The organism is Desulforamulus aeronauticus DSM 10349 (genome assembly GCF_900142375.1).
Lineage (GTDB): Bacteria > Bacillota > Desulfotomaculia > Desulfotomaculales > Desulfotomaculaceae > Desulfotomaculum > Desulfotomaculum aeronauticum.
Genome location: NZ_FRAR01000023.1, coordinates 57,672 through 106,504 on the forward strand (window position 1 = coordinate 57,672; position 48,833 = coordinate 106,504).

A 48,833-nucleotide genomic window follows, 5' to 3' on the forward strand; every position below is an offset into this window, starting at 1 on the left:
GTTTCTAAAGCACTTTTATATTCTTCAATTTGCTTTTTTTCTACCGTAATACGATCTACCACGGACTTGTCACTCTGGACCATCCGCAACAAAAACTCCAGGCGGTTGGTAAAGTCTCCAAAGCTGCCGGCATTTAATAAAACCTCCAGATAACTAACCGGGCCACCTTGGTACATCCCTTTGACCCGCTTTTTGAGTTGCTCGTTACTGTCATCCAGACGTTTCTCAGCCTCGGCCAGATCCTTTTTGGTCTCTTGCAGTCGGCTAACAGCGCTGCTCAAAGTTCCCTGCAGGTCTTTAATCTGCTGGTTCTTCTGATTAATAGAATTGTTAATACTAACGATTTGTTGGGTGTAATCTTTAACAACTTTTTGTTGCTTCTGTTCCTGATTTTTCTTCTGATTAATTTGACTACGCACATTGTTTAATTGCTGATCCAGGGCCGTGTTTGCTAATACCGGTGTTGCTGTCAATAACAACCCCAGGGTCAGGACAGTTATTTTCCGAGTCCAGTTACCTCGCACCGATGATCAACTCCAAATTCATTCATATCGTTAAACCTTTAAAAACCTGCGTAAAGAAAACCAGCTGCCCAGGGCACCGATGAAAATACCCAGGCCAATCATGCTACCTAAAATGGAGAGAATTACTTGAGACTCATTTACCAGTTGGATAAAGGGCAGTGAAACTTTTACTTTTTGCATTAGGGACAGGTAACCTAAATCTACCACGAGTATGGCCAGCAACCCTCCGGTAAGGCCTAAGACAATACCCTCCAGCATAAAGGGGAACCGCACAAACCAGTTGGTGGCTCCTAATACCTTCATAATACCAATCTCCCGCCGCCGGGCAAAGACCGACATGCGAATGGTGGTGGCAATTAGAAAAACCGCCGCCAGAGTTAACAATCCCAGGGTAACGATACTGGCCAAGCGAACCCATTTTGTGACATTGAGCAGTTTTTCCACCACACCCTGACCGTAACGAACCTGCTCAATGCCATTGATTTTTTCCAGGGCACGAGCCGCTGCAGGCACCGCTTCCGCAGTCTTGGTTTTAATGCGGAAGGCATCGGGCAGAGGGTTGCTGTCTTCCAAGGATTCCAAAATATCTGACCGCTCACCAAAACTTTGCTTCATATCCTTAAGAGCCTGTTCTTTGGAAATAAATTCGATGGTGCTCACCGCAGAATTCTCTTTAATCTTATCTTTAATGCGGTCCCGCTCAACCTTGCCCACATCTTCCTTTAGAAAGGCGGTAATTTCCACACTGCTTTCCACCGATTGGGCCAGTTTTTCTGCATTGACCACCAGCAATAACGAAGCCCCCAGAATAATGAGTGATACGGTGACAATGCCGATGGAAGAAACAGATAACCAGCTATTTCTAACCAACGAGGTAAAGGCTTCCTTAAAGAAGTATTTAATGGAATTAAGGTTCACGGCGGTACACCCCGCTCTCTTCATCCCGCACAATACCGCCGTTTTGTAAAGCAATAACGCGCTTTTTCATCGTGTTAACAATATCTGAGGCGTGGGTTACCATCAGAATGGTGGTCCCCCGGCGATTAATGTCTTGAAAGAGATTCATAATTTCCCAAGAGGTGTCCGGATCCAGATTGCCTGTGGGTTCGTCGGCAATAATGATCAGCGGGTTATTGACGATCGCCCTGGCGATGCCTACCCTTTGCTGCTCTCCACCGGACATTTGGGCTGGCAGCAAATCACCTTTGTCCTTTAGGCCCACCTGCTCCAACACTGCCGGTACCAGGCGCTTGATCTCCCGACTGGAGGTACCGGTAATCTCCAAGGCAAAGGCAACATTTTCTGCTGCCGTTTTTTGCGGTAACAGGCGAAAATCTTGAAATACCATGCCGATCTTACGGCGTAGGTGAGGGACTTCTCTGGGCTTCATCCGTAAAATATTCTTGCCATTAAACATAACTTGGCCCCGGGTAGGCAGCTCCTCCCGGAAGATTAGTTTAATCAAGGTAGATTTACCCGCACCGCTGGGCCCCACCAAGAAAGCAAATTCACCCTTTTTAATATGTAAAGATAAATCAGAAACAGCCTTAACACCGTTTTCATAGACTTTAGAAACATTATAGAGCTGTATCATGACGAACTCCCACGTGTAGATTTTAGTACCAATTTTACGTACCAACTACTCAACTTCGACGCTATTTCCCAAATTCCTTTAGAATTCGCTTAGAAAAACTTGGCTTGCTTATGCTGAGGAGTACGCCAAGTCTTTATGCGTACCCTATAGGGCAGCAGCTAGTTTGCCCTTGGGCATATCGGAAAGGGCTCTCTTTTCCTCTGGTTTCTGACCGTTAAAAACGGAAATAAATAAACCCTGTTGCTTGGGTTTTTACCGCTAACAGCAGTACACAAATGAGCAGCGTGTACGACATCCCCCGCAGCGGTGCCGGTACCACCCGGTGCCACAGATCGGCTAATTTACCCTCGTTTTTGCGGCAAAAATGTTCAATTAGATGGAGTAGATACAGTCCCAAGACTAGCCCAAAGTACATCGTGAAACCAGATAATTGACCCAGCGTAGCCGGGTTAAGCATACTTTTAGTCATAGCCACCGCCAGGGTAAGACTACCTGCCCGGAAAAACACCCACGTGATGCAAATAATATGAAAGAATACAGCTACACAGAGTAGACGGTAGCCAAGACTCTCCCCAAGCGACTGGGGTAAAAGTCTCTTCTTAATGTCCAGGTAAAGCTTATGCCCCACCAACAGAGCTCCGTGCAACAACCCCCAGGCTACAAAGGTCCAAGCCGCCCCATGCCAGAGTCCGGAAATCCCCATGGCCAGGAATAAATTTACATACTGCCGCAGTGTTCCCTTGCGGGAGCCACCCAAGGGGATGTAGATATAGTCCTGAATCCATTTGGAAAGAGAAATATGCCACCTTTTCCAAAATTCCGTGATATTGGCACTAACATAGGGGGTAACAAAGTTTTGCACTAACTTCACCCCAAACAAATAGCCAACGCCCACAGCCATATCACTGTAAGCAGAAAAATCAAAATACAATTGAAAGGTATACAAATAAGCCGCAGCCCAGGATTGGGCGCCATTGGTAAGGGCGGCTGGCGTAAATAACGTCTCTACATAGGCGGCAAGGTTATCGGCAATTAATAGTTTCTTACTTAAACCAAGGATAATTAAATATACCCCATATTTAAACTCAGGAAGTGAAAACCTGTGCTGCTGCACCTTTGCCAGTTGTGGTAGCAATTCCTGCCCCCGCATGATCGGCCCTGCCACCAGCTTGGCAAAAAAAGACATATACACCCAGAACAACAGGAAATTTCGGCAGGGAGAGATCCGCTGCTGTCGTACATCCACCAGGTAAGAAATGAGTTGAAAGGTGTAAAAGGAAATGCCCAGCGGTAAAATAAGTTGACTAATTAGCTGATCAATGACTGGCCACTGAATCCCTAACAATCTCTCTACATTTTGTGTCATAAATAAGGAATATTTAAACAAGATTAGGTTGGCAATGTTCAAAACCAAGGCCAAAATAAACAGGGCTTTCCCCCTGGCAGTAGCAAATTCCCTAGCCAACCGATAGCTGATCCAGGATACTACCAGAAACAACACCAAAAATCCTGGTCCGGAAACAGCATAAAAAAGCATACTGGCAACGGCCAGCAGGGGTAACCGAAGGGACGGTAAGGCATAGTATAAAGCCACCGTCAGCAATAATAGAGTCATAAATTCTGGAGAATTAAACAGCATAACCGATCCCCTACTCTTTGATCTCGCGATACAGTATCTGCGCCAGTTGCTGGTACCCCGCCGGGGTCAAGTGCACATGGTCGGTAAAGTAAGCCTGGTCCAGATCATTTTCCAAGTTAAGAAACTTCACAGGCTTGTCCTGAAAATACGCATCAATTTTTTGCAGATTCTCCTGGTAACCCGCCTTGGTTACATTCTTTTGCATCAGCCTTTGATTGATCGGGGCCAGGAAAAAGACCACGTTTTTGCCCGCCACTTGCTCCATCACTTTATTCAGCAGCAAAATCTGCGGATTCGTAGTATCCATGACAAAGGGCTGGTCTGATAAACCCTTTTGATACTCCGGCTTGTCTAGAAGTTCTGCCAACCCTGGTTTTTCATACCAGGGGCGGGTGTCCGGTGCCTCACTGTCCCCTTGCTTCAGGACAGCTTTGGTTTGCTGCAGCACCGATAAGGTAATGTAGTCTTTATACTTCAAAATCGGGATTAACGGATAAAGCTTGGTTTCATAGAACTTCTTCATGGCTTCGTTCAGGGATTGTTGCTTAGCTTCACCCCTTTGGTTAATGGCCAGGTGATTTCTCACCAAAGCAAAGGTGGCCGGGTCTCGCTGCTTAAATTCCTGATCCAGCCAAAACACGATCGGCGGGTCGGGCTGCCGTTCCGTAAAACCCTGGTAAATGAGATTGATCACTAGATGTTCGGTGGAAATACCATGCTGCTTTAGTTTTAACAGCATGGTATAAATATCGCCCATTTGCATGGCTGGCATGGCCAGGTTGAAAACCCGTCGGGGCTGACCTTGGTCCTGTGAGATATCCTCCATATAATGGGATATGGATTGCCGGGGTCCACCGGGGCCGCTATAGGCCACGGAGTCTCCCAGCACAACAATATAATCCCTAAGACCTTCTGTCTGAATTTGCTGGCTTACAACATCTAAAACCAAATCCAGATCGGAAACCTTATTTTTAGTCACTTCATAATTGATCCGCCCGTTGTAGATTAACTCCCTTGGCAGGGCAAAGAGCAGAATCATTTGAACTGCTAGGAAAAAGAGGACTGCGTAGCTAAGACCGCGCACGTTACCACCCTACTCTTTTTGTTTTCCATTGGCTGGTTGAGGTTCATCCTGAGGTTCTTCCTGAGATTTTACCTTAGGATATTGCTGCAGACCTTCCTTCATCACTTTGATGATAGCTGAAGTCTGATCAATGCGGTAGGTTCTAGCTGGCATGGTGCCATCCCAGTCAATGCCATTCCACCAAATCATCACTTTTATGTTTTTGTAGCGATGCATATTAGCAAAGGCTTCATTGATCCAGGCAAACTTATCCCCACCATAGTGATTGGAGCCAAACTCTGTAATCATAAAGGGTTTATTCGGAAACATCTCCAGATACTCTTGATACAAAGGATCGTAAATTTGCGTGAAGCCCCGCCATTTTTCACCGGGATAATAGGTACCGGTGTTATAACCAGTGAGCCCTACAATATCCACATATTCATCCCCGGGATAATAACTCGCGGGATAATTCCATTTGAAGTCGGGAAAGGAAGTGTCATGGGGGTTCCATATCCACAGGGCATTATCTACCCCTTGCTCCCGAAAAATCTTGTAGATATACCGCCATACTTCAACATACAAACTGGCATCCTTGGAACTGTGATAAGCCGAATAGGAACACCAATCTCCGTTCATTTCATTGTTTAGGCGAAACAGCACCGGCTTACCAAAGGCTTTAACCTCCCGTGCATAATTGGTGAGGAATTGATCATATACCCCATTTAAGATATCGTAGGTTTTAGGGTTGTTGAAATCCTCGCCGGAGCCGATCATCTGTAAAGTAAGTTCAACAATTTTCTGATGTTGCCAGGCCTTCTCCAAGGTTTCTTTAACCGGCGCCTTGGTCAGGCTGGTGTAGTTTAGAACAAAGTCAAAGCTGTAGTTTAGTTGCTTTTCTAAATTTAGTAAATAATCGGGCTCCAAGGGGAAAGTATATTCGTAGATACCCCAGGATTGTTGATCACCTTTAAAATATTGGGTCAATACCTCATTTGCTTCCTTAGATAAAGGAAAATTACGCGGGCTGTCTTGTTTCAAGGAATAGCTGGCTATTCCTTGTTTGGGCATCACGGTAAAGGTTTTAACCATTTGAGGCACCAGTTGATTCAAGCTTTCCAGAGAGGTGGACTTAAAAAACAGGGTGTAAATTTCCTGTTGATTAACAATGATATCTACAGTTGCATAGGCATTTTTATCATTGGCCACTCTTGTTAATTGCGGTCGTACCCACCATAATTGCTTGGTTAGTTTGCCATTAACCTTTTCCTGTTTGTTTTTAATAATCTGCACCTGATCTTTACCCGTAGTAATGGGTCTGTTGCCATAATTAACATAGGCATCGGGTGAAATGGTTAATGGTTGGTAATAAATTTCCACCCTTGTATTGGCATCCGCCAAAGTAGTTCTTACCGGAGAAGCAGTGACATCCACCCACATGGCAGAGGGGTATTGAATTTGATAGCCATCGGGGTAATTTTTCAGGGTATTCAGAGAGCCGTGCTCGATAATTTTGGTATCCCGCTGAAAATCCGGGGTGGTAACAACCAGGCCATCCACAATAATGGTTGGTGCTACCGCAGGCGGGGACGCTTGCGCAATCCCGGCGGCATAACCGGGAATGACACTGACCATATACATTAGGCAAGCTAAAAACAAGATACCTAGCCCACGCCGTGATTTCCGTAGTAATTGGTTTCTCAAAGAATAACTCTCCTTCCACATATAAACAACTTATTTAGTATAATTTTCTACACAGTTCTGTAGAATCCTGTTACTCTTTGTCAGCTTGTAGAAATTGTCAAAAAAGAAAGCTTCCCACCTTACGAGAAGCCTTTTAAAAGTAAATTTATGGCTGTTGGTTAGTAAAATACTAAGGCATAGGCCATTCCCGTAAAAGACAATGCCAGGACAACCGATAAAATCAGCCTTACCAACAAAATATCCCACCTCCTAATTCGACGTTTTTCTGTGAAGTAAGTTCAACAAGATAACCTAACATCCTTCATTTTCCATATCCTACAAAGCCAAAAAGACCCTGGCTTAGGTATTGCATTTAGCCAGGGTCTCCAATTACCATCTTTATTTCTTTTTAGCAATAACTTTCTTAGCGGCTTCTACGATACCGGCGGAAGTAAGACCAAAGTGCTCCAACAGTTCGGCAGGTTTGCCGGATTCACCAAAGGTGTCCCGTACGCCTACCCGCTGCAGGGGAACGGCGTGATGTTCCGCTAAAGTCTCAGCCACAGCACTACCTAAACCACCAATGATGGAATGTTCTTCAGCCGTTACTACGGCACCGCACTCCCGGGCGGCTTCTACAATGGCAAAGATATCCAGAGGCTTGATGGTATGTACATCCACCACTTTAGCCTGAATTCCGACCGTAGCCAAAGCTTCGGCAGCCTCTAAAGCAGCAGAGACCATAATGCCGGTAGCCACCAGAGCCACATCACTACCCTGTCGCAGGGTTACTGCCTCCCCGGGGGTAAATTTGAAATCCTCTCCGTGAATGGTCGGCACACCGGAACGACCCAGGCGGATATAAACAGGTCCCTGAATTTCGACAGCGGCCCGTAGGCAAGCCGCAGTTTCCACCGCGTCAGCAGGTACAAACACCGTCATGCCCGGCAGGGCCCGCATAATGGCAATGTCTTCAATGGACTGGTGAGAGCCACCGTCTTCACCAACGGTAACACCCGCGTGGGTGGCAGCAATTTTTACGTTAAGCTTCGGATAGCAGATACTGTTGCGAATTTGTTCAAAAGCCCGTCCAGTGGCAAACATAGCAAAGGTACTGGCAAAGGGGATTTTACCCACAGTGGCAAGCCCTGCGGCGGTGGACATCAGGTTGCCTTCGGCAATACCCATATTAAAGAAACGATCGGGGTACGTTTTCATAAAATCATGGGTTTTGGTGGACTTGGATAGGTCTGCATCCAGTACCACTACATTTTTATTATCAGCTCCCAGGCGAACCAGTTCTTGTCCATAGGCCTCCCGGGTGGCAATCTTCTTGGTCATGGTAAACCTCCTGCTTATCGGTATTTCTTAGGGGTCCTTTTGGCCGTCGGCCTGTTTGTCGAAACGATAAAACCGCTATTCTACACTAATCTCACGCTAATTCAGCCAGCGCCTGCTCCACCTGCTCGGGCTTGGGGGCGTTACCATGCCAGCCAACTTGGTTTTCCATAAAGGAAACACCTTTACCCTTGACGGTTTTGGCAATAATCATGGTTGGCTTGCCTTTCGTAGCCTGGGCTTCCGCCAGGGCTTGCAGGATTTGCTTGATATCGTGGCCGTCTATTTCTATCACATGCCAGTTGAAGGCCCGCCATTTTTCCGGTAGGGGCGCCACATTCATAACCACATCCACCGGACCGTCTATTTGCAGATTATTGTAATCCAGAAAGGCAGTAAGGTTATCTAATTTAAAATGACCGGCGGCCATGGCTGCTTCCCAGATTTGACCCTCCTGAACCTCGCCATCTCCCAGCAGGGCATAGACCCGTTGGTTTCCGCCGTCTAAACGCAAGCCTAGAGCCATCCCAATGGCCGTGGAAAAGCCCTGTCCCAAGGAGCCGGTGGACATCTCCACACCGGGCAGTTTCTTCATATCCGGGTGGCCCTGCAAACGGCTGCCTAGTTTGCGTAGGGTTTTTAGCTCCTCCACAGGAAAATAACCCTTTTCTGCCAAAGCTGCATACAACACCGGAGCGGCATGGCCCTTGGATAACACAAAGCGGTCACGTCCGGCCCAGTCTGGTTTTTCCGGGTCTAATTTCATGGTGTCAAAGTAGAGTACGCTAATCATGTCTGCCGCCGAAAGGGAACCTCCGGGGTGTCCGGAACCGGCTTCACCCAGCATAGTAACAATATGCCGTCGAATGGCTTTGGCCCGTTCCTGTAAACTCTGAATCTTTTCGTTCATCCTTTTCCCTCCAGAATTAAATTATTGCTTATTTTGAGGTTCTAATTCTTTAAAACCTTCCCCAAGTACTTCGTGTACATCGGCCAATATGATAAAGGCGATGGGGTCTTCTTCTCTGACAATTTTCTTTAGCCGAGTAACCTCGGAGCGTCCCACCACCGAAATGAGCACTTCTTGCTCACTGCCGCTGTACATACCCCTGGCCTTCCAAGAGGTTGCACTGCGATCCAGTTCTTTAATAATAGCTTGGCTAATGGCATCGGCCCGTTTAGTAATAATCATAAATGCCTTGGCCGAGCTAAAGCCTTCGATGACCAAATCAATAATCCAGGAAGCCAGAAAAATAGTAATGAGAGCGTACATCGCTAGTTCCGCCGAACGGAACACCAAGCCTGCCCATAGTACCACAATACCATCTATAATAAAAAGTAATTGACCAATATTAATCCCTACATAGGTGCGGAGGATGGCAGCCAACAGTTCCGTTCCCCCGGTGGTACTATTAAAACGAAAGACCATGCCCAACCCAATACCCATAAGGACGCCTCCGTATAAACTGGCCAACAGCAAGTCCTCGGTGACGACCGGGATATAAGGTACCAGCAGATCTACAAAGACGGATAAAGCGACGGTGCCGAAAATCGAATTGACCGTATAACGCCAGCCCAACCGCAAGATGGACCAGATAAATAGCGGGATGTTCAACACCAGCATGACCAGCCCCACCGGCCATTGAAACATATGATATAAAATGGTGGCAACACCACTAAGGCCACCGGCTGCTATCTTAGCAGGAACCAGGAAGGCATCCAGGGCGATGGCTGTTAAAATAACTCCAATGGTTACACCCAGATAATCCTTTAACCAACGTAAGAACATGAATAAACCCTTTCGTTATTTTAGATTGATTAGACACAATTTATCATACCCCGAAAATTTACAGCCTATTTAGTGTTCTCTTTTAAGATGCTATTTCCTTCCAGACCAGAAAAAATCCTGTCGAAATAGGGTGCAAAGAGAGTGCTAACGGTGACAACCCGCAAACACTTCCTCTCGAATACGATCCTTCCGTTTTTTTAAGTAGGCTTTATCATCTTTGCACCAGCTTTAGAAGAAGTTTTGGAAAATCCTCTTCTATCAAAGTATCCGTGTTGTTGATAAACAACACTTCCTGTATTTTGTTATCCCGAATTAATTGCACCACACCTTCCTTGTAATGGCGAGGATCGACAACATAGATCTCCTCATAATGCGGGATTAAAAACGGCACAAAGGCATTGCCATAGGAGTCCTTAATCACTAAAATCTTTTTGCCATTTTTTACCTGAGTCACAATCTTGCCCAAAGGGATATCGCCGCCTAAAAAGATGCCGTATTTATTTTTGTTTTGGGCATGAGCCATTTCTAGAACCTCTCGTTGCACAGGGGTGTTGCTCCAGTATACATAATATTGATGCTCGGTAAAGGGCTGATACAATTGCAGTGTATCCGGTTTTTTTTCAAGATTCTTGTTTAAGGTTAGGGTATGCAGGGAGCCAAGAAAGGGAGCCAGTTCCTGAACGGCATATTTTTCCAAGGGAACAGCCTTGTCTCCGGTGGCCTTCATCAGCGCAGTATAGGCACGATAAGCACCCAGGGCTGTCCAGTGGTGGTCCGTTCTAAAGTACAGGTATTCTCCCCAACTCTCTTTTAGGGTGGCATAGGCATCCACCGGCGTTACCCGGTGCAACCGCTTATTTACGAAATCAATGCTGTTCTTTTCCGGGGCCGATACCTCTTTGCTCTTCTTATTAGCCACAAATTCAATTTGCGTGGGGGCAATTAACGAATATATCTTGACCCCGTCTGATAGTCGTTCTTGCAAATTGTTGATGGCAGTGGCATAAAGCCCTAAGGCCTGTGGATTAAAGTAATGAATATACATGGCCCGATCCTTGAGCAGGAGGATACTCCCTGTCTTGCCTGGTTCCCCGGCAGCAAAATTCGCTCCGGTATGGTCTACAATGGTAGCTTGATCTTCCCTGGAAAAGCCACGTAACTCTTTAATATCCCGGCTAAGGTTGACAAAGTTCTCCCGAAAAATAAAGGTGTCGGCAAAATATTCTTCAAACTCTTTACAATAATCCCCGGCAAATAATTTTTCCGTGGTCAGCTTCGGTCTTTCTTTTAACGCTCTGTTCTCCAGTTGGGAAATGGTTGGCTTGTCACTGATTACGTTCAAAAATCCTAAACAAAACAGAGTAGCTAAAAACAACACAATATTAGCGTACAGCACCTTTTTCATCTCTTATTCACCTATCTTATGTACTTAAAACCTAAAGTAGAGAAACGGGTTATAGCTATTACCCACCAAAAGAACGGAACAAACTATTAATAAGGCGAAGCAAATCACTGGCTTGCCAACTTCCAGATAGCGCCCCCAGGGATTTTTCAAACTCTGCAATTTAGCTAGCACCGGGGTGCAGCCAATGATCGCCAGAGCTAGGAATGTACAATTGTTGTAAATAGCGGTTATGACATCCTGATTTACTAACTGGCGATTGGCCAAACCAAACATAATGCCTAGGAAATCAATCGCCTTGGCAAATTCTGTGTAGTAGAAGAACACCCAGCCCACCAATGCAGCCACCAATAAATAGACATGAGAAAACACCTTAGGAAGTTTGGCAAAAAGGCTAAGTAAGAACTTCTTCTCCAGCATAATCAGCAGACCATAATATAGACCCCAGACAATGAAATTCCAACTGGCACCATGCCAAAAGCCGGTTAAAAACCAAACTACAAACATATTCCTTATATGATGGCTGCGATTACCACCCAGGGGTATATAGACATAGTCCCGAAAAAAACTGCCCAGGGAAATGTGCCAGCGCCGCCAAAATTCGGTGGCTGAGGTTGAAACATAGGGATGGTTAAAGTTCTCTTTAAAAGTAAAGCCGAACATTCTACCCAATCCTATGGCCATATCCGAGTAACCGGAAAAGTCAAAATAGATTTGCAGGGCAAATAAAGTAATGCCGAACCACGCTCCCAGCACAGTAGCCTCTGCTAAATTGCCGTTCAGATAAGCTCCGGCCAGTTCCCCCGCCGTGTTGGCTAAAAGCACCTTTTTAGCCAAACCGATGGTAAAGCGAGTGATTCCTTCACTAAAACCAGCGAGAGTAATCACCCGCTGGTCAATTTGTTGGGCAATATCCTTATAGCGTACGATGGGGCCTGCCACCAATTGGGGAAAGAGGGAAATATAAAGTAACAATTTCGGAAAAGACTTCTGGCATGTCATTTCTCCCCGGTAAACATCAACCACATAGCAAATGGCCTGGAAGGTGTAAAAGGAAATGCCTAAGGGCAAGCCATATTGATAGTAGGGCAACTGAGTATGGAACAAAAGGTTGATATTTTCCGCAAAAAAGGCGGAGTATTTAAAAAAGGCCAATACGGCAAGATTCGCCGTAATAGCCGAGATCAAAGCCGCCTTACTCTGCCAGCGTCCCCGATATTTCTCCACCTTGAGTCCAAAGTAATAGTCTACCAGCACCGTAAACAACAGCAGACTAACCCAAACCGGTTCTCCCCAGGCATAGAAGAGCAAGGAAGCCAGGATTAAAACAAAATTACGATAGGTTTGATTCTTAATGATAAAAAACAGTAGTAACGTTATGGGCAAAAAAGCATACAGAAAAATCAGGCTGGAAAAAACCAATCCTTTCTCCTCCAAAATATCAATTTACGACAATAAGAATGTAGTTCTATAATTGTTGCTTATATTCCTTTTAGTTATTGGGAAGTAGGAGTTTTGGGAAAAATCTAGAGTTTTTATCTAAATCGTTGTAAAAGAAAGTAAAAACCTCTACCAACGGTAGAGGCCGGATGAAGCGTTCATCCTTGACTGTGCAAGGGTAAGTATATCATAGTTTATATTTAAAATACACAGAGTTCCTAAAACATCAAGCAACCAGCTTAGTGTGTAGAACTAGCTTTATTCTTTAAGTAAGATGCGATAAACTCATCGATGGCTCCATCCATTACGGCATGAACATTGCCAATTTCTTCGCCGGTGCGATGGTCCTTTACCAGGCTATAAGGGTGGAAAACATATGAACGAATTTGACTGCCCCAGGCAATCTCCTTTTGATCACCCCGCAAAGAAGCCAACTCCTCTTCTTTTTTACGCAATTCCAGGTCAATGAGTTTGGACTTTAATAGCTTCATGGCGGCCACACGGTTGAAAGTTTGGGATCGTTCATTTTGGCAGGCCACCACAATACCTGTAGGTAGGTGAGTAATCCGCACAGCCGAGTCGGTCTTGTTAACGTGCTGACCTCCCGCTCCTCCAGAACGATAGGTATCGATTTTCAATTCCTCCGGCCGGATAGTAACCGCCACTTCATCCTCAACCACCGGCAGTACATCCACCGAGGCAAAGGAAGTATGCCGACGGCCCGCCGTATCAAAGGGAGAAATGCGTACAAGCCGGTGCACCCCCTTTTCACAGCGCAGGTAGCCATAAGCATTCGGACCGGACACCTGGATGGTAGCACTCTTAATACCCGCCTCATCGCCGGGGAGAAGATCCAAGATCTCTACCTTAAAACCATGGTTCTCGCAATAGCGAGTATACATGCGAAAGAGCATCTGTGCCCAATCTTGAGATTCGGTACCACCAGCACCGGGGTGTAGGGACAAAATAGCATCGCCTCGGTCGTAAGGGCCAGACAGCAATACCTCCAGTTCAGTATCGTCTACCCCTTTAGTCAGAGACGCCAGTTCTGTCAGCAGTTCTTCATCCAACAAGAGGTCCTGCTCTTCCAGACACAACTCCCACATCACTTCCAAATCCTGATGAGCGGATTCCAATGCCTTAAAGGCACCTACCCGATCCTTAAGCTTGGTTAACCTCTGGTTAACTTTCTGACTTTGTTCCACGTTATCCCAAAAACCCTGCTGCATCATTTCTCGTTCCAGTTTTTCTATTTCCTCTTGCTGCCTATCAATGTCAAAGAGAAACCCTCAAATCTTGGATACGCTTCCCCAACTTCTCTAAATCACGCCTTACTTCGGTATCTAGCAAAGGGATTCATCCTTTCTTAAGTAACTACATCACCAGAAATTCATACTAGAAAATGTACTAAATACTAAAAGGGGTCAAACCCCTTTTAGTATTCTCTGTATTATTTACCGCAGCATTTTTTGTATTTTTTACCGCTGCCACAGGGGCATTCGTCATTTCTTCCCACCTGTGATTCTTTACGAATTGGCTTCTGTCCCTCTTCTTCATAGCGGTTTTCTACCACTTGCCGCTGCTGTCTTTCTTGAGGAGTTACCATATTCACCCGAAAGACATAACGAACTACATCATCCTGGATATTGGCAATCATGTTATTAAACATTTCGTAAGCTTCAAATTTATATTCTATGAGAGGATCTTTACTACCATAACCCCGTAAACCAATACCCTCCCGGAGCTGATCCATGGCATCCAGATGATCCATCCACTTTTCATCTACCAAACGCAACAGCACAATGCGTTCGATTTCACGCAGGGTTTCCACACCAAGCTCTTGCTCCCGCTGATGGTAAAACTCCATGGTTTTCTCTAAAAGTTCTTCCTTAAGCCCCTGGCGTCCCATATCCTCAAGGTCAGTTGGCTGCAGAGTATGGTTCGGCAGGTAGAGGTTCTCTGCATGCTCTAATAGGCTGGTTAAATCCCATTCTTCCTGGTGTACACCTTCAGGGCAATACATGTCGACTGAACGCTCCACCACAGTAGCGATGGTTTCTTTAATATTCTCAGCCATGTTCTCACCAGTCAACACTTTACGTCGCTGCTGGTAGATCACTTCACGCTGCTGGTTCATAACATCATCATAGTCTAATACGTGTTTACGAATGGAGAAGTTACGATTTTCCACACGTTTTTGTGCTGTCTCAATAGATTTACTAATGAGACCATGTTCAATAGGCACATCCTCTTCCATGCCCAAACGCTCCATCAGTCCAGCAATATTATCTGAACCAAACAAACGCATCAGATCATCTTCTAGGGAGATGTAAAACTGACTGGAACCGGGGTCACCCTGACGGCCTGAACGGCCCCGCAGCTGATTGTCAATCCGGCGGCTCTCATGGCGTTCGGTACCAATAATATGCAGCCCACCTTGCTCTACCACATGAGCTCGTTCTTCTTCACATTGCTTTTTAAATTGATCTAATAGCCGTTTAAACTCTTCGGGAGCTGTTTCCTCTGTCAGATCCTTTTTACGCAGCTCAATTCTAGCTTGAACTTCTGGATTGCCCCCCAACAAAATATCCGTACCACGACCAGCCATATTGGTAGCAATGGTTACTGCTTTAAAGCGACCCGCTTGGGCAATAATTTCTGCTTCTTTATCATGAACCTTAGCATTTAGTACCTGGTGAGGTACACCTCTCCTTTTTAATAGCGCACTCAGAAGCTCCGACTTAGCAATAGAAATAGTTCCCACCAAGACAGGTTGCCCGGTTTGATGTCTTGTTACAACATCTTCCACTACAGCTTTAAATTTGCTAGACTCTGTTTTATACACCACATCGGAAATATCATTACGAATCATTGGTTTATTGGTAGGAATCACAATAACTTCTAAGCCGTAGATCTTACGGAATTCTTCCTCCTCTGTAAGGGCCGTTCCGGTCATACCCGCTAATTTATGATACATCCGGAAATAGTTCTGGAAAGTAATCGTTGCTAAGGTTTGGGATTCTTTCTCTATTTTTACGCCCTCTTTGGCTTCAATAGACTGGTGCAATCCATCACTGTAACGACGACCAAACATCAGGCGACCGGTAAATTCATCTACAATGACTACCTCGCCATCCCTAACCACATAGTCCCGATCCCTATGCATCAAGCCATGTGCCTTCAGCGACTGATTTAAGTAGTGATTGATTTCCATATTTGATTCGTCATATAGGTTTTCTATACCCAGTAACTTTTCTGCCTTATCTACCCCTTCTTCTGTCAGCAATACATTGTGGGCCTTTTCATCAACGGTATAATCCGTATCGCGAACTAATTTAGGCACAATCTTAGCCATTTTATAATAAAGTTCCGTCGGTTTATCCGCAGCACCAGAAATAATTAGGGGTGTCCGGGCCTCATCAATTAAGATACTATCCACTTCGTCCACAATGACGTAGTGTAAATCCCGCTGCACTAATTGCTCCGGATTGTGAGCCATGTTATCTCTCAGGTAATCAAAGCCAAACTCATTATTCGTTCCGTAGGTAATATCCGCATTATAGGCTTGCCTGCGTTGTTCCGGGCTAAGTCCATGCACAATTAGCCCCACAGATAAACCTAGGAAACGGTATATTCTACCCATCCACTCACTGTCACGGGTAGCGAGGTAGTCGTTCACAGTAATTACATGAACGCCTTTGCCGGTTAAAGCATTTAGATAGACCGGCAAAGTAGCAACCAGGGTTTTACCTTCACCGGTTCTCATTTCTGCAATACGCCCCTGGTGCAGCACCATTCCACCGATTAACTGAACATCATAGTGCCGCATACCGAGTACTCGCTTAGAGGCCTCTCTAACAACAGCATAGGCTTCAGGCATAATATCATCCAGAGTTCGACCATTTTCCAGCAGTTGTTTAAATTCACTCGTTTTATTCCGCAATTGTTCATCTGTTAGACCAGCAATCTGAGATTCTAAGTCATTAACATCTTCTACAATGCGTTGCAGGCGCTTTACTTCCTTCGCATTGTCATCAAAAAGGTTCTTTATAAAATTAAACACGGTTGACCACCTTTCAGGTATATTGACTATTTCACTAAACGCAAGGAACCACAGAGGTTCCTTGCGATAGGTCTAGATATCTAGGCAACATTGTTATTTTATCACCCAATAAAAACAGAATCAAGAAATCTGCTTTCTTCTGTAATTTTCTCCTTTAAGCAAGCTTTTCCTTCTAAGGTGCGGGATTTTTATCATGGTAATAACTATTAAGTTTTCCAGTCAGCGGTATTTAAAAAACAAGGCACGCCACTGGGCGAGCCTTGTTTTTAGATCAACATCGTCTAGAATTCCGGTTCGATTAAGCCGTAGTTGCCGTCTTTTCTCTTATAAACCACATTGGTTTGTTCCGTTTCTGCATTGGAAAAGACAAAGAAATCGTGGCCCAGCAGGTTCATCTGCATAATGGCCTCATCCAAGGCCATGGGCTTAATAGCAAAGCGCTTGGTTTTAATTACTTGCGGCGATTCATCATCAAATCTTTCAATCTCTACCGTGTTGGTCAGGGCGCGACCGTTCCGGCGGTTGATTCTGCCCTTATAGCGTTCGATCTGGCGTTCCATTTTTTCGACCACCAGGTCAACGGATGAATACATCTCGGCGGTAGCTTCTTCGCCCCTAAGCAGCATACCGTTAACAGGGATAGTAACTTCAATCTTATGAGAGTCACCCTCAACCACCAAAGTGGCAATGGCTTCCCCCATGTTTTCTAAAAACCGATCCAGCTTGCCAAGGCGTTTTTCCACATAGTCCCGTAAGGCAGGAGTTACATCAATGTTTTTACCACGAACTTGTACTTTCACAAGCACCACTCCTTCCCAATGATCCCGGCATCCTGTGCCTTGTAATTATTATTCCCGAATTTAGCAGAAAATCCTGCAATATTTTAACAAAATTTTAAAACCCTGGCCAATGGCCAGGGTCGAAGTTTTCAATGTAAATTAACGCTTATAAACGTTAGCAGCTTGAGGACCACGAGCGCCTTCAACGATGTCGAATTCAACTTCTTGACCTTCAGCTAAAGATTTGAAACCTTCTTCTTGGATTGCGGAAAAGTGAACGAATACATCGCCACCTTCTTCTCTTTCAATAAAGCCATAACCTTTTTCCGCATTAAACCATTTTACCTTGCCGAGCATTTACATTCCTCGCTTTCAAAATACTTTCCAGGGAGCCTAGTAGGACTCACATGCGGATATATTACCACTATTATTTATTAACTGTCAAGTATTTCCGTTGTCGACTGTTTCCATCAGCTTGTCGAAAAATTCCTTGTTGAAGGACCTTTTCCTGTGGATAATGTGGATAAGTCTGTTAATAACCTATTAAATAAGGTGTTTTACTGTGGACATCCTATTTTCCTCGTGGTATATTTTGTCAAATTGTAATTTTTATTGGCATAAATTTTGTAAAGAAAAGTAACTTACAGTATTTTCCAGTCAATTGTAATCATTTACCAGTTTATACCATTTAATCAATTTGAGTCGAACCATTGCTACTTTCCTGCATTGGCTAAGGTGATAACGAAAATTTTGCCGGCCCCAGCAGCCTTTAACGTCTCTGCGATGGTTGAGGCGGTGGAGCCAGTGGTGAAAACATCATCTATTAACAAAAGGTTTCTTCCAAAGATATCGGCCGCTGGCCCTTTAAGCAAAAAGGCATCCTTAAGATTTTGTTTTCTTTCTTCCCTGGGGAGCCCTGTTTGAGGTGGGGTTTCTTTGTATTTAATCAGTGTCTCCCTCAGTAGGGGCAGTTTTAAACCCCTGGCCACTTCTTTAGCCAGCAGTTCTGCCTGGTTATAGCCCCGCTCCCATTGACGCTGGCGGGACAGGGGTACCGGCAGAATGGCTTCACATTGAGCCAAAGGAAGCTGCTGCTGGATAAGTTCCACCATTAAGCAAGCCAGCAGCGGTGCCAGCGACTTTCTGCCCTTAAATTTAAACAGGTGGATCGCCTGCCGCAGGACTCCTTCATAGGGCCCCACCGCCCTGGCTAGCTCAAAGGGCGGTGGCTGGCGGTGGCATGCCGGACACAGACTGGATGGCCGCCGGTGCCTGCTGCCCAAGGGCCTGCCACAAACCCGGCAATGGGGCTGTTTGGCCCAGCCTGCCAACCAACCGCGGCAGCTAGGACAGATTCCCTCGCTGTCACCCGTAACACTGCCACAAAGCTGACAGCCAGGATGGGTGGGGAAGAGAAGCTTTACCAGGGCCTCTAGCAGGGGATGCATAAAAATCATCCTTTGCCTAAATGTTTCCCCCTATTTCTCCAGCCGCTCGGAAATATCCTGCCGGGGCTACCACCGAGAGCATCCCTTTAGCCCCTCAAAGCTGATCCGACTGTAAATTAATAATTAGCAGGATTAAAGAAGCCGCTACCCCGCCCATTAAAGTGAGTAGCCACATAAGGATTTGCTCCTGCCGAGCTGCCAAACGTTCCAGGGCTGCTGCCTGGCGTTCCTGCCACTGTTTTAAATGGCCGACGTCTGCCTCCAGAGTCGAGACTTGTCGGGCCAGATTAAGTTCTATGGACATGGGAGAACCTCCTTTGGCTGAAGACCGATGGCCAAGGGGCGGGCTATGCCCGCCCCCATGCCTTAGATCAGTTCCAGTTCTGCTATATCGCGGCTGACTACTCTGGCTCCGGCCACTCCTACCAAACTACCGCCGGTGCTGGTGAAGATATCCTGGGTGACAATCTCGTCCATAACAGTTTTCACCTCGGCTGCCTGCAGATCCTCCCTGGGTTCTGTCACCCGAAGGGTTACTTTACTACCTGCGGTGTTAACAAAGACTAGTTCCAGTGTTTTACTCATGCGTTATTCCTCCTTGTTGGTTATTGGTTGATTAACTGGCTGTCATCTACCCGATAGATGCCCTGTACAGGGGTGGTCTGCAGGCTGTTGATAGCCATCGCCACTTCATGCAATTCCTGGTCCCCGGCGCTGGTCTTCACCTTGGAGTAGGTGCGGTTTACATAAACCGGATCACCGTTGCCGTTGACACCTTTCTGATAGCGCAGCTTCAGGCTGCAGGTATTGGGTTGTTTTACCACTGCCATGTTTGTTTCCTCCTTGTTTTTCAGGACCGGCCCCTTTGGTTTAGCGCTTGACCTTATTGTAGCGGAGCCTTCGGCAAAAGGAAAAAACCGACCCTGGCCTCCTAACAGCAAAAAAACTGCCAGTTTAGCCAAATCGGTTCTCCTGGGATAAAAACAACACCGACTTGGTGAAAATCGGTGTTGTTTTGAATGAAGTATAGAAGTTACAGAGAAATATATTGGCTATTCCAAGGAATCAACCTATATCCTTCCCCAGCCTAGCCCGCAGCTGCTTAATAAGCTGACTGTAAGCGATAGTACGGTCCCGTCCCAGTTCCTTGGCCCGGGCTGCTGCCTTTTCCGCTCCCTGGAAAATCTGATCTGGGTCGCTGTTGTCCTGGGGAAAGGTAGCCACACCTACAGAAACCGTCACCGTTACCTGCTGCCGGGCTTCCTCGGGGACCAGGCGGCGATCCCTCACCTCAATGCGAATATGCTCTGCCAACCGCAGGGCCTCTGTGGTATCCAAGCCTGGTGCCAGCACCGCCAACTCACCACCGCCGTAACGCCCTAAGATATCCGTTGGTTTGGTGATATCCCGCAGCACCCCTGCCACCAATTGAATTACCCCATCCCCTGCACCATGACCATGGCGGGAGTTAAAGCTCCGCAAATTGTCGATATCGATCAACAACAGCGAAACAGGGGTTTCTCCACTGTTGGCCCGTACCATGTGCTTTACAGCCTGACGATAGAACAGACGGTGGGTAAGAAAATCCGTCAAGCGATCCGTCGCTGAGAGATGCTGTATTTTTTCTTCCAATAGATCGTGGGATATCACAATACCTGCCTGCCCACCGATAATACTGAGCAATGGCACGGCTCTATCGTTAAAGGCGTAGGGCTTCATCTCCCCCAATACCAACAAGCCGGTCACTTCCCCCTGAAACAACAGTGGAATTACCAACACTGAACGAAACTGTTGGAAAGGTACTGCTGCCTCAGGAAGCATGTCCCTTACATCTTCGAGGCTCACCGGTTGCTTGGTGCTAATAGCCTGTCCCACTACCCCTTCGGTGGCAGAAATCACCACATTACACAGGTCTTCCTTCAGTGGCCCCTGGGCGGCACCGGGTAAAAAAAGCTGGCGGGAGTCCGACCAGAAAAAAATTACCGCCGTATGGTAGCCCACAATGCGACTGGTCTCCTGCAGAATTTGATTAAAAAATACCGCTGGCTCACCACTAAGGCGTAAGCCTTTCGACACTTGGAACAAGGCGGTTAATTCCTTGTTAGAGGTGGCAATATGTACATAGCGCCGCAGAATTATTTGGGCCACTAGTACCGGTAAAAATAAAATCAAAGCCCAACCGACACCCAGCTTAAGATAAACCATGGCCAGCAGCGCCCCATAGGGTGCGGTGATCAGATAGGTTAAACCATCCCAACGCCATACCTCCCAACCAAACAAATCCGGATAATCTCTGCGGCCGGGCAGCAAATAAAAATAAACCAGCAAGTGATTGATTAAAAAGTAGGCCAAGGTATATACCATGATGGGCAGGACTGTGCCATTCGTTAACTCAAAAAAAGTTGCCGCTCCGGTAGCGGCTAGAACATGCTGAGCACTGTTAAACAGAGTGGCGCGCAAGGGATTCCCTCGATTGGCAATACCCAGACCAATGAGGAAGATAAGTGCCGTTACAAAAGCTGTGGTCACGCCACCGCAGATGAGTTGGCTGGCTAAAACGATCACATAACCACCAGAAAGAAAGCCCTGGGCAAGGGGCACCGCCAACCATTCCGCCAATACCCCCAGTAGAATCAGCATAGCCATGGTGCTACCCTGATCTAAATTCAAAGCAGGGAAAACCTGCCATAGATAGCCAAAGCCTAAAAAAATGATTGTCCAGGTATATAGTAAACCAAGACCGCTACGTCTTGAAATATCCACCACCTCCCCTCTCCTACTATTCGACAATATATGGTAAATCACCTCCAGCCCTGGGAAAAAAATACACGAAAAACCTTTTCCGCCAAGAGACCTTGGGGTAATCTGCGCAAGTCTACCAGCCAAACCAACGCATTATGACAGTGGAGCAAACCAACTTGCCTGGCTTGGTCCCCCTGGGATACATTGTGCTTATCATCAGTTACAGTGATCAGCCGAAAATTACATTTCCCTTGCAAAGCGGTAAGAATTCTACGGGTATCATCCTCCGACCCATCATCTACCACCAACACCTCCAGTTCTACCCATTGGTGTTTACGCCAGGATTCCAGCCGACGCATCAGATACTCAATATCCCGCTCCCGGTTCCGCAGTACCACCAACATACTCACCGGCGGCCCAGGAGCATGTTGCAGAAGTTTCACGATGTCCTGTACCACATAATAAACCCCATAACAAGCCAAAATCAGCATCAGCAAATAACCGACAACTTCCCACATAACAACACCCCCCGTGCTTTAGAGTATGTTTTACAGCACGGGGGGTGTGAGGAAAAATCTATGAAAATCATCATACAACCCTTTTGAATGGCTTCCCTAGGATTCAAAATACCTTTCTAAAATTGAGATTGCTTCAGCACGGGTAAGGAGTTGGTCTGGCTTAATGGTTCCATCAGGGTAACCAACAACGATTTTCCCGGTTATCGCCTTTTGAATGCTTTCCTGGGCCCAGGAGGGTATTGCTTCCTGCACGATATTCTCCTGTACGGTACTATCCCCAGCAAGGGGTGGCAATACTTTGCCAATTAGGGCGATACCCTCGGCTCTTGAGATATATTCGTTTGGCTTAAGCACTCCACCCTCCTGGCCCACGACAATACCAGTGTCAAAGAGCGGTTTAATCATCTCTAGTTCATTTTCTTCTTTGTCTATGTCCTTAAATCTTTGCTTGAGCGGTTCTTGATTGGTTATCACCTTTTCCACATGTTTTGAGGGAAAAGGAAGGTATACATCCGCAAACATGGTGATATACTCCAGTCTGCTCACCTTTTCACTGGGTTTCTGTAGGTATTGTTCTTTATAGGCAAATAATTTGGCTACTCGAACGGCACTGGCGTTTTTCTTGTTATATACAAAGTCGATAAAAATTTGCCCCGGCCCTGCTACATTGCCCACCTCTATCACAATAGACCGCGGTGTGCCCGCAACAAATTTAATTCCTGGCTTCCCTCCGGCATCCTGAATTTGATTTTTTACACCATCCACCATTTCAGGCCACTCAACATAATCTCCATAATTCTCTGCACTAGGTACCTGCGAATAGCAAAAACCCGCTGGTAGAGTAACCATTACTTTGTTGCCTGGATGCAAGGGGATATCGATACCCTCTTTACCAGCAATTCTCAATGTGCCTAACACTCTGTTTTCGCCAATGGTCACTGTAGGAGTATCTAGAACTGTGTTTACGGTGTTCCCTGAATGGCTTTGTCCCTGGGTCTTTTCAGGATCTGAAACCGATATTCTAACATCGGCTGCCCAGGTTGCTGTGGGACTGGAAAAACAAAGCAGCAGTACAAAAACAACACGTATGAGAATATCTTTTTTAGGTAATCGATATACCATTAAAGATCCCTCCCTTAAATTATCCTATTGTATTCATAACTACTTTACCATAATGTAGGGCTTTTGGTAATGCTAAAAGGGCACTCCTGTCATAAACAAGAGTGCCTTAGATTTCTATCATCTATTCGGTTCTACTCAACAGGGCCTACCTCGTACCTAGATGCCTGCTTCCCCCCGCAAAATTTCTACCTTATCAAGACGCTCCCAGGGGAGGTCGAGATCCGGGCGGCCAAAGTGGCCGTAGGCGGCGATTTGTTTGTAAAGGGGGCGCCGTAAATCCAGGGACTTGATGATGCCGGCTGGACGCAGGTCGAAGTGGCGGTTGATGAGATCAATGATTACATCGTCACTAACCACACCAGTGCCAAAGGTCTGTACACGAACAGACACTGGGTGGGCTACACCGATGGCATAGGCCAGTTGAACTTCGCATCTTTTGGCTAAACCAGCCGCCACTACGTTTTTAGCCACGTAACGGGCAGCGTAGGCAGCGGAACGGTCCACCTTGGTGGGGTCTTTACCGGAGAAAGCACCCCCGCCGTGAGGGGCACTGCCGCCGTAGGTATCAACAATGATTTTGCGTCCGGTGAGGCCGGCATCCCCGTGGGGTCCACCAATAACAAACCGGCCAGTGGGGTTGATTAAGAAGCGGGTATTGTTATCAACCAATTCCAGTGGCAGGATGGTGCGAGCTACTTTTTCAATCATATCTTCACGAATGACGGACAGTTCCACTTCCGGGTGATGCTGGGTGGAAATGACGACGGTATCGATACGGGAGGGTCTATCACCATCATACTCAACAGTAACCTGAGTTTTGCCGTCCGGGCGCAGGTAATCGACCAAACCGCTCTTACGAACCTCGGCTAACCGTTGCGCCATTTTGTGAGCCAAAGAAATGGGCAAGGGCATTAATTCCGTGGTTTCATCGGTAGCATACCCGAACATCATCCCCTGGTCACCGGCACCGATGGCTTCAATTTCTGCCTCAGACATTTCACCGGTCTTGGCTTCTAAAGCCTTGTCCACACCCATAGCGATATCCGGGGATTGTTCATCAATAGCAGTAAGCACGGCACAGGTGCTACCGTCAAAACCGTATTTTGCCCGGTCGTAGCCTATTTGCAGAATGGTTTCTCTGGTTACCTTGGGGATATCTACATAGCATTGGCAAGAGATTTCTCCACCAACCAGGGCCATACCAGTGGTAACAAAGGTTTCACAGGCCACGCGGGCCATGGGATCTTTGGCTAAAATGGCATCCAAAATAGCATCGGAAATTTGGTCTGCTACCTTATCGGGATGCCCCTCGGTAACAGATTCGGATGTAAATAGCTTTCTACTCAACTGTCCAACCTCCCTGTAATTAACATTTCCCACAATTACCGGAAATAAACAAACCTCCCCAATTTGGAGAGGTTACTTTTCCCAGCTATCTCACAATGACCTCATCTGTCAGGAACAAGTTTCCTGCAGGAATTGGCACCTTCCATGTGGTTGCCGGGTTTCATCGGGCCAGTCCCTCCACCTCTCTTGATGAGAAAAACATATAAAATTGCCAGAGTTTATTTTAACAGAAGCGGTACATTGTGTCAAATAAAATCATTTTTGCTCATAATAGGAGCGATCTAGCGGCTGTAGATCCACCAGCACGGTATCCTGGCCAAATTTTTTGACCAATTCCCAGGGAATCACCAGATCCTTCCCTTGACGTACCAGCCCAAAATAACGGCGGGGTGCCTGCAGTACCAGGGCCACCACTCTGCCGGTTTCCATATCAATATGCAGATCCTTTATCGGTCCCAGTTTAGCACCGTCACTTAGATTGACAATGTCTTTCAGTTCTAATTCGGTTGCTTTGATCATCACGCCCACCTCCCCTAACCCAGATTATGCATGGGCAGGGTTATTGGTGCGGTGATATTACCCTCGGGAAGAACGCAGGCGTTTAAGAAATTTCCCGGCATAGAGGGTTACCAGACTCGCTTCTTCCATTTTTAGGGTGAAAATGGCAATTATCAGCACTAACACGCCAGCGCCAATGGCTGCCCCCACCTGAATGGCCAGCCCCAGTGTCCCGAGCGGCATCAAGAAACCAGCAGTGACAGCGTTGACACCCCAGGCTGTCACTGCCATCAGTGCTGTGGCTAGGATAGTTTGCAGCAGAAACTTGACAGCATTAGTGTTCCACATACCGGGTATCTTCTTATTTAGGAAGTACGTTAGCATCGCCGTGTTAATCAAAGATGCAATGGAGTTGGCCAGAGCTAAACCACCATGTTTCAAAGGCCCCAGGAGCAGTAGACTGAAGGCTAGGTTCACGGCCACCGTTACTGCCATTAATTTCACCGGGGTTCTGGTATCCTGCTGAGCATAAAAAGCCCGGGTCAGAATGACGTTGGCAGCCTGCCCCACCAAGCCAATAGAGTAAAACATTAAGGCCAGGGCTGTCATTTCTGTAGCCTGGGGGGTAAATTGTCCATGTTCGAACAGTAGTTTGATAATAGGCGTAGATAATACCATTAAACCGATACCCGCCGGTAGGGCAAAAAGTATTACCATACGAATAGCCCGTAGCACTGTCTCCGCCAGTTCCTGTTGTTTACCCTGAGCTGCCAGGGTGGTGATGGTGGGATAAAAGGCGGTACCAATGGCCAGGACAAAAAAGGTAATGGGCATAAGAATAATTCGGTTCGCGTAGTTCAAGGCTGAAATACTGCCTTCCAGCAACCCAGAGGCCAGAATACGGTCGATGATCAGGTAAATCTGGTTTAGGGATGTGCCAATGGCCACCGGCCCTACCAGATATAGTACCTTTTTAACACCGGGATGACTCCAATCTATGCTGAATTTATAGCGGAAGCCCACTTGCCGCAGCTTGGGAATTTGCATGAAAGCCGCTAGTACAAAACCCAGCACAGTTCCCGCAGCCAGTCCATCAATACCGTACATACCGCCCAGGGTAAGGGCTGACACAATGATAGTAATATTTGTGATACTAACACTCAGGGCAGGAATACCGAAAACCTGGTTAGCATTTAATAGTCCTTGGAAGACAGTGGACAAGCCGTAAAACACCAGGATAGGTAACATAATTACCGTTAGACGGGTGGCTAAGATAGAGACCTCGGCATTTAAGCCTGGAGCCGTAAGTTTTACTAACCAAGGTGCAGCGAAGAACCCTGCCACAGTAACCAGAGAGAAAATAATGATAACGAGGGTAACAACAGTGTTAAACAACCGCCAGGCCTCGTCCTTTTGTCCTTTGGCAGCATATTCACTAAACACAGGCACCACCACGGTGGCCAAAGCCCCAATGACAATGGCAAATACTGCATTGGGAATATTAAAGGCTACCACATAGGCATCGGTGGTGGCGGTAGCACCAAACATATAGGCTATAACTTGCTCCCGTACAAAACCTAAAATCCGGGAAAGCAAGTTAATAACAGCCACCACCAGGGTGGCTCGGGCAATCATTTTTCCGGTGGACATGGGGGTTACCTCCTGGGTTAATAAGCTACCCGCCTTTAGCTGTTGTAGTATTTTGGGCAGGGTCGTCGCCATGGTTTTTCGGGTTTTAGGCCCTTAAGCCTTAGGCCATAGGATTTTTTATCATTTCGCACAAATGTAGTATATTCTGCTTTATCCAGCTATATCCTGCAGGGTGCGACAAAGAAAGACAAAAGAAACGGCCCCAGTGGTGGAGCCATTCTTAAGCCTTATCAGTTGTTCATTTTGTAATTCAGCAACCGCACCATTACTGTGGCGGCTTCGGCACGGGTGGTGAGATCTTTGGGAGCAAAGGTATCTTGGCCTTTACCCTTCATAAGACCTTCGTTGGTAATAAGCGAGACAGAACTTTTAGCCCAGGGTGCAATATTGTCTTGGTCATGGTAAAGTCCCGTTGGTAAATCTGTCTCATGGAATACTTTGCTACTGTTAAAGTGAATGGCACGTACCAACATGGCCGCCATTTGTTCCCGGGTAATAGGGTCGTTAGGGCCAAAGGTACTGTTGTTGTAGCCGGAAACCAGCCCCATCTTCATCGCTGTACTTACCGCTCCGGCACACCAGTAATCGGTGGGGATATCCGTAAAACTATTGGTATTGGTATCTTCACCAAGACCTAATGTACGAACCAGCATCACGGTAAATTGCCCCCGGGTGACCGTTTCCCCCGGACTAAAGGTTGTCGGTGTTATACCACGCACGAGATGCCGAGCGGCCATAATTTCAATATCACTCTTGGCCCAATGCTCGGTGATATCACTAAAGGTACGGCTGGCTTCCAAAACAGCAAATTTACCCAGACGATTGGTGCTAAAGCTAGACTTGCCGGTATCAGCATTGTAATCATTATTTAGATAATCCCACTGGCGAGTCATTTCATTAAACCGATACGTGCCAATTCGCTGGATATTAAGTCCGGCAGTAGCACCCACAGGGGATGTAATGGTTACTTTAACGGGATAATCGGCTTGATTGGCAACTAATTGACTGCCATCCGGCCAGACAATTAGGGCTCGCACATCTACTACCTTACTAACAGGACGCAGGTACATCAGCGGATCACTGGCAGGTAGGGATTGTTCCCTTACCGTTTGCCAAGCCACCTGCATCTGCAATTGGGCACCTCGTTCTTTATCACCCAAGCGAGAAAAATCTGCCGCAGGGACTTCAATGGTTAAACCTGATAGTTTTAATTCCACTGGCTTGCCGTTACGATAAAGCTCTGCTGCCATGGCCGCGGAAAAAGCCAGAGTAACGGGCTTTTCCTGTATTTCTTCCTGTCCAGCCGCTGTGCTCAACACAACTTTTTCGATATTCCTGGATTCCAAAATAGCCCGTTTGACTACTTCATCTGAAATTGCCGAAGGATCAAAGGGTGAATGCTCTGGCAAAGCCCGCACATCAATCCGCCATACCCTACCAGTTACTGGGTTTACCGTCAATTTAAGCTCTGCTTCCAAGGGTAGTTGCGACCAGTTTAGTTGATTTCCTCCCACATAGATCAAGGCACCCTCGGCCAGGGTCCAGCGAGTACCATCCCAAAGAATGAGCTGATTACTACCCTCTTTGGATTGAATCTTGTTGACAACTGTCGTGTAGAGCGCATCAATATGGTTCACACGCCCATCTTCGTCGAAAGTCAGATACGCCTCGGCACCTGGTGGAATATCAGCCAGCTTGGTTTGTGGTTCGCCACCCCTCCCGACAACTCGAACCGAGGTATCCTCCTCCAGTGTTACATTCTCACCATTACTAAAAAAAAGTGTGTTTTCTTTCACCTCAGAAATAGTCCCTTGCTGAGGCAACGTGCCGTAAACTAAAGCAAAGGGCTGCGGCCCTTGGGCCACCTGATATCCGGTAACTTCCAGAGTATAGGTTCCAAGCTGCGGCTCCTTAATGGTAATCTCCTCAACGTTGTTCATGTGATCGCCGTCGATATAACCATTACCCCAGTAAAATTCTTTACCATCCGGTCCAATCACCTTGAGATCCAGGTCATTAACCAGATCCTTCCCAGTACCTGGGGTTTTGGGGTAATCGGAGTATGCTAGTACCGCTTTAAAAGGCTTGCCGTTACTATTAAAAGTGTAGGTTACTTTCTCGCCGGTGGTGATGCCCTTGGCATCCACCCGTTGTAAATCACCCTTCTCCAATGCCAGCAAAGTTTTTTCCGCATCCACTCGGCCAAAGCCTTGATCTATCTGAGAGACTCCTGGTAGCTTGCGGGTACCAAAAATAAGTAATGCCTTTAACTGGGCAGCGCTGGGGGGAACCCCTTGTCCCACTAAATACTGGCGCAGCAGAACCAAAGTTCCAGCCGTTAGGGCGGTGGACATACTCGTGCCACTCATATAACCATAGTACTGATTGTACATTCCAATGTAATTGTTTTCCTCGGTAGAGTTCTGCTTCCGGGTAGAAAGTATCCAGGTTCCCGGTGCCAGCACCTCCGGCTTAATCCGCCCGTCAAAGGTACCACGGCTGCTGAAGCCTGCCACCTGATCGGGGTTGTCTGAGCTGCTATCCACCCCTCGAATGCCCTCGGTGGAACCTACGGTAATGGCGTTTTTGGCAGCACCCGGAGAACTGACAAAGGGTTTGGTCGTTTTATAGCCATTCCCTGCAGATTTTAGTACCACCATATCGGGATGATCCCAGACAAACTTGTCCAAACTATAGGTATCCCAATCATAAATACCATCGCTGAAATTGGCTCCCCAACTATTCGCATGAATCCGCGGGCTGCCCGGAGCATAATAGGCATCCTGCAACAATTGATAGACCGAGGGGATATGCAAACTCCGATCCTTTTCATTGTAGGTGGCTTGAAAATACACGCCGGCATCCGGTGCAATGCCCTTAATAGCACCCTCGGATTTAACACCGGTGCCAACAATGCTACCGACAATATGAGTGCCGTGACCATTTGGATCGGCCCAGCCGTCACCACTGAAATCCTTAACTCCCACCAGACGATCCTTAATATCCGGGTGCAGTGTATTCAGATTGCCATCCTCTAGTCCCGAATCGGCAACAGCAATTACTTGCCCTTTGCCCGTAAGACCGATGCCGTTATTACCCTGGGCCAAAGCCCACAAGGCGGGCACCCCCATAATACCTGCTGCTAAATTATTTTCAAAGTGATAGCTAGCATTCACGGCTCCGGCCACAGCTGGCCAGGGTAGCATTAGTAGAATCATCATGAAAACAAGGATATATACAATCGGAATCGTTTTCTTTCTTGTTAAAAAAAACAAAGTATCACCTCATAAAATCCCATCACAAACAAAAGCTTAGAAAAATTTAGCTTATGCCAACTCTTTAATACAAAAAAAGATGCCATCGAAAAAAATTCGACGACATCTCGGACAAGTCCTTTATTTTCACAAATTAACTTCAGGAATTTTTTGTAAAAATGCAGAACTATTGGCACTTTGGCCACTTTGCGTGGAAATCGCGGTTAGCCGATAGGAGCCTTTTTTGCATGTTATGCTTGGAGCTTAGGTGTGCAAGTGCAGGATTTCTTTTACTTCTTGCTGCAGCTTGTGCTTCTGTTCCAGGCTATTAGCTTCAACATATACCCGGAACAGTGGCTCTGTACCGGAGGGACGAATCAACACCCAAGCACCGTCGGTCAGAATCAGTTTCGTACCATCCATGGTAATTTTTTCTGTGACCAGCTGTCCTGCTAACTCCTGGGGAGCAAAATCCTTTAACTGGCTGAGGATGGCTTCCTTTTGCTCCAGGCTGGTGTGGATATCCAAACGCTCACTATAAAGCTGGCCAAATTCCGTATAGACTTGCTGCAACAATTCGGTAAGACTCTTTTGATGATAAGCCACCATTTCAGTTGCCAAAAGCCCCGCTAAAATACCATCCTTTTCAGGAATATGGCCTTTAATCGACAGTCCCCCGCTTTCCTCGCCCCCTAAGATACAATCCTTTTCCAGCATATTCTGCCCAATGTATTTAAAGCCCACCGGCGACTCATAGACCTGTTGGCCCACCCTAGCTGCCAGACGATCCAGCAAATGAGTGGTAGCCACGGTTCTCGCCACCGGCCCCCGCCAGCCTTTAACAGTCAACAGGTGGTAATAAAGCAAGGGTAGGAACTGGTTGGGGGTGATATACTCTCCGTTGGCATCAATAATACCAAAACGATCCGCATCACCGTCCAAGGCTAAACCCAGGTGTGCACCGCCATCCCTGACTCGCTTTCGTAGCTCATCCAAGGAATGCCCGGTGGGTTCCGGTAAAGTCCCCCCGAAAAGTGGGTCTCGGTTATTATGAAAGACTTCCAACTTCGCTCCAGCTTCTCCCAGTAGGTGTTCCAGATAGCCGATACCCGCACCATACATGGGATCGACAACCACCTTTAGCCCCGCCTGACGGATTACTGCCAAATCAATGATGTTTGAAATATGTTCTATATATGCCTCAAAGGGATTGAGTTCGGTGCAATTACAGGTCTTTTGTTCCTCTGCCAGTAAATGGCCATATCGCCCTGTAGCCGGTTCCAGTTGGTAAAAATCACAGGGTTCGCCTGCCTGCAATTTAGCGATATTCTCCTCTATTTTTTTGGTGATATGCGGCAGAGCTGGCCCAGCATATTCTGGGATAAACTTAAAACCATTATAGGGTGGCGGATTGTGGCTGGCGGTCAGCATCACCGCCCCAGCAGCATCATACAGCTTAATGGCATAGGCCGTCACCGGAGTAGGCGTTGCCCCACTGCAGAGAAAAACCGGTATATCTTGGTTGGTGAATTCCTCTGCTACCGCCTCGGCAAATTCCTCTGCTAAAAAGCGGTTGTCCCGGCCCACCACCAGGCCTCGTTTGCCAATCCCCAATTGATTAATATAGGCTGCCACAGCCCGGGCCACTAACCGCACGTTATCAAAAGTAAAATCTTTGGCAATAATGCCTCGCCAGCCGTCAGTACCGAAGGAAATTTTATGGCTCAAGGATACCCCTCCAATAACATTAAAATATCATACAGGACCTATTTTATGATTGCTACACCTTAATTATGCACAATATTCCAGACCTGGCAAGGTTTATAATGTCGTTTTCTGGGAAATACTATGGTTAGTTAATCTATTATATGTAAGGAGTTTGATGAAAATGGCCAAGGCTGTGGATATAAAGGCATTGGATGCAAGACGTAAACTGTTGGATCGTTATCTTAGTAATTGCAAGGGCAAAAAAACTGCCAAAGCTTCCAGCAGTAAATAGAAACGCTTCAATAAAGCAATGAGGGTTGGGATAAATATCTCAACCCTCATTGCTTTATTGGTTTAAGTAGTACTGAACCGTCTCTTGTAACCCCTGTGCCAGGCTAAACATAGGCTGCCAATTTAGGTATTGCATAACTTTTTGGTTATCCAAATAACTGTGCATAATATCTCCCACTCTGGGTGGGCTATAAACGGGTTCCAGCGTGGATTTTATCGTTCGTACCAGGAATCCATATAATTCATTGACTGTAGCAGCCTCGCCGGTACTAATGTTTAGTATTTGGTTATCTCCCTGCTCCAAAGCCAGCAGATTGGCCGTGGCCACGTCTTTGACAAAGACAAAATCGCGGGTTTGCTCGCCATCTCCAAAAATGGTGGGACTTTGACCAGACAGTAGTTTATTAATAAAGATGGCCACCACTCCGCCTTCCCCCAAGGCATCCTGACGGGGACCATAAATATTGGCGTAGCGTAGGGCTGTCCAGCGCAAGCCACATAGTTCCTGGTACATCTCTAAATAGCGTTCCACGGTATGTTTGGATATACCGTAGCCAGACAAGGGCCTTACAGCATGCTCTTCATCCACGGGTAGATGAAGGGGATTGCCATACACCGCCGCCGAGGAAGCAAAGATAAATTTTTTGACAGCATAGCTGCGGCAGGCCTCCAATAAATTTAGGGTGCCCATGATATTTACATCAGCATCAAATAAAGGGTCCCGTAGGGAAACCGGTACCGCCACCTGGGCAGCCTGATGAATAATCGCCTGGGGTTTACTTTCTTTTATCACATTATCGATGACGGAATCCGTAATATCTACCTCATAGAGAGGTACTTCCGGCGGCAGGTTTTCTTTTTTACCGGAGGATAAATTATCTATGACCACAACTTCATGCTTGGCAGCTAGTAAAGCCTCTACTATATGAGAACCGATAAACCCGGCCCCACCAGTAACTAATACTCTCACTTTTGTTTCACCTGTTCCGTCACGATTTGTTCTAAATATTGCCGGAAAGCTGCCGCTAAATCCGGTCTTTCCAAAGCAAATTCCACAGTGGCTTTAAGATAACCTAACTTATCCCCCACATCATAGCGCTTACCTTCAAAGAGACAGCCATAAATGGCCTCGGCCTGCACCAGACGTTTTAAAGCATCGGTTAGTTGAATCTCACCACCGGCACCGGGCTTGGTGGTGGCCAGAATGTCAAAAATCCGCGGACTCAGTATGTAACGTCCCATAACAGCCAAGCGGGAGGGGGCTAGGTCGATAGCAGGTTTTTCTACCAAATCATGGACACGGCAAACACTTTCTTTTTCCGCTGTAGCCTCCACAATACCGTATCGATCAACGTGTTCCTGGGGAACTTCCTGCACACCCAGTATCGAATAGCGGTATTCCTCATAGAGGTTGATCATTTGTTTTAAACAAGGGACCTTGCTGCGGATGATGTCGTCCCCCAGCAGAACGGCAAAGGGTTCATCACCAATGAACTTTCTGGCACAGAAAACCGCATGGCCCAAGCCCAATGGCTCCTTTTGTCGAATGTAATGAATATCAACCATATCGCTAATATCCCGAACCAAACCCAACAATTCATGTTTTTGTTTGTTGTTTAATTGAAGTTCCAACTCCGTAGACTTATCAAAATGATCTTCAATGGCTCGTTTGTTGCGACCTGTTACAATGAGAATATCCTCTATGCCGGAGGCAACAGCTTCCTCAACGATGTACTGAATGGTGGGGGTATCCACGATGGGCAACATTTCCTTGGGTTGTGCCTTGGTAGCCGGTAAAAAACGAACCCCCAGCCCGGCTGCCGGAATAATCGCCTTACGAACTCTCATAACCTACATCCTTTCTGGTTGCTAGATAAATTGAAAAGCGGTCCTACATTTTTGAGGACCGCTGCTGTAAATTCTGTGAAGCTGAAACGGTAGACTGAATGCCGGTTTTAGCAGCTTTGCCGATAACCCCAATTTTGTTGGCGGCTACAATAATTATCACGGCCAGGATCAACAGGAGCAGTACGGCCTGACTGTCGGAAAGAACAGTTAGCAGAAAGGCACTGACACCTAATAGCAGATTCACTGCGTAAATGGCCAACACCGTTTGCTTGTGGGAAAAACCCAGAGCCATCATGCGATGGTGCAGGTGTTCTTTATCCGGTTGAAAAATAGGACGGTGACTTTGGTAACGACGCAGGATGGCAAAGAGCACATCCAGCAAGGGAATTCCCAGAATTACCATCGGTACAATGACCGAAATAGCGGTAGCCGCCTTGGCCACCCCCATCACTGCCAGGGTGCTCAGGGCATAGCCCAGGAACATGGAGCCGGTGTCACCTAAGAAAATTTTAGCTGGATAAAAGTTATACTTTAGAAAGCCCAGTGTAGCCGCAGCCAGGATTAAGGCCAGACCTGCAACTTCCATCCCCAAACCACCCATCTGCCAAGTTACAGCAGCCAGGGTGAGGGCCGCAATAAAGGAAGTTCCTCCTGCCAGGCCATCTAAACCATCTATTAGGTTAACAGCATTGGTTACTGAGATAATCCAGAAGATCGTTACCGGTATGCCCCAGTTGCCTAAATGAACCATTTGGGCATTAATGGGGTTCGTTATAAACTCTACTTGAATCCCGAAGGGAATTACCACCGCTGCAGCAGCAATTTGCCCTACTAGCTTTACTTTGGCGGGTAACCCCCTGGTATCGTCTAAGATGCCTAGCAATACGATAACCAGACCACCAACCAGCAAACCAATTAATTTGTTATCTAACTGATGAGTGAATAATACCGCTGCAGCAAAGGCCAAATATACAGCCAAGCCGCCCATGCGGGGCATGATTTTGCTGTGTACCTTGCGCTGTTCCGGCTGATCAATGGCCCCAATTTTAAAGGCAACCTTACGAACCCAGGGTGTAAAAACCAGGGCCAGTGCTAAAGCCAATAAAACAGCCATTAGTATATTATATGACAATGTCTATCCCTCCATGACAAAGGCACATTTGCAGAATTCACGATCTTACTCATTCTACCCCAGGAGATACAGGCCTGTACAGCAGTAAAAACTACTACATTCACTAATGAGTAGCAAAATTATTGTTTGTTCACTTAAAAAAGTTAAAATCCTTATTTATAATCAGGAATTCGTGAAAATTCTCTTTATTGCTGACTCATGGCGAACATTAATTCCGCCTCGGCGGCCAATTCTTCTCCCACATAGGCTTTAGCTGTGCTTTTGCCCACGGTACCACGCAACTTTAAAATCTCTACTTCGATGCGCAGAGTATCCCCCGGCACCACCTGGCGGCGAAAACGAGCTTTATCAATACCAGCTAAAAGTCCAATACGTCCGGCATAAGCAGGCATACTAAGGATAACCATGGCACCTACCTGGGCCATAGCTTCAATAATTAGAACACCGGGCATAACAGGAAAGTCGGGAAAATGGCCTTGGAAAAACGGCTCATTGGCAGTAACATTCTTGATCCCGACAACTTTTTTACCCTCTTCCATCTCTAAAATCCGATCCACTAACAGAAAGGGGTAACGATGTGGTAAAATCTTCTGGATAGCATTTATATCGAGCATAGGTACCTCCGGTTTCTATGTATATACGTTTAAATTCGGCATTATTATACTGGTTCCTGCAGGGAAAGGCAAGTTTTTCGTGCCTTCGGGCACTTTTTGGAGGCTATTGGCGCTTTGGGTTTATTCTGTGGCTATTGCCATGGCTTTAGCCATAGGCTCTAATAAGTAGTAGTTATTGTTCTTTTTGCTAAGAGTAACTATATGGAGGTTTTGAGTTGAAAAAGATGACTTTAGCTTTATTGATCTTTATGTTATCTCTGGGAGGGTATTGGGTATCCTCCTCGGGCCAGAAGATGGATGTTGTTATTGTTGGTGGCGGATTTGATGGGTGTGCGGCTGCTCGTAGTGCTGCAGTAGCTGCGCCGGATAAGAAAATTTTGTTAGTGGTGACAGAGCCGGTTCAGTCTGTGGGGGGGCTGGGGACTGTTGGTGGGCAAAATTTTACGGATATTCGTTTGTGGCAAGGGCAATTGGTCACCCAGGGTTCCTTTGGGCGTTGGTTTGCTAAGGCAGGGCAATTTTATAGTACCGAGCGGATGACGGAAATTATTCGGGAGGATTTATCTCAGTTCAATAACATTAAAACTCTCTATAGTTACGATATTGAACAAGTAGCTACTGATAAAAATAAGATTAAAGAACTGACACTGCGAAATATTTCTCGAAAAGAGAGCGGGGAAGTTGGCTGGGGGCAGGACGTTAAAAAAATCAATGGAAAAATCTTTATTGATGCTTCAGTTGATGGCCGTTTAACTCGACTAGCTGGCAATACCGTTAGCGTTGGTCGGGCAGATTGGCCAGCTACGTATTTACCAGCCCCGGAGAATGGTACTCTGGCCCGCCAACAGGCTGCTACACTGATGTTCCAGGTAAAGGGTGTAAAAACCCCGCCTAAAAACATGCGTATTAAAGACTGGGAGTTCGTTCGAGATGCTAAGGGTAGTTGGGGGCTGGCCGGGGGGAAAGAAGCTTTCACTAGCAATCCTAAGGTGGTTGGCTTCAATGAACAATACAGCCCCCAAGGTTTTGCCATCAAACCCATCAATGCGGCAGCCAACGGCAAAGACAGTGATGTCTGGTGGATCAACTGTCTGCTGGTGTTTAATGTGGATGGTCGAGCTCACCAGCGGGATAAGGGATCCTCTCTCTATCCCTCGGATCTGTTACCAGAGCACCTGAATGTCGATGAGGCCTGGGTTAAGGCTAGAGAGTTTATTAATACTGATACCTTTATAGATACGCTACGGGAATTCAAGGTGCAAAACCCTTCTACCGGTGAATGGTACGGCTTTGGTGAGGCCGAGTTAGTACGAGAAAATCATAATTTGCCGATAGTAGGTCAATCGATGTACATACGGGAATCCCTTCACAGTGCTACCTCTAACGAATTAAACACTAACGAAGAGAATAACCATTATGCAATTACTACAAACGAAGCTCAAAGTGCACAATCTCATGCCTCCGGCACTGATGCAGACAACTACCAAACTCGCATCGGCTTAGGGTACTATATGATGGATATTAACGCCTTTGTGCCAGAAGACCTTAAAGCAACTGGCCAATACGATTGGCCGGTAACTAAACATCTCCGCCCGGACTGGGAGGCAGCAGGAGGGCAGCCCAAAAACCCGGTTTATTTACCTCTGGAAGCACTACTGCCCTCCCATACACAAAATTTACTGGTGCCCGGGTATGGGGCCTCCATTTCTTCCTTTGCCTGGGCTGAACTAAGGGTGCTGCCTAATCTAGCAGTTCTAGGAGATGCTGCAGGGGTAACTGCAGTACGATCTTTGAATGTTACAAAACCACCCGGCAGCCTTAGCAAAGAGGATATTACCTGGATACAAGAAAAACTAAAATCCTTTGGGGCTAGGCTGGATAAATAAAAAAACGGGTAGCTGCAGTTTAATTGCATCTACCCAGTTTTTTATTACTTCTTAGCTGCGTTTTCTAAGGCCGGAGATAATTTGGCCTTATATTCATCATATCTCTCTACCATGTATTTCTTGTAAACATCTTTAATTTGGTCATCTGTTAGCGGTTTTAGCTTATTGGTTTGGGAATCCATAATGCCCTCTGTTGCCATAAAAATAAAGTTATTAACAATGGCACGTAACTTATCACCATAGGCTAAACCATCTTTATATATTTCTTCATTCTTACTGTCTTCTGGGAAAGCATTTACCTCCATATGCAAATCATAATCCTTTATGAGAGGTTTAATAGTTTCCTTAGATTTGTTAAGCTGTCCCAGGAAATCTTCCTTGCTAATTTTACCCTGCTCCCAATCGTCATAGGATTTACTGATTTCACTCCGCACCACATCTAACTGGCTGAGCCATTGCTTTTCCTTAAGAGCTAGGTTTTGTATAGGATCTCCTTCCATTTTAGCCGCTTCCTCAGGGGTTTTAACTTCTACGATCTCTTTAGATGATCCCCCACAGCCAAAGAGCACCAGACTTAATGATAAACTTAAGGCTAACAACAATAATATTTTCTTCTTCAACAACCATTCCTCCTTACGTATATTAAAACCATTCAACAATGTGGGCCATATTCCTTTATGAAAAAATTTCATCTGTTATTAGAAAAACCAGGGACTAAAAAATCAAGCCCCTGGTTCCATGGACTATTCCCCATTACCCGAGATATTTTCCATATTGCTCTCCGGCTGATTCTTTAGCCAAACAACCTTCATGCTGTTACCTACTACCTCGGCAACCCGGCTTCTGCCGGTTACCATGGTGGCAGCAAGGAGAACATTGCCATCCTCCCTCGGTTCAGCAAACCACAGGTCGGTCACAGGGGCCGATTTGTACAAATCAACCCAGGTTTTGACTTCTACAATTTGCCCCGCTGCATCCACCAAAAACAGCATATCCTGTTTTTTATCAGTCACCAATGTAGAACCATCCTGTAAACGTAAAGCATCCAGGGGCTGCACTAAAGCAGGAGGCCGATCCCCCTCCTGGGCACTGCTCGAAGTTGCCGCAAACTGCCAAACTATTTGCTTAGCCGGGGATATCTCCAGTACTCTGCCGTTTTTGGCATATCCTTTATCCACCAGCAGGGTGTTGCCATTGTCTAAGCGGTGTGCTCGCACCGGCTGGGTCAAATATCCGGCAGCACCGGGTTTGCCGGGCTTTCCTAAACCATACTGCCAAACAACCTTCTTGTCGGGCGTTACCTCCCTTACCTCAAAGGGCAGCACCACCAGTGTATTACCATTTTTCAACCGCTCCGCATAACGAGGGGCAGAAGCAACTGAAGGCAAAACATATTCCCAAACCTTTTTTCCTTCAGAGTTTAGTTCCAACACTCGAGGCACAAAGGGGGCACCCGGAGCACCAGAATCGGCCACCAATGTATTGCCGTTAGACAGTCTTACTGCACTGTTGGCCTGTATGCCGTGATAGGACCATACTTCAGCTCCCAGGGCCGTTACCTCAATAACACCCGGGTCCCACGCCCCGACGCGACAGAGCAGCAAATTGCCATTAGATATTTTTTGTACATTCCAGGGTAAATTCCAGGTGATATTATCAAGATAGTCGGAAGCTAATTGTAGGGAGATCTCTTGATTCACCTGCCCGGATTGTTGATTCAGCTGTTGCAGCAGTTCTGGTGGCATTATATCCTCCGCGGCTGCCGGGAGAGTTCCAAAGGAAATCCCCGCCACGAGGACAAGTGCTAACAATTTCTTATTCATTAACAGACCCTCCCTGTACACCCTCGATATAAACAGCAGGGCCGTTGGTGGTGACATAGTTCACCGTAGCACCCAGAGTTTCTCCCACAAAACGCATGGGCACCATGGTGCGGCCGTTGATAATCTTGGCAGGCACATCCAACTGTATCTTCTTACCGTTCACTAAACAAGTAGCCTGGCCCATTGTCAGTTCTATAGTCTGCTCTCCCTTAGTTGCAAGAACAGTCTTGTTTTCCTCATTCCAGTCGATCTCAGCACCCAGTCGCTCAAAAATCTTCCGTAAGGGTACCAACGTCCGCCCCTGCTCAATTATCGGCGGCACATCCAGGTAAAGACGTTTACCATCCACATATACCGGCAGTTGTTGAATAACCAGCAAGCCGTTTCCTAACGGTCTCTCCTTCTTATCTGATGGGTTATTCAAAATTTGTCCCTTTACCCAAATTTCACTGGAGCCACCGCCATCTAAACCAACAGCCTGTACAGCTCCTAAATCAATCATCAAATAGCTGAGCTCCTCCAGGCTAACCCCGGCACTCTTCTCCTGACGACCATCGACAACCACCAACAGAATCTTCCCCTGGGATGTGACACCCACAGCAGTCCTGGGAGCTACTTTGAGAACCGTACCCCACAGACCTTCCTGCACCGCCTGATCCACTGGTAGGCCATTTTCTACCAAGATAGGGCTACCGCTTAATCCATGACGTAGGTTATTCCAATCGGTAGGCAGATCGGTTACTATCTTCGCACTGCTACCTGTAGTGATACTCCTTAGTTGATTGGCAGCATTTCCCCAGCCAACCAATACCGTTCCCCCGGCAGGTATGCCGGAACTGGCATCAACAACCTTGTAACTTCCAGCTTCCGCCGGTTTTAGAGCCACCTTGGTTCCCTCAGGAACACTCTTATCCCAAGCCTGTGTATATAGTACCAAGCCATCGCTCACTGGGCTGAGATTAATTCCTTGCACCGGCAATTGACCAATGCCGGCAATCTCTACAGTGACCCTTGGCGCTAGGTAACCCACCTTCATCTCTCCCTGATAAGTGAAACCAAAGGTGGTTCTTAAAATATCGGATATGTACTCTGCCTTACCATCAATGAACAGATTGCCCACCGGTACCCCGGTGCCCGTATCAAAAAAGCCTCCGTTAATGGCAGCCACCGCACCGGTGCGCTCCGCCATACTGCTGAGAGTTTCTTTTTTACCAATACCATCATTTCCTAACACAGGCCGGATTTCGGTAAACTTCTGCTTAGGATCTACTTCGAGCACAAAAACCTTCAGGGGCTTACCTTCCCAGTTGGTTTTCTGTACTTGCCACTGGCGGACTCCCGGCGCAACCTGTTCCGCTGCAGCGGCAGGCAAAGCCCATAATAGAGATAGAGATAAACAAACATAAATTAGCCATCTTCTTGCTGTCATTCCTTCACTTCCTTATATTATAAGACTTTCAAATTAGCTTTATTTAGAAGCTACATCGTAAAGTATGGTGTTATCCAGTTAACACTACAGATATCCTGCCGGCGACCCCTTTCGACACAAACACTGATCCAGCAGCTCCAGCGCAATGGCAGCCGTACTCCGGGCCTTTTGCCGCAGCGGCTCAATATCCTGAATCAATTCCTCCCGGGCTACCCAGGGTTCACAAATAATTTCTTCCACCGCACACCAAAGTTCCTCATACACCGGAGCCTCCACCTGGGTAGCTGCCTGTTTACCTAGTAAAGCCATAAATCGGTCTATCTTAGGATCGTAAGACAGGGCCACCGGCGGCACATGCATAACTGCTGCCAAAATTAAGGCGTGCAGCCGCATACCCAGGAGTAAATCCATATTGGCGATCAGACTGGCCATCTCCACCACCGAATATTTGCCAGTGAGCACCACTGCAGGTTGTTCCATCAGAGCCACCACTTCCTCGGAAGCCTTTAAATCATCCGGGTAGTGCATAGGCAGAAACACCACCTGGTAGCCAATGCGGGCCAACTTATCACATACCTCGGCCATAACTTCTTTATACTCAGTGAGACCCTGCCATTCCCTGACAGAAATACCCATTAACTTTCTTTCAATGGATAAATCTAGTCCGGCCTCCTCTAATATCTTGCGGCCAAGGGCCTCATCCACAAACTTTTGCTCCAAGCCCAGCACCGGATCTGCCACCACTTGAATGGGAGGCTTGGTTATCTTCATCTCTTCTAAATCTAGCAAAGAGGACTCATCTCGCACGGTAATATAACTAACCCGGTTAACCACCAGCCGCATCAAAAATCTACCCAGGGGAGTATTCACCGGCCCAATGCCCTGGGCATAAAAGAATACCGGCTTACCCAGCAATTGGGCTAACCAAATAACCCCCAGATAATACAGCAGACTTTTTGTCCCAGTTACATCCTGCAGCAAACTGCCACCACCACTAATGAGCATATCAGAATCTCTTAAAGCACGATAAATCTCCTTAAGCTTCCAACGATTGGCGGCGGTAACCCGATATATATCCTCGGTCAATTGGGGCTGCTGGGAAAGCACCTCGATGCGCAGACCGATGCGCAAATCCCGCAGTGTTTTTAAAATACTGAACAACACCGCTTCATCGCCCAGGTTATCAAAACCGTAATAGCCGGATATACAAACCTTAGCCATTTTGCACCCTTCTTCCCCAGCCAGCAGCCAGTTTAATCAGATAGTACACGACCAAGCCCAGCAAGATGCCCAGCCAAATACCGTGGCCTGCTCTTAGCAGAGATATCACCAGCGGTGTGTGGATATGGGCAAAGGTATTGACTAAAGAAGCCTGACCAATGGCTGCCAACAATAGGAGCGGTAAAAACCGATTATTCCGGTAACCGTAAAGGAGCAATAGCAGCAGGGCCGGATGGCCCAGTAAAAATTCTTTGGTCCGCGGCCGCACGCCCAGAATTTGGTCTAGTAAACTGCGGAATTGCAGTTCTAAACCGCTGACTGTCATCCCCTCGTTGCCGGTACGCAGCACATAAATGGCCACTGCCACCGCCATTAAGCTACCCATCAGGGCAATTCCCAGCACAATGGGCTGATTTAGTAAGCCTCTTATCTTCTCAGGAACACCCAAGCCTTTGGCCACTAGCAAGGAGAAATACAGCAGCAAAATCATTAAGGGCAGTACGTGGGCTAACTTCACGCCGATAAACTGATCCAGCTTCAGCATAAACCCGGCATCTGCCATAAGTCCCACCATAAACAGCGCCCCCAGGAGGGAGAACAGGGATAACTTAACGAAAACTAATATGGCCTGTCCCACAGAGCGACCTTCCTGCCGCAGGAACACCAGCAAAGACAGAGTGGGAAAAACAACCACTGCTGCTAAAGCCATGAGCTTACGGGCCAGCATAAAATCAAACCAAAGCAACCCCAGCCACAACAATACCGCCACTGCTCCCAGAGCCAGCAGCAAGGGATGCCACCTTAACTTGCCTAAGAACAGCAGTCCACCAGCTATAACCCCCAACCCGGTAAGGAATACCAAGCCTCGGGAAACCGGCACCGGTGGCAACTGACTGGCGCTGCCAAGGGTTAGCCCTTCCCCCTCCAATTTATCGCCTAAACTATCCAAAAACTCCAGGTTTTGCTGCAATAGCCCGCCCCCGGCCAGAGAAGGACGATAATACAAAATCCGCTGATTGCGCTCCGCCGCTGCCAGGGCATAACGGTCTAAAGCCTCGGCAGATGTCATTTTCTTTAATTCATCCGGGGAAATGGTGTGGAGGCGAACCACCCGTTTGTCCAACAAAATCCCCAGCTTATTAAAACCCTGTTGATTAAAGAACTCTACCTGGGCCAGGGCAACATCGGACTTTTTCAATTCATTGGCTACCTCTGCCAGTAAATATTTACTATTGTAGCCCGGTAGGGTGTCATCATTAAATAGGACGGTGTTAACCCCTGGAATGTTGCGGTATAGGGCAAAAACCTGTCGAATATTTTTTTGATCTGCCGGCCAAGTGCGAATTTGGGGAATGGGTTTTAACCCTGCCTGCACTACATCATCCAGGGAGGCTTGGGTAAAGCCAACCCCCAACCACTTTTTAATGGACTCCTTTGATTCTATATACGGAGCGGTTGTCTCAATTATGTAGGTAGCAGCACCAATTTCATGCCCCTTAACCCCAGTCAATTTAGCAGACATGTGAGTAAAAATTTGCTGGTACAAGTCTTGGCTATAGATAAGGATATACGTATGCTCCTTAACAATGGCCGGTGGTGAGGCTATGGGCTGGCTGGCCATGCGATCTAACAAAGCCTGGCCGGTAAAAACCTCAATCCTTCCTCCAGCAGCTAAATCTTCCAGTAAGGGTTCCCTTAAAACTACCGCTGTCACCCCGTGTTTTTTAAACTCCTGCAATCCTTCCACCGGCGACAGCCCCGCCAAGCCGGACAAGGCTCTAATTTCATCATAGTTCACCGCCAGTTCCACCTGGCGAAAATCCTTCTCCACCATATACCTCTGCCAAAAAGCCACATGGGCAGCAGCCAAAACTGCCACAATAATCATTGCCCAGAGGCCATATTTTAACCTTTTATCCAAATCATATCTCCCCCCATGACAAAATCCTCCATTTATTATACCCCCGTTAACCTCTGCCGACAAATAAAGCCGCGCAATTTGCACGGCTTAAGTGAAAAAAGTATATTATCCTGATGATTAGTTTTACCTAACAACTCCCTCCAAGAGGGGGCCGTATCACGAAACGTCTGGGGAAGTCTTGCGGCAACATTCACAGGCAAAGAAATAACGCCTTATTTCTTTTTAGCTTCCTCTTCACTTCCTTGCTGCTCAGGCACCTGAGCAGGCTGTCCCAGGGGATTAGCCTTTAGCCAATCGGTAAAATCCTTAAATAACATGTAACCGGCACCTATGGTAACCACTCCGTTGTTTTGGTTAACCTTTTCCAGCAACTGGGGTTTCCAAAAACCAACACTGGTGAAATAATCATATGCCTGCTGTTTGGTCACATCCATACCCAGATAGCGAGCCATCATATAGGCAGTATCTTCAATCATCAGTTCATTACCTTCGGCATAAAGCACCGGGCGGTCCTTCACCTGTACACCGGTTAGCTTGGTAATCCAGATAAGACCATTAATGAACTGCTGCTCCGGCATGTTCTGATCTAATCTATAGTCGTTATTATAGCCTCCTGCAGCCAAACCGTAGTGGCGCATGAGCTTCATCCCTTCGTAGGCCCAATGCTGGGTTACGGGGGAGGCCGGTACGTTAATGGGCTGTAAATTGACACCTTGATTAATCAGGCGCTGCTGCAACTGACCAACCAGATGGGTATTCTCAGCGATACCTTTAAAGTTAGCGTTGGTCTGCAGGCTAAGAGCAGCGGCCACACCGGCTGCTTGTCCTGTGGCCATGCCGATGGGAATTACCCGGGCACTACCATGGGGCAATGAATCAAAGCTGGCTGCCCGACCCACCACCAGCAGGTTTTCCACCTTTTGCGGCACAATACTCCTAAAGGGGATGGCGTATTGGGTGGCTACACCAATGACATTGCCCCTAAAGTCAGGATCGGTGGCTTGAATGTCGATGGGATAAGAACCAAAGGCGATACGATCAGGAAAATCTCTGTTTTCCAGAACATCATCTACGGTTAGACGATAAAGACCTTCAATATGTCTGGTTTCCCGCACGTATAGTTCCGGTGCGGTATCCACTAAATAGGCATCGCTAAAACCCGGGATATGGGTATTAATATAGGAAACGATATGGGGCAGTTCCTTCATGGCTAATTCTCTAGCCCGTTGCCGGTCGCTCAGTTTTAAGCCATCAATACCAAACACCTGCAGGGCATTGATAAGAATGGTGCCGTCCTTTTGACGGCCAATATTGAGACCCCGCATGGCCACTTCGGGGACATTAGACTTGTACCCCTTCATGTTATCCCCAAAGCCCCAGGCACTGACCAAGTTGGCCCCGGTCTGCGGCTTACCGCTGGTATTAAGATACAGCATCATCTTCAGCCAGTCGGCCTTGCTGACGCCATCCAACTTAAACACCAAGGTCACAGCCATTAATTTATCGCCCCGGCCGTAATCCTCCTGTCCATAGGTAAAGGGTGCACCGGCGGCCACAGCAATATCTGCATCCTGGGTGGCATCAATTACCCTAGCGGCACTGATATCCTTGGTTTGCCCATCGGCCAGCGCCACCTGGATGCCAGTGACTATTTGCTCATCCTGTTGGGGCTCAGCTGGTTTTTCTTCTTCTTTATTTGCTTCGTTTTTGGCACTTATGGCTTTAATGTCATCGGGTATACCCTGATAGGGTTGGGCCACCTGATTGACAGCCACAGATTGCCCCGGGCTAACCAGAGGCTTTACCTGTCCGTTCATCACTGGGTAGATAGCCTGGGCGTTAACCAACACATCCAGGTTTGACTCGCTGTTGACCATTTGGTGAAATACATTGGCGGCCGTAGTTACATCAAAGGAATCCCCTTCGATTTGATCAAAAAACTCCTGAAAGATGCCCTTATTTAAAATTACCCGGCCTGGCCCATAGTTCATATCCAAGCTGTTGAGCCACCCCTGGGTCATTAGCCCACCCAGCACGGGCCTGGTATCTACCAGAAGAGTTTTTACCCCGCTACGGGCGGCAGCCACTGCCGCAGCAACACCTTCTGGATCGCCCCCTACCACAACTACCTCGTAGGAATCCTTAATCTCCGTATTGGTCAAGGGACTAATAACATTACTAGCACTGCTACAGTCCGGCACAAACAACCAAACCATCCCAGTAAGCAGGAGCGTGGCACATAGGGATAACAAAATATACTGCCACTTCTTAGAACGACGAGTCAATACTACTTCACCCTTTAAAAATTATTTTTCTTAAAAAACCCCCTCCCTGAGGGAGCGTGTCACGCGGCGCTTGGGGAACTTACTTAGGTACTTACCTAAAGCGGCTGAGTGGGCAACCAACTATTGGAACCACCACCAGTAGTTCCCTGTTGAGGCTTGGTGTCCGTAGCCGAATTTTTATCCCCTGTCGAAGTACCAGGTGGATTGACAATAATCTCTACATCAACATTATTATCTTTAGTACTTCCTGTATTCTTGGTGGTACTGCCGTTAGAAGTGTCCTTCTTGGCACCACCGTTCCTGGTACTGTCTTTATCCTCTGTTTTCCCCTGCTTCTTCTCTGGGTTGGTTTTGCTAGGAGAATCTACATCTTGTTTAATGGTGGGGAGATAATCTTTCTCCTGTGGCTTGGTAGTAGTTTCGGCTGCCACGTTGCGGGTATCTATATTTTCTTCGCCCAACACCACATCGTAAACCTTGCCTTCCTTAATAATGGACTCTGCCACCATTTTCGCCTGTTTCGGATCAATGCTCCAGTAGCTGACACCATTCATATTTAAGAACTTACCGGGCATGGTTTGCGTCACAATCTCTACATTACTTAAGTGTTTACCAGCATTGGCCAAAGCAATCATTTCCGTTAAGCTCAAGTTGGTATCGATATACTTATTAATGGTAGGAACCAACTTGGGCAGCTTAGTAATGGTAGAGGGCTGTATCATTTCCTTGGCCAATACCTTTAAGAACTTCTGCTGGCGTTCGGTACGGCTGACATCGCCGAGAGCATCACTTCTATAACGCACATATTGCAAGGCTTTGTCACCATTAAGTTTCTGCACTCCTGGCTTCAGATCAATCCTCTGCAGGTCTGGTTCATCATAGGGATCGTAATGATACATCTTCTTTTCCACATCAATGGTTACCCCACCCAGGGTATCCACAATATCCCGAAAACCGCGAACATTGGTGGTGATGTACTTATCAATGTCTAAGCCCACCAGATCGGATACCACTTTCGTCGCCATCTCTGGGCCACCATAAACATTAGCCGCGTTAATCTTATCGTAGCCATGCCCAGGTATCTTCACACGAGTGTCCCGAGGCAAAGAAATCATGGCAATACGGTTATTTTCTTTATCCACACTGACCAAAATCATACTATCGGTTCGAGTGTTTTTCTCCCCTTCCCGGGCATCAATCCCCAGTAAGAGGAAATTTAACCGCTTATCTAAATCCGCTACTTCATCTGTTTCTGTGCTAGAAATCAACGGAGTCAGCTTATTATCAAAGATGAATTGATTAGCTAACACATATCCTACACCTAAAAACAGCATTAAAAACGAACAAAATATCACAAAGGGAAGAAACTTTAGTTTTCTTCTTTTTTTCTTTTCCATGGTAAGACACCACCCTTGTATAAACTGACATACAAAAACATTGTATCATTGTTTGCTATCAATATTCAACGAACAATATAAGTCAGAGACCTATAATTCAACGAGTTAAGTTATATTTTGACAAAAATACTAGCAAGGGACACTTAACTCCCTACAAATTAGACGGAGAAACACGAAAAAGGTAACAGCCTGTCACCATAAAAATTATAAGAAAATTATTTTTTTAAAATGTACCGTTTGATAACTAAAGACGCAAATTTTGGCAGCACCAACTGACGCTTCCAACGGTGTGGTTCCTTCAATAGCCGCCCCAACCACTCCAACTGCAATTTTTGCAGCCAGGGAGAAACCCGCTGCACCCGGCCAGCAATGACATCCAAACTGCCGCCAACACCCATGGAGACAGGTACCTGCATTTGATCTTTGTAGTTGGCAATAAACTGCTCTTGTCTGGGCATGCCAAGGGCTACAAATAACAGATGGGGTTGGGCAGCAGCTACTTTAGCAACGATTTCTGGTTCTTCATTGGGCCTAAAGTAGCCGTGATGAGTTCCTACGATTTTCAGAGCTGGGTGCTGCTTTTTTAGTTGTTCTGCGGCCTCCCCGGCTACGCCGGGAGAGGAACCCAGTAAAAAGAGGCCCCAGCCTTTTTGTTCTGCAATTGGCAGTAGGTTTAGCATCAAGTCAATGCCGGTTACCCGTTCCGGTACTGGTATACCGGCCATTTTAGTTGCCCAGACGATACCAGCCCCATCTGGAGTAACCAGGTCGGCTTCGTGAACCAACTTCATAAGTTCCGGTTGATTTTGCGCCCGATAAAGATATTCTGGATTTAAGGTAATTATCGTGTGGGGGTTACCACTTCGGACAAACTCAACTACCTGCTGTACGTTTTCCTGCATATTTAAGTTATCTATGGGTGCACCGAGAAGATTCACTCGCACTAATTTCGCCTCCTACATTATCACCGTTTATTATACCTGTATCTTTACCAATAGCCAACCAGAGACAATAGAGTAGGGAAACCACTTTCATGGCTTCCCCCTCATCAAACCGTACGTCAGACTGTCTAACAATTGATTGCTGAATACATCTTAAAACGTAGGTTTTATGCAATTTTGCTCAAATAAACATCCTGTATATTAGATTTCAAACGAGCTGGATCTCTGAAGAGACGCATGAGCTCCTTCACTCCTTTTATTTTGATCATTCTCTTAAGATTATAGGCAAGACAAATCAAATTGGTCTCAATGCCTACTGATGCCAACCCTCGCGTTAAAAAGTATGTATAGCCCAAGTGGCGTTTTATCGTCCCGAAAGGGTGCTCAACTATAGCCGCCCTTTGCTTATAAATATTACTTTGATTACGTATATTTTCGGCAATCT

41 protein-coding genes and 1 riboswitch (1 of these 42 only partly in view) are annotated in these 48,833 nt (G+C 46.8%); of the genes, 1 reads left to right on the plus strand and 40 read right to left on the minus strand.

Annotated features, from left to right (window positions below; translation table 11 throughout):
• From BUA78_RS14880 to fabZ, 31 genes are all read right to left on the minus strand, one after another.
• Positions 1-524 carry the start of a murein hydrolase activator EnvC family protein gene (locus tag BUA78_RS14880; protein ID WP_072916068.1) on the minus strand. It extends 601 nt beyond the left edge of the window, so only the first 524 of its 1,125 coding nucleotides appear in the window; the start codon lies at positions 522-524; the stop codon falls past the left edge of the window.
• Positions 525-554: 30 nt separating this feature from the next.
• Positions 555-1,442 carry a permease-like cell division protein FtsX gene (gene ftsX / locus BUA78_RS14885; protein ID WP_072916071.1) on the minus strand — a complete coding sequence of 296 codons (888 nt, stop codon included), beginning with the start codon at positions 1,440-1,442 and terminating at the stop codon, positions 555-557.
• The gene (gene ftsE / locus BUA78_RS14890; RefSeq protein WP_072916079.1) at positions 1,432-2,118 is read right to left on the minus strand and encodes a cell division ATP-binding protein FtsE; all 687 of its coding nucleotides are present in this window, start codon (positions 2,116-2,118) and stop codon (positions 1,432-1,434) included. Before ftsE ends, ftsX begins: the two co-directional genes overlap by 11 nt.
• A 214-nt stretch (positions 2,119-2,332) precedes the next feature.
• Complete coding sequence (locus BUA78_RS14895; RefSeq protein ID WP_072916081.1) at positions 2,333-3,757, minus strand: MBOAT family O-acyltransferase; 1,425 nt, start codon at positions 3,755-3,757, stop codon at positions 2,333-2,335.
• Between the two features lie 10 nt (positions 3,758-3,767).
• Complete coding sequence (locus tag BUA78_RS14900; RefSeq protein WP_072916084.1) at positions 3,768-4,841, minus strand: SGNH/GDSL hydrolase family protein; 1,074 nt, start codon at positions 4,839-4,841, stop codon at positions 3,768-3,770.
• 9 nt (positions 4,842-4,850) lie between these two features.
• On the minus strand, positions 4,851-6,524 hold the full coding sequence (locus BUA78_RS14905; RefSeq protein WP_072916086.1) for a glycoside hydrolase family 26 protein: 1,674 nt from the start codon (positions 6,522-6,524) through the stop codon (positions 4,851-4,853).
• Between the two features lie 378 nt (positions 6,525-6,902).
• Positions 6,903-7,844, minus strand: a complete 942-nt coding sequence (locus BUA78_RS14910) for a transketolase family protein (RefSeq protein ID WP_072916089.1) — start codon at positions 7,842-7,844, stop codon at positions 6,903-6,905.
• A gap of 91 nt (positions 7,845-7,935) precedes the next feature.
• The gene (locus BUA78_RS14915; protein WP_072916091.1) at positions 7,936-8,751 is read right to left on the minus strand and encodes a transketolase; all 816 of its coding nucleotides are present in this window, start codon (positions 8,749-8,751) and stop codon (positions 7,936-7,938) included.
• Positions 8,752-8,772: 21 nt separating this feature from the next.
• Positions 8,773-9,630 carry a YitT family protein gene (locus BUA78_RS14920; protein WP_072916094.1) on the minus strand — a complete coding sequence of 286 codons (858 nt, stop codon included), beginning with the start codon at positions 9,628-9,630 and terminating at the stop codon, positions 8,773-8,775.
• Between the two features lie 211 nt (positions 9,631-9,841).
• On the minus strand, positions 9,842-11,035 hold the full coding sequence (locus BUA78_RS14925; RefSeq protein WP_072916096.1) for a DHHW family protein: 1,194 nt from the start codon (positions 11,033-11,035) through the stop codon (positions 9,842-9,844).
• A gap of 24 nt (positions 11,036-11,059) precedes the next feature.
• Complete coding sequence (locus tag BUA78_RS14930) at positions 11,060-12,454, minus strand: MBOAT family O-acyltransferase (protein ID WP_072916099.1); 1,395 nt, start codon at positions 12,452-12,454, stop codon at positions 11,060-11,062.
• A 257-nt stretch (positions 12,455-12,711) separates the two neighbouring features.
• Positions 12,712-13,822, minus strand: a protein-coding gene (gene prfB / locus BUA78_RS14935; RefSeq protein WP_139257411.1) for a peptide chain release factor 2 whose coding sequence is annotated in 2 segments (ribosomal slippage) — positions 12,712-13,749 and positions 13,751-13,822 — 1,110 coding nt in all. Because the reading frame shifts where the segments join, the coding sequence is not laid out codon by codon here.
• Positions 13,823-13,922: 100 nt separating this feature from the next.
• Complete coding sequence (secA, locus tag BUA78_RS14940; RefSeq protein ID WP_072916100.1) at positions 13,923-16,535, minus strand: preprotein translocase subunit SecA; 2,613 nt, start codon at positions 16,533-16,535, stop codon at positions 13,923-13,925.
• A gap of 281 nt (positions 16,536-16,816) precedes the next feature.
• Positions 16,817-17,335, minus strand: coding sequence for a ribosome hibernation-promoting factor, HPF/YfiA family (gene hpf, locus BUA78_RS14945; RefSeq protein ID WP_072916103.1), 519 nt, complete (start codon positions 17,333-17,335; stop codon positions 16,817-16,819).
• A gap of 138 nt (positions 17,336-17,473) precedes the next feature.
• On the minus strand, positions 17,474-17,671 hold the full coding sequence (locus tag BUA78_RS14950; protein ID WP_072916106.1) for a cold shock domain-containing protein: 198 nt from the start codon (positions 17,669-17,671) through the stop codon (positions 17,474-17,476).
• Between the two features lie 356 nt (positions 17,672-18,027).
• Positions 18,028-18,762 carry a ComF family protein gene (locus tag BUA78_RS14955; protein ID WP_072916175.1) on the minus strand — a complete coding sequence of 245 codons (735 nt, stop codon included), beginning with the start codon at positions 18,760-18,762 and terminating at the stop codon, positions 18,028-18,030.
• A 94-nt stretch (positions 18,763-18,856) separates the two neighbouring features.
• Positions 18,857-19,066 (minus strand): hypothetical protein, encoded by a 210-nt coding sequence (locus tag BUA78_RS14960; RefSeq protein ID WP_072916108.1) that lies wholly within the window; start codon positions 19,064-19,066, stop codon positions 18,857-18,859.
• A 62-nt stretch (positions 19,067-19,128) separates the two neighbouring features.
• Positions 19,129-19,347: a DUF2922 domain-containing protein gene (locus BUA78_RS14965; RefSeq protein ID WP_072916110.1), complete on the minus strand. Its 219-nt coding sequence runs from the start codon at positions 19,345-19,347 to the stop codon at positions 19,129-19,131.
• A gap of 20 nt (positions 19,348-19,367) precedes the next feature.
• Complete coding sequence (locus BUA78_RS20690; protein WP_238456842.1) at positions 19,368-19,724, minus strand: DUF1659 domain-containing protein; 357 nt, start codon at positions 19,722-19,724, stop codon at positions 19,368-19,370.
• 103 nt (positions 19,725-19,827) lie between these two features.
• A complete protein-coding gene (locus tag BUA78_RS14975; RefSeq protein ID WP_238456843.1) occupies positions 19,828-21,525 on the minus strand; it encodes a sensor domain-containing diguanylate cyclase in 1,698 nt (565 codons plus the stop codon).
• A gap of 38 nt (positions 21,526-21,563) precedes the next feature.
• Positions 21,564-22,022, minus strand: a complete 459-nt coding sequence (locus BUA78_RS14980; protein ID WP_072916112.1) for a glycosyltransferase family 2 protein — start codon at positions 22,020-22,022, stop codon at positions 21,564-21,566.
• 96 nt (positions 22,023-22,118) lie between these two features.
• Positions 22,119-23,144, minus strand: coding sequence for an S-layer homology domain-containing protein (locus BUA78_RS14985; RefSeq protein ID WP_072916115.1), 1,026 nt, complete (start codon positions 23,142-23,144; stop codon positions 22,119-22,121).
• Positions 23,145-23,300: 156 nt separating this feature from the next.
• Positions 23,301-24,491, minus strand: coding sequence for a methionine adenosyltransferase (gene metK / locus BUA78_RS14990; RefSeq protein ID WP_072916117.1), 1,191 nt, complete (start codon positions 24,489-24,491; stop codon positions 23,301-23,303).
• A gap of 98 nt (positions 24,492-24,589) precedes the next feature.
• Positions 24,590-24,687: riboswitch (SAM riboswitch) on the minus strand.
• A gap of 59 nt (positions 24,688-24,746) precedes the next feature.
• The gene (locus tag BUA78_RS14995; RefSeq protein ID WP_175549036.1) at positions 24,747-25,010 is read right to left on the minus strand and encodes a YlmC/YmxH family sporulation protein; all 264 of its coding nucleotides are present in this window, start codon (positions 25,008-25,010) and stop codon (positions 24,747-24,749) included.
• 57 nt (positions 25,011-25,067) lie between these two features.
• Entirely contained in the window at positions 25,068-26,639 is a 1,572-nt protein-coding gene (murJ, locus tag BUA78_RS15000; RefSeq protein WP_072916122.1) for a murein biosynthesis integral membrane protein MurJ, read from the minus strand.
• A 230-nt stretch (positions 26,640-26,869) separates the two neighbouring features.
• On the minus strand, positions 26,870-29,914 hold the full coding sequence (locus BUA78_RS15005; protein WP_238456844.1) for a S8 family serine peptidase: 3,045 nt from the start codon (positions 29,912-29,914) through the stop codon (positions 26,870-26,872).
• A 243-nt stretch (positions 29,915-30,157) separates the two neighbouring features.
• Positions 30,158-31,621, minus strand: coding sequence for a phosphoglucomutase/phosphomannomutase family protein (locus BUA78_RS15015; RefSeq protein ID WP_072916127.1), 1,464 nt, complete (start codon positions 31,619-31,621; stop codon positions 30,158-30,160).
• Between the two features lie 325 nt (positions 31,622-31,946).
• Complete coding sequence (locus BUA78_RS15020) at positions 31,947-32,861, minus strand: SDR family oxidoreductase (RefSeq protein WP_072916130.1); 915 nt, start codon at positions 32,859-32,861, stop codon at positions 31,947-31,949.
• Entirely contained in the window at positions 32,858-33,739 is an 882-nt protein-coding gene (gene galU, locus BUA78_RS15025) for a UTP--glucose-1-phosphate uridylyltransferase GalU (RefSeq protein ID WP_072916132.1), read from the minus strand. Before galU ends, BUA78_RS15020 begins: the two co-directional genes overlap by 4 nt.
• Before the next feature lie 43 nt (positions 33,740-33,782).
• Positions 33,783-34,853 carry an MraY family glycosyltransferase gene (locus tag BUA78_RS15030; RefSeq protein ID WP_072916183.1) on the minus strand — a complete coding sequence of 357 codons (1,071 nt, stop codon included), beginning with the start codon at positions 34,851-34,853 and terminating at the stop codon, positions 33,783-33,785.
• 203 nt (positions 34,854-35,056) lie between these two features.
• Complete coding sequence (fabZ, locus tag BUA78_RS15035) at positions 35,057-35,485, minus strand: 3-hydroxyacyl-ACP dehydratase FabZ (protein ID WP_072916135.1); 429 nt, start codon at positions 35,483-35,485, stop codon at positions 35,057-35,059.
• A gap of 224 nt (positions 35,486-35,709) precedes the next feature.
• Between fabZ and BUA78_RS15040 the strand changes: the two genes are divergently transcribed.
• A complete protein-coding gene (locus BUA78_RS15040) occupies positions 35,710-37,371 on the plus strand; it encodes an FAD-dependent oxidoreductase (RefSeq protein WP_139257413.1) in 1,662 nt (553 codons plus the stop codon).
• A 44-nt stretch (positions 37,372-37,415) separates the two neighbouring features.
• On the opposite strand, the gene BUA78_RS15045 is transcribed toward BUA78_RS15040, so the two are convergent.
• The 9 genes from BUA78_RS15045 to BUA78_RS15085 all read right to left on the minus strand — a co-directional run.
• Positions 37,416-37,991: a hypothetical protein gene (locus BUA78_RS15045; protein WP_072916140.1), complete on the minus strand. Its 576-nt coding sequence runs from the start codon at positions 37,989-37,991 to the stop codon at positions 37,416-37,418.
• Positions 37,992-38,114: 123 nt separating this feature from the next.
• Entirely contained in the window at positions 38,115-39,194 is a 1,080-nt protein-coding gene (locus tag BUA78_RS15050; protein ID WP_072916142.1) for a hypothetical protein, read from the minus strand.
• Complete coding sequence (locus BUA78_RS15055; protein ID WP_072916145.1) at positions 39,187-40,623, minus strand: phosphodiester glycosidase family protein; 1,437 nt, start codon at positions 40,621-40,623, stop codon at positions 39,187-39,189. Before BUA78_RS15055 ends, BUA78_RS15050 begins: the two co-directional genes overlap by 8 nt.
• Positions 40,624-40,707: 84 nt before the next feature.
• Positions 40,708-41,844 carry a polysaccharide pyruvyl transferase CsaB gene (gene csaB / locus BUA78_RS15060; RefSeq protein WP_072916147.1) on the minus strand — a complete coding sequence of 379 codons (1,137 nt, stop codon included), beginning with the start codon at positions 41,842-41,844 and terminating at the stop codon, positions 40,708-40,710.
• On the minus strand, positions 41,837-43,765 hold the full coding sequence (locus BUA78_RS15065; RefSeq protein WP_175549037.1) for a DUF5693 family protein: 1,929 nt from the start codon (positions 43,763-43,765) through the stop codon (positions 41,837-41,839). Before BUA78_RS15065 ends, csaB begins: the two co-directional genes overlap by 8 nt.
• Before the next feature lie 212 nt (positions 43,766-43,977).
• A complete protein-coding gene (locus BUA78_RS15070; RefSeq protein ID WP_084082455.1) occupies positions 43,978-45,981 on the minus strand; it encodes an FAD-dependent oxidoreductase in 2,004 nt (667 codons plus the stop codon).
• A gap of 164 nt (positions 45,982-46,145) precedes the next feature.
• Positions 46,146-47,447 (minus strand): LCP family protein, encoded by a 1,302-nt coding sequence (locus tag BUA78_RS15075; protein WP_072916153.1) that lies wholly within the window; start codon positions 47,445-47,447, stop codon positions 46,146-46,148.
• A 215-nt stretch (positions 47,448-47,662) separates the two neighbouring features.
• Positions 47,663-48,391 (minus strand): WecB/TagA/CpsF family glycosyltransferase, encoded by a 729-nt coding sequence (locus tag BUA78_RS15080; protein WP_072916155.1) that lies wholly within the window; start codon positions 48,389-48,391, stop codon positions 47,663-47,665.
• 164 nt (positions 48,392-48,555) lie between these two features.
• On the minus strand, positions 48,556-48,833 hold a 278-nt coding region (locus BUA78_RS15085), incomplete at its 5' end, for a transposase (protein WP_175548947.1).

Coding starts and splice junctions, on each gene's coding strand:
- ftsE (WP_072916079.1), bottom strand. CDS start 2,118: ATGATACAGCTCTATAATGTTTCTAAAGTCTATGAAAACGGTGTTAAG.
- BUA78_RS14895 (WP_072916081.1), bottom strand. CDS start 3,757: ATGCTGTTTAATTCTCCAGAATTTATGACTCTATTATTGCTGACGGTG.
- BUA78_RS14910 (WP_072916089.1), bottom strand. CDS start 7,844: ATGACCAAGAAGATTGCCACCCGGGAGGCCTATGGACAAGAACTGGTT.
- BUA78_RS14915 (WP_072916091.1), bottom strand. CDS start 8,751: ATGAACGAAAAGATTCAGAGTTTACAGGAACGGGCCAAAGCCATTCGA.
- BUA78_RS14920 (WP_072916094.1), bottom strand. CDS start 9,630: ATGTTCTTACGTTGGTTAAAGGATTATCTGGGTGTAACCATTGGAGTT.
- BUA78_RS14925 (WP_072916096.1), bottom strand. CDS start 11,035: ATGAAAAAGGTGCTGTACGCTAATATTGTGTTGTTTTTAGCTACTCTG.
- BUA78_RS14950 (WP_072916106.1), bottom strand. CDS start 17,671: ATGCTCGGCAAGGTAAAATGGTTTAATGCGGAAAAAGGTTATGGCTTT.
- BUA78_RS14955 (WP_072916175.1), bottom strand. CDS start 18,762: ATGCATCCCCTGCTAGAGGCCCTGGTAAAGCTTCTCTTCCCCACCCAT.
- BUA78_RS14960 (WP_072916108.1), bottom strand. CDS start 19,066: ATGTCCATAGAACTTAATCTGGCCCGACAAGTCTCGACTCTGGAGGCA.
- BUA78_RS14965 (WP_072916110.1), bottom strand. CDS start 19,347: ATGAGTAAAACACTGGAACTAGTCTTTGTTAACACCGCAGGTAGTAAA.
- BUA78_RS14980 (WP_072916112.1), bottom strand. CDS start 22,022: ATGTGGGAAGTTGTCGGTTATTTGCTGATGCTGATTTTGGCTTGTTAT.
- BUA78_RS14985 (WP_072916115.1), bottom strand. CDS start 23,144: ATGGTATATCGATTACCTAAAAAAGATATTCTCATACGTGTTGTTTTT.
- BUA78_RS14995 (WP_175549036.1), bottom strand. CDS start 25,010: ATGATCAAAGCAACCGAATTAGAACTGAAAGACATTGTCAATCTAAGT.
- murJ (WP_072916122.1), bottom strand. CDS start 26,639: ATGTCCACCGGAAAAATGATTGCCCGAGCCACCCTGGTGGTGGCTGTT.
- galU (WP_072916132.1), bottom strand. CDS start 33,739: ATGAGAGTTCGTAAGGCGATTATTCCGGCAGCCGGGCTGGGGGTTCGT.
- BUA78_RS15030 (WP_072916183.1), bottom strand. CDS start 34,853: ATGGCTGTTTTATTGGCTTTAGCACTGGCCCTGGTTTTTACACCCTGG.
- fabZ (WP_072916135.1), bottom strand. CDS start 35,485: ATGCTCGATATAAATGCTATCCAGAAGATTTTACCACATCGTTACCCC.
- BUA78_RS15040 (WP_139257413.1), top strand. CDS start 35,710: ATGACTTTAGCTTTATTGATCTTTATGTTATCTCTGGGAGGGTATTGG.
- BUA78_RS15050 (WP_072916142.1), bottom strand. CDS start 39,194: ATGAATAAGAAATTGTTAGCACTTGTCCTCGTGGCGGGGATTTCCTTT.
- BUA78_RS15055 (WP_072916145.1), bottom strand. CDS start 40,623: ATGACAGCAAGAAGATGGCTAATTTATGTTTGTTTATCTCTATCTCTA.
- csaB (WP_072916147.1), bottom strand. CDS start 41,844: ATGGCTAAGGTTTGTATATCCGGCTATTACGGTTTTGATAACCTGGGC.
- BUA78_RS15070 (WP_084082455.1), bottom strand. CDS start 45,981: ATGGTTTGGTTGTTTGTGCCGGACTGTAGCAGTGCTAGTAATGTTATT.
- BUA78_RS15075 (WP_072916153.1), bottom strand. CDS start 47,447: ATGGAAAAGAAAAAAAGAAGAAAACTAAAGTTTCTTCCCTTTGTGATA.